This window comes from Streptomyces sp. NPDC002884 (assembly GCF_040295245.1).
Classification (GTDB): Bacteria; Actinomycetota; Actinomycetes; order Streptomycetales; family Streptomycetaceae; genus Streptomyces.
This window is the reverse complement of sequence record NZ_JBEOVB010000031.1, coordinates 1-57,671: the sequence shown is the minus strand read 5'-3', so window position 1 is coordinate 57,671 and position 57,671 is coordinate 1. Positions and strand designations below refer to the sequence as shown.

Here is a 57,671-nt window from a genome sequence, read left to right as displayed (position 1 = left end):
AAGGTACCCTCGGGTTCGGTGTCCGTGCCGCGCACCGCCCGCCGCACCCGGTCCGCCTGCGCCACCACGCCCCGCGCGGGCTCCAGGGCACGACGCCCGGCATCGGTGAGCTCCACACCGGAGCGGTCCCGCACCATCAACGTCACCCCCAGCTCGGTCTCCAGACCGGCGATGGCGTGACTGATGGCGGACTGACTGACGCCCAGCGCACGCGCGGCATTGGTGAAGGTGCCGGTGTCGGCGATCGCGACGAACGCCGCGCACTGGTTGAGCTTCACGACGCCACCGTCACAGCAGTGCGCGTCACCGGCAGCGCGGGCCGGCGCCCGGCCTCGTAGCGGGCGATGTCCGCCTCGTACCGCAGGGTGTCGGCGATCCCGTCGAGGCCGCCCAGTAGCCTGCGCCGCACGTCCGGGTCGATGTCGAAGGCCTGGACGAGACCGGCGCACCGCACCTCCTGGCGCTCCAGATCGACCGTGACCCCGACACGCGGATCACGCTCCGTCAGCTCCCACAGCCGCTCCACCACCCCCGCTGGCACCACCACCGTGAGCAGGCCGTTCATCAGCGCGTTGCCGCGGAAGATGTCACCGAAGCGAGGGGCGACGACGGCCCGGAACCCGAAGTCCTGCAGGGCCCATACCGCGTACTCGCGCGATGAACCCGTCCCGAAGTCCTGACCGGCCACCAGAACGCTGGCACCCGCCCGCTCGGGCCGGTCCAGGACGAAGCCGGACTCGGCCCGCCAGTCGGCGAACAGCGCGTCCGCGTGCCCGGTGCGGCGGGTACTCGCACAGAACCGGACGGGGATGATCTGATCGGTGTCGACGTCGGTGCGGCGCAACGGGACGGCTGTACCGGTGTGCACGGTGAACTTCTCCACGGCGGGCCCTTTCGTCTCACAGATCGGCGGGCGAGGACAGACGTCCGGTGACCGCAGTGGCCGCAGCCACCGCCGGCGACACGATGTGGGTGCGCGACCCGCGGCCCTGCCGGCCCTCGAAATTGCGGTTGTTGGTGGAAGCGGCGCGCTGCCCCGGCAGCAGCCGGTCCTCGTTGAGCGCCGCGCACATCGAACAGCCCGCGCCCACCCGGAAATCGGCACCCGCCTGCGCGAACACCCGGTCCAGGCCCTCTTCGACGGCCTGCCGCCGCACCCGCGCCGACCCCGGCACGATCATCATGTGCAGGCCGTCCGCGACCTTGCGCCCCCGCAGTACGTCCGCGGCGGCCCGCAGATCCTCGATACGGCTGTTGGTGCACGACCCGAGGAAGACGGTGTCCACAGCGACATCCCGCAGCGCCGTCCCCGGCTTCAGATCCATGTAGGCCAGCGCCCGTTCTGCCGCGTCGCGCTGCGCGCCCGGCGCGAAGTCGGCGGGCGCGGGCACCCGCCCGTCCAGCGGGACGCTCTGCGCGGGATTGGTGCCCCACGACACATACGGACTCAGGGTGCGCGCGTCCAGGGTGACGGCCTTGTCGAAGAGGGCGTCCGCGTCACCGGCCAGACCGCGCCAGTACGCGACCTCGCGCTCCCAGTCGGCGCCGCGCGGCATCCCCGGGCAGCCGGCGAGATAGGCGAAGGTCGTCTCGTCCGGGGCGACCATCCCGGCACGCGACCCGGCCTCCACCGACATGTTGCACAGCGTCATCCGCGCTTCCATCGACAGCGCCCGCACCCCCTCACCGCGGTACTCGATGATGTGTCCCTGCCCGCCCGCCGTGCCCACCCGGGCGATCAGCGCGAGCACCAGGTCCTTGGCGCTCACCCCCGCCGCAAGGACACCGTCTACCGTCACGGACATCTGCCTCAGCGGCCGCATCGGCAGCGTCTGGGTGGCCAGTACGTGCTCGACCTGACTGGACCCGATACCGAACGCCAGAGCACCGAAGGCACCGAGAGTGGTGGTGTGCGAGTCGCAGCACACGATCGTCATCCCCGGCCGCACCAGACCCAGCTCGGGTGCGATGACATGCACGATGCCCTGGTCCCGGTCTCCGAAGCGGTGCAGCGCAATCCCGAACTCGGCACAGTTGGAGCGCATCAGCTCCGCCTGCCGGCGGCCCTCACGGTCCTTGATGACCCGGTCCAGAGCCAGCGTCGGCGTGTTGTGGTCCTCGGTGCCCACCGTCAGGTCCGGCCGGCGCACGGTACGCCCCGCCGCGCGCAGCCGGTCGAATGCCTGGGGCGTGTTCACCTCGTGCAGCAGCTGCAGATCGATGTACATCAGATCGTCGCCGCCACTGGAGCGCCGCACGACATGGGCGTCCCACGTCTTCTGCGCCAGTGTCCTGCCCATGGTCTTTCCTCACGTCGTTGCGGGTCGCTGCCGACACGTCGATCATCGGACGCGCGGACCCCGCAGGCACCGGCCGGCGGCTGGCCACGAGGGGCCTGACCGGTCCAGGCCATCCAGCCCCCCGGGCGAGGGCCCCGGCAACTGGCGGGTGCGGCGCACGGATGCGCCCGCCGGCCGACGCCCGATCCCCGCACACGAAAGCCCCGTGCCGCGCCGAGCGACGCTCGGCGTGACACGGGGCTCTCCGGGGGCCCGGCGCGCCACCGGATCTTCGGGGTGACGCGGGGCGGACAGGGCCGGTGCGGCCGGTCAGTAGTGCACCCGGCGGTTGTCCTCGGTGACCCGGTAGCGCACGTTCCACAGGCTGCGGCGCACATACGTCCGCTGCAGCCAGCGGTCCCTGCCGTCGTAGCGGGCGGTGAACGTGGACCGGGCGTGCACCCCCTTGCGGTTGTTGATCAGCAGAGCCTGTCCGGGACGCAGCCGGACACTGTGCGCGACCTCGCCGCACACCGTCTGCAGGGTGTCCATCGCTGCGCGGGCACCGCTGGTCAGCGGGTGCACGCCGTTGGCGGAGATCGCGATCTCGGGATAGTCGGTGTGACCGCTGATCAGCGGCACGGGCTCCGACAGCACATCCAGGCCGCCGGCGACATCACGGACGTAACTGCCCGGGGCGTTGAGCCGGAACAGCGGACTGCGCAGCGTCTCCAGGACCTCGGGGGCGAGCGCGGCCGACACATCGCGGGCATCGGCGTAGTAGGTGCCGGCGATGCCCTCGTGGTCGGCACGCAGGCAGGACAGCACCAGGAAGTCGGGGTTGGCGACGTCGTAGCGGCCGATCAGGTCGTGCATGATGTCGCTGTGGAAATTGAGGAAGACCTCCGAACCCTGGTTCGTCTGGGTCCGTGAACCCCCTGCGACGGGGATGACGTCATGGATCAGCTGCCCCGCCTTCTCCGTCAGCACACCCATCGGCTCCCCGAGCAGACCGCTCAGCCCGAGCAGCACGCCCTCGGCGACGAACGACCGTTTCTCGGAACTGGGCCCACCGTCGGACGGCGTATCCGGCATCACCGGATCCACCGGAAGGTTGCTGACGAGGCTGACCCCTGGCGTGTCGATGTGCCGGCCGAAGTCCAGGACCTGTTGCAACAGGTCGGTCGGCAGCGTCGCGAAAATCTGCAGCAGCCGGGCGGAAGAGCGGTCGATGTCGATGTTCGGATCCGGCAGGCCGCGCAGCTGTTCGCCGAGTGCGTCCCGCACCGCGTCGGGCAGGGCGATCTCACTGAAGGTCGGCCTGGCGACGCCGGCCGTGGCGGGCACACCGTGGTCGGTGGTGGCGGTCATGTGGTTCACACTCCTTGCAGCTCGAGCAGTGGCGCGTTCGGGTCGGTGCCCGCGCCGGGACGGTTCACGTGATCATGCAGACGCTGCGTCAGATGCAGCGCGTCCTCCTCGTCGGCCGCCAGCTGAGTCACCACCTGGCTGCCGCGCACCGCGGTCACCGGCACCCCCGCGTACTCACCAGGCACCAGACCGTTGCGCCGCTGGAACTCCGGAAGGTCCACGAACCCCCCGGTGACCGCGACCAGCGGCCCCGCGGTCAGACGTACGACATCGATGTTGGCGCCGTGGAAGGCTGTGTACGCGCGGTCGGCGAGCTCCTCCGTCTCGTAGCGCAGAGCCACCGAACGCTGGTTGAGGACCACCGCTGCCACCGAGGAACCAGCACTGCCGATGACCGAACCCGCAGGGAACGGCGGCCTGTTGTAACGACAGACGATCTCGATCCGGTTGCGCTGCGCCAACCGCACGGCCCGACGGTGCAGCACCTTCGCGCCGTACAACGACATCAGCGCCGCAGTGTTGTACGAGACCTCGCTCAGCAGCTGCGAGCCGGTGATCAGATGCGGGTCGGAACTGTAGATGCCGTCGACGTCCGAATGGATTTCACAGCGCGACGCACCAACAGCCGCCGCAACGGCCACCGCCGACAGATCCGAACTGTTCTTGCCCAGCCAGGTCGGCCGGCCCTCCTTGTCGGCGGCCTGGCCACCCGGCACCACCACCACGTCGTGCTCACGCACGGCCGAGCGCAACGGCTCCGGATCGGTGTGCTCCAACCGCGCCCACATGAACGACGAGTCGGTGGTGAGCCCCAACTGGTGTCCCGCCAGCACCGTGGAGGCACGACCCTCCCGGTGCAGGGCCGTCGCCAGCAACTGCGCGCCCACCGTGTCGGCCAGGGTCAGCAGACCCGCGACGGTCTCGTCCTCGGGATGCGGATTCACCTTGCTCAGACGGTCCCGGAACTGCTCCGTCTCACCGGGCTGGCCGCTCACCACGACCACCAGGCGGGTGTTCTCCTCCTCGACCCGCCGGGACAGCGCCTCGGCCAGTTGCCCGTACGCCGCCAGGGTCCGGAAACTGGAACCCCCGAACTTCACCACCGCCGGCGGCTGCTGCGATGAGTCCAGCGGCCCTCGCGTCACAGCGTCCCCCGGACTATGAGCTCCTCGGCGATCTGGATCGCGTTCAGCGCCGCGCCGATGGTGAGGTTGTCGGCGACCAGCCACAGCCAGAAGGCACGCGGGTTGTTCGGGGTCACCCGGACCCGGCCGACGTGCACCCGGTACGGATCGTCGATCGTGGCGGGAGTGGGGAACGCATGCGGCGGCTGACGGTCGTGCACCGTCACCTCGGGCAGCGCGGCGAGCACCTCGACCAGCTCGGCCCGGTCCACGACACCCTGCGTCTCGATCCACACGGCCTCCGAGTGGCCGTTGACGACCGGCACCCGCACACACGTGGTGGTCACGTCCAGATGCGGGATACCGAGGATCTTGCGGGATTCCTGGAGCATCTTCTGCTCCTCCAGCGTGAAGCCGGAGTCCAGGAAACGGTCGATCTTCGGAATGACGTTGAAGGCGAGCGACGGCGAGAACTCCTTGCTGGGATACACCTCCCCGGGATGCTCCAGCGTCGCGCGGCTGGCGTCCATCAGTTCCTCGACACCGGGATGCCCCAGCCCCGAAGCCGCCTGATAGGTGCTGACCACGGCCTGGCGTACGCCGTAACGCCGCTCGATGCCGTGGAGCAGCCGCACCAGCGGAATCGTCGAGCAGTTCGGATTGGCGATCACACCGGACTTCGGACGGGTGTCCAGCTCATGGGCGTTGACCTGAGGCACCACCAGCGGGGTGTCCGGGTCCATGCGGAAGGCGATCGTGTTGTCGATGACGACGGCACCGGCCGCGGTGGCCTTGGGCACCCACTGCTCACTGGCCTCGGTACCGGCGGAGAAGAACGCCAGGTCGACACCGGAGAAGTCGAACTCCTCCACCGCCTGCACCGGATAGGCCACGCCGTCCACGCTCAACTCCGTGCCGGCCGAGCGCGCCGACGCCACCAACTGGATGTCGCGGTAGCGCAGAGCCCGCTGTTCGATCAGCTCGATCAGCGTGGTGCCCACGGCGCCGGTAGCGCCGACGATCGCGATCCGCGGGGCTCCGGGGTCGGTCACGAGGGTCATCGAGTACCTCCGGTCTTGATCTCGGTCTTGGACGCCGCCACCGCACCGGCGACCGGTGCAGGCTCCTCAGCGGGCACGGCAGGGGCCCGGCGCCCGCTGAAGGACCAGCCGAGGTTGATGCCCAGGCTCGCCGCCACGATCAGCGGAATGCCCAGGGCCTGCAGCCAACTCACGCTGTGCCCGTACACCGCCCAGTCCATGAGCATCGCGACCGCCGGGTACACGAACGCCAGGACGGCGATCTTCGGGGTAGGCAGCTTCTGGTACGCGGAGTACATGAGGACGTACATCACGCAGGTGTGGATCACGCCGAGGCCCACCAGCCAGCCCCAGTCACCGCCGAGCCCCTTCATCTCGCTCAGCTGGGTGAACGGCAGCAGCAGGAAGATGCCCAGCACCAGCTGCACCAGCGCGACCAGATGCGGCCGTACCCCGGTGACCCGCTTGGTGATGACCGTCGAGATCCCGTAGAACACCGCCGCCAGCAGCGCGTACCCCAGCCCCGTCAGATAGGCACTGTCCCCGCTGCCCGTCAGGTCGGCCGCGGACACCCCCGCCACCAGGACCAGACCGATGAACGCGACCCCCAGCCAGCCGAACTTCGCAGCCGTGAGCTTGTCACGGAAGAGCACAGCGCCCAGCAGCATCACGTAGAACGGCTGCGTGTGGTAGACGACCGTCGCCACCGAGATCGAGGTGTCCTCGTACGACTCGAAGAGGAACGCCCAGTTGAAGACGATGAAAACACCGCCCAGCGCGGCCAGGCCGAGCTTCTTCGGGGTGAAGCCGTGGTTCTTGAAGAAACCGCGCACCAGGCAGTAGAGGCCGAGCGTGGCCGTACCGAACAGGCAGCGGAAGAAGACCACGTTGAAGGGCGACGCGCCGGACTCGATGACGAAGACGCCGAGGGTGCCGGAGAGCACCATGGCGAAGGTCAGCTCGATCGCTCCCTTCGTCTCCGTGCCCGCCGGCCGGGTGTCAGTACTCATGGTGAGATGCCTTTCCAAGGGGGGAGGGGGAATGGGTCAGTGGAGGGGGACGGCGTACTGCAGACCGCCCCGCGTGAACAGTTCGTTGAGCCCTCGCGGCACGGCCAGACCCGTGGCCGGCCCGAGGTTGCGGTCGTACACGTCTGCGTACGTGCCGACAGTGGCCAGGACACGGGCGGCCCAGTCCTGGTCGAGACCGACAGCCGGCCCATGGACGCCCGCCGTCTCAGCGGCCTGCGCCAGCGCCTTGTCCCGCTCGCCCACCTCGACGACGTGCTGCTCGGCGGAGACCAGCAGCTGAAGCACCCACCGGCACAGCCGGAACCACGCCGGATCACCGTCGCGCACGGCAGCCGCCATCGGCTCGCGGGAGATCGCCTCGTCGAGGATCCGGTGCGCCGCCGGGTCGTCGAGCGCGGCCCGCTCTCCGGCCAGGGCGACCCGGTCCAGGACATAGGCCGCACACTCTCCGGCCGCGTACGCCGCGAGCGTCTCGGCCGGCGTCGCATGGGCGACCGGTTCGACGGCCAGGCCCCGACCGCCGAACCAGGCCGCCAGGTTCGTCGCGCTGGTCGTTCCCGCCTGCACGGCCACCCGTCGTCCGGCCAGTTGATCGGGCCGGGTCACGCCGCTGTCGGCGGGGACGAGGAAACCCTCACCGTCGTAGCAGGTGACCCCGGTGAACAGCACTGGCAGGGACGCCTCGCGGCCCAAGGTCCAGCTCACATTGGAGACGGTCAGCTCCGCATCGCCCCCGACGAGCCGCGTCAACCGGTCCGCGGGATCGGACGCAACCCACTCGACCGCCTCACCGTCACCCACGGCGGCGGCCGCCACGGCCCGGGCGACATCGGTGTCCAGCCCGCGCCAGCGGCCGTCGTCACCGCACAGCGACAACCCACGAATACCGCGGCTTACCACGGCACGCAGCGCACCGCGCTCCCGTACCGCATCAAGAGTGGGAGTGATGCTCACAAGACGCTCCTCGGATGAGAACGGACACTCCGGGCGAGACTGTCGAGCGCACGAATCCGCAGATGGCGGACACGGCGCAGTGTCAGAGAAGGCAGACCGATCCGGGAAACGCCACCGGTGCACGCCATTACGACAGGCCCCTTCGCCCCTTGGCCGCCGCGTACTGCAACCCCCGCAGATGACCCTGGGTCAACTGCTCACGATCAAAACGCCGCTCGTTGAAGCCGAGCATCGTCAGCAGCCCCTTCGCGCTGACCGGCCGTCCCGAGGCACCACGTTCCACACGCAGCGGCATCCGCCCCGGCTCCGCCCACTGCAGCATCCCCGCCGCATCGACATAGGCCCGGGACTTGTTGGCGTTGTCCTGATGCAGGCAGTACGGCACATCCAGATGACCGCGGCCAAAGGCCCGCACCAACGCCTCACCGACCGTCGGCGCCATCTCCAGCGTGCTGTCCACCAGCAGCCGCGCCTCCTCGTAGATCCCCGAGTCGGTCGCCACGACCTCCGCCGGACGCTCGGCCTCGTCCCGCGCGATGGACGCCGCGAACTCCAGCGCGTCCACGTTCTCGGTGATCGTCGGGATGCGGTGCGCCTCCGCCGGCGTCTTCACGATCAGCCGCTCGCTGCCGGTACGCACGGCAAGCCGCACACTCTCCTCGAGAATCCGGTACGAACCCACCGACGTACGAGGGAAGACCCCCATGAAGGTGTAGAGCACGACATGCCAGTCGGCCTGCGCCAGCCGCTCGCCGGCCAGCCGCCGCAGCGCGGCGATCGCCTCCATGTCCTGCCCCGGATGAGTCTGCTGCGCATAACTCAACGAGATGTCGCTCAGCCCGTGCTCCCGGAAGAACAACGCCTCCAGCACACTGAGAGCCACCAGCAGACTCGGCGGGCACAACTGCCCCAACATACAACCGCCGAAGCTCTCCAGATGCATCGGATCGGGCTGCACCGCGATCAGCTCGCAGCACTGCGCCCAGGCCTTGACCGCCTCACTGATCGGCGCCCGGCTGTAAGGCAGGCAGTACGACACCGGCCCGCCCTCGGTGGCATCCACGCCGGCCTCGACCATCGCCCGGAACAGCGGGTACGGCAACGCCGAACCATGCCGCACCTGCACCGGGAAGTCCGGCCCCGACACCGAACCCAGCAGCTCCCGGGTGGCCTCAGGACCGTGGGCGACCAACGGGAACCCGTTCAGCTCGGCCCCCGTGCGCAGGGCCTGACGAGCGGAGTCATGGTCGTTGACACGTGTGTAGCTGTCCAGGGTGATCGTGCCGATCGCCGTGGCACCGGCAGCACCCCTCACGCCCAGCAGCCCTTCACGCATGGTGGCCAGATCCGCGAACCCCATACGAGGCTGCACCACCAGCCGGCCCCGGGCATGCGCCCCTCGGACGTGACGTGAGAAACGCCCTCGAGGAGCGATCTGGGGCACATACCGCTCGGGAATCCTCGCGAGATTGCTCACGCGGCTGCCCTCGCCGACTCCAGCGCGGGCCGCTCGGCACTGTCGAGCGACCCCAGGAAGTCCTGGAAAGCATCGATCCCGCCGTCCGCCTCGAACACCGCGTCGAACCCGCTGAGCGCCAACTCCTCGGCGAACACGATGTTCTCCGCTCCCCGCACCCCCAACTTCCCCCCGATCACCACATGCAGGTCCACCAGGTCCGGCTCACTGCGGATACGGCGGATGAGCCGTAGGCCGTCGAGGTGGCCATGTCCGTTGACCGTGCTGATGATGAGCGCGTCCGGCCGCGATCTGCGGCACTCTTCGATGATGAGGTCGTCGGGCACACAAGCGCCGAGATTGGTGACCTGTGCACCCTGCTCCTCCAGCATCAGCTGGAGAAAAACGAGATTCCACATATGGGCATCGGACGACACGCTCGACACGACAAACCGCTTCGCCGGGAGCATGACCTGTGACATAGGAATTCTCCTTGTCGTATTACTGGGACTGCGAAACATTCTTCATGCCGTCCGACCTGGAAGTCCAGAAATCCCATTCGGCTCTACAGATGACCTTTATCGGCTTCATCGATCGATAAAGCCAATACATTCATATGCAACATGCAGGCCGCTCATGAAATCCAGGCACTTCCCCGCTTGCGGATGCCGTCAGGACTCCTGGTACTCCCGGCTCAGGAAGTCGATGACCTGCTCCACGAACACCCGCCGCTCCCGCGACAGCTGCGCCCCCTTGCGCCAGGCCAGCTGCGTGAACAGCTCGAAGGGCGGCTCCCACGCCAGCGGCACCAGCGTCCCGGCCGACAGCTCCTGGCCGACCGCCATCTGCGGCAGCAGACTGATCCCGAGGCCGGCGCCGACACCACGCTTGATGGCCTCGATGTTGCCGAACTCCAGGAACGGCACCGGCTCACCCGTGCCGTTGTTGAGCTCCGCCTCCAGCAACTCCCGGTAAGCGCACCCCGCCTCCGGGGCCAGCACCGACTCCTGCCGCAGATCCTCGGTCTCCACCTTCGACGCCCCGGCGAGCCGATGCCCGGGGGATGCCACCACGACAAGCCGCTCCACGCCAAGAACCTCGCTGTGCACCCCGGAGTGCTGCGTCTCGGCCTCCATCAGGAAACCGGCGTCGAACAGCCCCTGACGCAGCGAGTGCAGCGTCTCCGCGCACAGACTCGGCCGCAGCGCGATCTGCAGCCGGGGATAGCGGTGGTGGAAGTACTCCAGCACCGGCGGCATCCGGTAGGAGGTGATGCTCTCCATCGTGCCGATGGTCAGCACACCCTCGGGCTGCGCGTCCGGAGACGCAGCCCCACGCGCCTCATCCGCCAGGGCCAGCATCTGTCCTGCGTAGGGCAGCAGCCGCGTCCCCGCCGGAGTCAGCTTCACCTTGCCCCCGAACCGCTCGAACAGCTCGCCTCCCAGGGACACTTCAAGACTCTGGATCTGCGCAGTCACCGAGGACTGCGCATAGTTCAGCTCGGCCGCGGCCCGAGTGAAGCTCCCCAGCGCGGCCACACGGTGAAAGGTTCGGAGTTGCCGGATATCCATTTTGGTCTCTCCCGGAGGGACTCGACGGAGACGACCCGCAGTGGTCGACACCTTGAGCCTGCCGACCGCCCCCCTCCCCTGGAAGAACCCCCACCTGGCACACAGTGCCCACGACATCAATGTGCCGGACCCCCGCAACCACCCCCGGAACGCCAAGGCCGCACACCCGCCCCCACCCAGGCCACTCCCGCCCAGAAGCCGCCTCCACGCCCGACCCGCGCCGCCTCACTCGCTCCGCGAGCACGCGCCACCGGGCAGTACCACTGCCATCAGTCCGGTCAACTCCGTCATCCATTCAAGCTGTATACGTCCGCGATCCGGCGGCGCAAGCCCGCTCAGGCAATGAATTAATGAACTCGTCACCTATATCGCATGCGCGCTGGATCAGGTGATACTCCATTGGTCATAGTCGGCGCTCAGGAATGGCACTGCCTTTCGGTAGCACTCTGAGCTCTTTCAGCGTCGCCGCTCAATGCTGGGGGGCGGTTGCGGAAATTGACGTCATTCGGTTCGGGCTGCACCGGGCTTTGCGGAAGATGCGCCACGACTTGAGCCGTGCGACGCCGCGCTCGACCGGTGCCCGCGCCGCGGACCAGCAGCCGGGCAGGGGGTGCAGCCCGCATGCCACCAGGGTGACGGCGATCTGGCCGGCGGACAGCACGGATGTATGCATGGGCGGGAGCCTCCGGTGGGGGAGGGGGCTAGGCGTGGCTAGTGCGGAGCGTGAGGGCATAAAAAAACCGCGTCCGTGGTGCACGGACGCGGGCGATAGGTGTCGTGCGCTACAGCGTGTGGAAGAACCACCACAACTGAGCGACCACCAGTGTCGCCCGCAGCATCAGCACAGCCCAGCTCAACGCCTGCTTGATCCGACGACCACGGCACCACCAGCAGCGGCGACCCATTGCCCACCATCCGTTCTCCCGAGCCGGCCGGTATGGCCGGTTGGGTGAAAAACCCACACGCCAACCCTTCTGCCGACGCATGGGAGGCAGGAGGGGGAGAACGGGCTCGGAGAGGTAAGCCGCCTTGCACTTATCGCATTGAGGACACTAGGGACTGTGATGCCGGGCGGGCAACGTCTGCGGCAGCAACCGGCCAGAAGCGATGAGTCTCATGTGCTGCATCTGGCGGGCGCAGACCGCACAGTCCGCAGGCCAGGCCGCGGGACCAGTCGGGGGCGATGCTGCCGCTGTGGGTGAGGGACAGCAGGGCGTAGGTGGAGGCGCCGACCAGCGAGGTGGCGAAGGTGGAGGCGAGGGCGGCGGGGGCGGCCTTGCCCACGGGGAATGCCGCGGCCGACGAGGAGGGGCCCGCGGATGGCGAAGGGAAGTAGCCTTCGTGACCTCAGGATGGGATCGGCCTTGCTGGCACGTGGTCTGAACCAGCGAGGCCTGGCCAGGTCAGCGCCCTAGGGGAACGCCACTGAACCGGCTTGCGCATTCAAGTCCCCAGTCCTGCCTCCTGCACACATGTCACGACGGCCCCCTCGCGCCCGCGCCGCGACGTCACGCCCTCGCCCGCTTCAGCGGCGGCCGGCCGGCGCCAGGCGCTTGTTCTCGGTGAGCTTGTCCCGCCTTCGGCCGTGCGGTGGACAGGAGCACATCGAGCGTCATTTCGGTCCGCACACGGTGGCGAGAGCTCTGATTGTCTGGACAGTTGCCGGCGGGCTCGGCGGGCCAGGAGCCGGAAGCGGCCGCGTAGCAGTGCTCGCGTCAGAAGAACGGCCCCCGGGCCCGGCTCCGGCGGGTCGGTCAGGGATTCAGGGCCTGCTCGAGGGTGGGGTGGCAGGTGATGAGGGCGTCGATGCCGACCAGGCTCAGGACGTGCAGGACGGGTGTTTGCGCGGCGGCGATACGCAGCCACCCGTCGGCGTGGCTGACGGCTTTGTGGGCGGTGACGAAGACGTTGATGCCGCTGGAGTCCATGAAGGTCACGCCGCTGAGGTCCGCGACAATCCGTGACGGCGGAGCCGCGCCGTCCCCGGACAACAGAGCTGCGCTGAGCAGCTCTTTGACGTCGTGGTCGATCTCGCCCTGCACGGTGACGACACGCACGCCGCCGACCATGCGGTGTACGGCGGAGAACCGGTCGGGCCGGTCCGCTTGCTCGATGTTGCTCACCGTCTCCTCGACTGCGCTCGGGCTCGCCCTGGGGCAGGGCGTGCACGGACAGAAGCATCTCCCACCGCCACTTCCCGTACAGCTCCAGCCAGCGGCGTAGCTCCTGCTCGGCCCCGGCCGCGCCGGCTGCTGTCCTTCCGGCCGACGCTCCGCTCATGGTGCCTGCGTTCCATGTGCTGCGCTGGGGCCGGTCAGCGGCGTAGATCGCTGCGTGTCTGGCTGATCTTTCCTATCAGTCGGCTGGCCTCGGCGCTGGGCTGTTGCATGTTCCTCTGGCCGTGGTCGGCCGCCTCGTTTCCCGAGCTGAACAGTGGGACTGGTGACCGGTATTCAGCTGCTGCCCGGAACGTCTCCTCGTCGATCCTGTCTTCGAACAAGGCGGCACGGAGGCCGAGGAGACGCTCGCCGTGGCAGCCAGCCCAGCCAGCGCAGATCCGGCTCGCGGGACTGTCTGGACCGCCCAGGTGGCACTGGAACAGCCCTTGCGGCTGCTCGGCGGTGTCCGCGTCGTAGCGGCGGAGCTTTTCGTACTCCTCGTGCGCCCACACCGCGGACGGCACATCACGACGGTAGGGGCAGCTGTCGCACGGGCGTGGGGCCGGCGCACGCATTGATGAAGCCACATGAAGAGTATGTCCCAGCCGCGAAACCGATGATCTGCCTATGGCTATGGGACGCCGGTGCACTTTGGCCGGTCAGGGAGACAGCCTCCAAGCCCCCTGAGCGGGCCGGTCTGCATCCACGACCCAGCGACATTGCGGCCGGTGGTACCTCCTCGCCCAGAGGATGCTCAGAAGAATTTTCGCACCCAGGCAGGCGTGGCAGAAGGAAATCACAAGGTCAAGATCACGAATACTGCGATGAACAGGCTCGAGGAAGCCGGAGCTGTGACCCGGAGGATTCCGGAATCGCCCACCACCTGGGCCGCCCCGGCCCGTCCACCCGCCGTTCTCCAGCCGGGACATGACGGCTCCGTGACCGCACCGGCCGCCCCCGGTCGCCCGGTGTCTCTGGTATCCGGCCCCGTGCGGCTCTGCCCTGCCCTGCCCGGGCCGCGGCCGCGGCGGGACCGGCCGACCGGGCGGCGGTCTCCGGAGCTCTCGGCGGCGCGGGGGTGTTACTCACTTTCGGGTGACAGCCCCACCGGCCCGGAGCGTGGCGGACGGGTGAGACAGGGCGTCCCGGCCAGCGCCCGCAAGGGCGCCTGCTCTGACAGGGCGTCAACATCGTGCATTCACGGCATAAATGAACGATGCATTCAAGAGTCACAGGAATGCGGGCAACAAGTAACACAGCCTATGTTTCCATCTCAACTCCTGCGCGGGGCGGACAGAGTGTGGGTGTGCGGCCGGTCCGGCCGCCACCTGTACCGCACCGACTCCCACGGCGGCCGCCAAGGTCCCCGGTGGAAGAGGTGCCCGCACCATCAGGGGGACTCCTTGACCGCTTCTGTCACCGCCCGCCGTCTGGCCGCCGCCGCACTCGCTGCCGGCGCCCTGGTCTCGGTGGCGGCGCTGCCGGCGACCGCAGCCGACCACGCCCGCCCGCACCGCCCGCAGGTGGAGATCTCGGACGTGCAGTACGACTCCCCGGGGCGCGACGACCGCTCCAACCGCTCGTTGAACAAGGAGTGGGTGGAGCTGACCAACACCACCCGCAACGCGGTCAACCTCGACGGCTGGACCCTGAGGGACGAGTCCGGCCACAAGTACACCTTCGACGGCTACCGGCTGGCGGGCCGTGCCACGGTCCGTATCCACACCGGTGAGGGCCGCGACACCCGCAGCGACCTCTACCAGGACCGCCGCCAGTACGTGTGGAACAACGACTACGACACCGCGACCCTGCGCAACGACCACGGCCGTTTCGTCGACGACGAGTCCTGGGGCCACCGCCGCGGCGGCCGCCACTGAACCACCCGACCCCCTCGCAGGGGAATGCCGCGCGGCTGCGGCAGACACGACACCTCGGCGGCGCGCCTTCCCTCTCCAGGGTGGGCGCGCCGCCGGGCGTTGTGCGCCAGCTGTGGTTACTGCGGTACCTGTTCGTAGGTGAGGGTGGTGTCAGGGCAGGCTTCCGCGAGGTGGGTGAGTGCGTCGCGTTCGGCCGGGTCCGCGGGCAGCTGCCAGCGCAGCTTGGTGGCCGTCCAGGCGCTTGCGTACTCGCAGCGGTAGGCGTCGACGGGGAGCCAGTCGGCGGGGTCCTTGTCGCTCTTGGAGCGGTTGGAGCTGCCCGAGACCGCGATCAGCGACGCCGCGGCCCCCTGGTCGTTCGCGTACGCCTCACGCCGCGCGGCCGTCCAGGCGGATGCCCCGGAGTCCCAGGCTTCGGCGAGAGGGACCATGTGGTCGACATCGAGGGAGGATGCCGCGGTGACCCACACCTGGTCGTATTCGGAGAACCAGCGTCCGCCCGTCAGTGCGCACCGTGCTCCGGTCTCCGGGGCGAGTTTGGCCTCGGAGAGGATGACTTCCTTGCGGGTGTCGCATCCGTCGGTGGGGTTGAGGCCTTTGTTCCAGTGCTTGAACAGGTCCCGGCTGTAGCCGTCCCGGCTCTCGGGAGCTTCACCGATCCACTCCAGGGCCTGGAACAGCGGCACATCCTGCGCGGCCGCCGGCGCCGGCCCGGCAATGGCCGCACCCGCGGTGGGAAGTGAGGGCGGGGTTGTCGCGGCGGTGGCCGGGGCGGCGGGGGACAGCGCCGCGAGAGCGAGCACGGCGGCGATGCGGGGCAGTTTCTTGATCACACCCGCGTTGTAGCGGTCAGCCCGGTGGAGCAAGGAGGGCGAGGAAGGCCGCTTCACCCGGGCGGGTGCAGGAATTCACCTGGAGAAACGCCACAGCACGGTCGTCCCGCCCTGCAGGAAGCCGCCAGCACCAGGGTCCCGGAGCGGACCCTCGTGAGCAGAGCCAGCCCCGTCCTTCGCCGTCCCGCCGCCATCGCCGGTTTGTGCCTTGGCCCGGTCACCGTTCCGGTGCCACCCGCGTTCGCGGAGCGGGCCCCACCCGATCCTGTCGAGGTGATCAACGGCGATGCGGATCTGCCCGCAGTCACAAGGCGGCGTGCCCCCGTCGGGCTCCTCAGCAGCAGCCACTCCTGGCCCGGACCCCTCCTGGGCTGCGTGCCGCGGGGCCCTGACGACGCCGTCTGACGGCCGGTAGCACCAGCGCGCGGGCAGAACCACTCGCCACCTTGATCGTTAAGCCGCAGCCGGGAGCCTTCGAAGGCCGTGTGCCGGCACTGTTTCCCGTGCTCTTCCTCTGGCGATTCCCCGGCCCGCCCGTCGGCGCCGGTACTTGGAAACGGATGTCCCCTCCTGATGAGCACTACTGTCCGGCCGGGCGTTCTCTCCGTTCCCGCCGAGGTCCACGGCCGGTGTCTGCAGGCCATGAGTGCCGAAGCTCTGCGTCTGACCGATGAGGTTCTCTCCAGCGGTGTGTTCCACGGCGGCCCCCGGGTACGGGAGCTGGAAGGCGTGACGGGTCGGCTGTGGGGAGGTCATCCCGTGGGCGCGAGCTCGGGCACGATGGCTCTCGAGGCTGCCTGCCGGGCACTCGGTATCGGCGCAGGGGACGAGGTGATCGTGCCGGCGCTGACGTTCGTCTCCACCAGCGTCGCACCTGCCCACACAGGCGCTGTCCCTGTCGTCGCCGACATCGACCCGCTCACCCGGACCCTGGACGCCGAAGCCGTGCGGGCCGCCATCACCTCGCGGACCAAAGCCGTCATCGCGGTCCACATGTACGGCCAGTGCGCCGACATGACCGCCCTGAACGCGATCGCCGGACACCACGGCCTGGCTCCATGTGATCCGGCTCATCCAGCCCTGTGCCGGGCCGTCCGCTCACGCATCGCTCACGCGCCGCCGGCTGCTGAGCGGCGTGGGGGCCCCTATCTCTTTGGTCAAGGTAGATGGGTGCTGTTTTAGGGCGTCTGGAACGATGTGCCCGTGCATGTTGATGATGAGACGGTGGCAGCGGGCGGGAACGGACCGGAGTGGACGGGTGCGGTGAGTCAGCGTCTCCGTTGCTGTGTCTGTGGTGGGTCAACTGATGGCGCCGAGGACTACGTGCTCGTTGGACTGACGGCACAGTTCTCTGACGCGCGCCAATGGCTGGGTGCGCATGCGGAGCACCTGAACTCCGTCCTTGCAGAGGGGTTCTCCGTGGAGGTTCACGATATGTAGGGCTGCCGTCATGAGCCTGCACGATCTTGGTTCGCAGGCAGGGCCGGTTGCCCTCACCTCGCTCCGGGTGTCCGGGGTTCGTAGAAGGTTCCGTCTCGGAGCATCGCGAAGAGGACGTCGGCTCGGCGTCGGGCGAGGCAGAGCAGGGCCTGGGTGTGGTGCTTGCCCTGGTTGATCTTCTTGTCGTAGTAGGCCCGGGAGGCAGGGTCGCTCAGGGCCGCGAACGCGGAGAGGAAGAAGGCCCGTTTGAGCTGCTTGTTTCCCCGCCGGGACGGCTGTTCGCCGCGGATCGAGGAGCCCGAGTTGCGGGTCGCCGGGGCGAGGCCCGCATAGGCGGCGAGGTGGCCGGCGGTCGGGAAGGTGCTGCCGTCGCCGATTTCGATCAGGATCCGTGCGCCGGTCCTGACGCCGATGCCTGGCATGGACGTCAGGACCTCTGAAAGTGGGTGGGCCTCCAGGAGTTCCTCGATCCGTCCGGCCAGCAGCCTGCGCTGGTCAAGGACAGCCGTCAGGGAGGTGGCGAGGCTCGGAACGATCAATGCGGCTGCCTCGGTGCCCGGAACGGTGACGGTCTGCTCGTCCAGGGCGGCGCAGATGTCCTCGACCAGCCGCTCGGCCATCCTCGGCGCCTTCGGCCGTAACAACGTGACGAGGCGGCGTCGTCCGGCCTTGCGGATCTGGGACGGAGAGCCGAAGCGCTCCAGCATGGCCAGGACGGCCGGGTGTTGCAACCGCGGCCCCAGCACCCGCTCCAGAGAGGGATGGATCTGGGTCAGCAGGCCGTGCAGCCGGTTCGCGACCCGAGTGGCCTCGCCCGCCAGGTCGTCGTCGAACCCAACGATCATCTCCAGCTCGGCGATCGTCTCGTCCTCGGCGTCGATCGCCCGCAGCGTGTGCGGCATCGCCCGGGACGCGTCCGCGATGATGAACGCATCCCTCGCATCCGTCTTGGCCTCGCCCGGGTAGAGGTCGGCGATCCGTCGCATCGTCAGCCCCGGCAGATAGGCGACCGGGCATCCCATGTCTCTCGCAACCGCCAGCGGCAGGGCCCCGATTGAGGCCGGCTGATCGACCACGACCAGCACCGTTCCGTGCTTGGCCTGGAGTTTCGCGAAGAGCTCGCGGAGCTTGGGTTCGGTGTTGGGCAGCCGCTTGTCGAAGGCTTTCTTCCCGGCCGGGGTGACGGCGGTGGCGTGGTGTTCGCCCTTGCCGACGTCCAGGCCGAGGAAGACGTCGATGTCACCGGTGTCGATCACGTGCAGGCCCCTCCATCACGCTTTCGTCCGGCCCTGCCTCGGCATCGAGCTGCCACACCCACGTTACGGAGAGCTCTTCCGGATCGGGTGAAGCCGGTGCTCAAGCCCCTCATCAGCGGTCCGTCGATGCCTTCGGGCCCGGTGACACCACCCCCCGGATCATCAACAACAAGGGGGGGAAGTCATGCCGGACCCGAAGGCCGGTGGCCCCATTGCGGAGCCATGAAAACGGTAACGGGGGGGTCAGATCTGGCCGAGATCGATCTCCACCGGAAAGGGGGCCGCTACCTTGAGGACGCCGGTGAACACGTCTGCGTCCCGGTAGGTCTTCGTTGCGGGGTCGAGAATGTAGGTGTACACGAGAGGAACGCCTGTCGCGGCCTGCTCGATCCGCCAGTAGAAGCCGATGCCTGCCTTGGCGTACTGGTCGACCTTCACGATCCGGTCGGTGGTCTCCGAACCTGGCGACACCACCTCCGCGACCAGGAGCACGTGCTCAGGGCGGGTGGGGGTGACATCGATCGTGTCTGCGCGGTACACGACGACGTCTGGGCGGCGATTGGTGAGCGGGACGTCCTGAAGCCGGACGTCGAAGTCCGTGTCAGCATTCCACTCCGGACCCGCGGCAGCATCCAGGGCGTTCGCCAGAATCCGTGCCAGCCGATTGTGCCGCTTGGACGCACTCGGACTCACGACGACCATCCCGTCCACGACCTCGATGCCGGTGCACTGCTCCTCGGACCAGGAGTCGTACTCCTCCGCCGTGATCTGCTCATGCATCCACGCCGGGGCCATCATCTCGGCCGTCATGAAGCACCTCCCGGACGCTATGCGGCGGGCCCGATCCCGCTGGATTCAGCGTACTGTCTGCCATCCGTCCGGCACGCTGATCTCACCTACCCCCTTTCCTGTCGGGCACTGCGACCGGCAGGCCCATGACAGGTCAGGAACGGCACGGCGGTCCGGGCCAGCTTCCGCTGGATCACCCGGAGCATCCTGATAGTCGCCGCATCGTCGCGCCCTGTGGTCGTTGACCATTCGACGCCCGAGCCGGCGAGGTCGCTGGCGAAGGCGATCTCTGTAGCCAGAAGTGTCCGCGCCCAGTCCGCTGCGCCGAGTGGGGCGTCTGCGCGAAGAGCCTGCCGGAGTCTTTGGCACTGGTCGAACAGATTCTGCGTGCCGGCGAACCCCATGGCGACGGCGAGTTGATCGCTGCAGTGTGCGGGGCCGCCCCACTCCAGGAGCGCGCGAGTCAGCAGTTCGACCTCATGCGCGGTCAACAGCTCGCTTGCTCTCACCATGCCTTGCGACACAGGTTCGCCCTTTCCTGTCCCTGTGCTCCGCCGACGTGGCCGGACCCGGTGCGTGGCCTGTAGCCGAAGCCTTCGGGTGATCACGCTACCTGTCCGTTGAGCCGCCTCCAGGAGATGAGACCGCATGCCAGCGAGACGGTGCCGAGGTGAAGCATGGGTGTTGCCGTGCCAGGACCCGGCTGGCCCGGTACCGGGCGGGTGAGGACGCTCGTAGAGGCGTCGTGCTGCCAGGGACGGAGGGGGCGTGGCGAGTCGGTACGTGCTGCTGCCACCCGGCATCGGGTGGTAGCCGTCATAATTGGGGACATGCCCGTGACACCGCAGTACCCAGTGCCCGCGCCGTCCCATGCTGGTGCTGGTGCCGTTGCGAAGTCAGGCTCCGGCGCCGCCGATCTGGAGTTGTACCGAGAGAAGTTCCAGCGAAGGCTGCCGGATTCGCTGGATGAGCTGCACGGGCCGACCGCAGGTGTCGTGGAACCGCCTGGCACCGTGGTCTGGTCGGGGTTGCGTGTCTTTGACCTCGCCAATGAGCGTCAGCGGATGAGCCTGTACCGCACTGTCCTGGCCGAGGGTATGCGCAAGGACCTATGTGATCTCCTGAGCCGTGACATTCTCCTGCGGTCGTGGCCCACCCTGCGGATCCTGGTCTCGACCACGGTCCGCGGTGTGTGGGAGGAACGGTTTTCGGAGCTGCGGGCGATGGCCGACGTACCTCCCGCTCAGCCCCCGGCCCGGCAGCGGCGCACCAATGGTCCGGCGGCCGCGTGAGGCTTCCCGACCTGCACGCCCGCCTTCTGGCGGACGTCCTGGCCATCGGCTCCCCGTACCCTCTGGTGATCACCGGCGGCTACGCCGTCCAGGCGCACGAACTCCTCGCCCGCCCGAGCCAGGATCTCGACGTTGCCACCGACAACCCCGCACCGATGGACGAGATCGTCCACACCCTCACCGACGGTCTCACCGAACGTGGCTGGCACCTCGAGGTGATCGAAGTCGCCCCGCTCTCTGCGCGCCTCAACGTCACCGATCCCCGCTCGCAAACCCAGGAGACGTGCGAGGTGGACGTCCTGAAGGAGGTGTTCACCCGGCCGGCCGCCTCCAGTGCCTACGGACCCGTGCTCGCCGAGGAAGACGTGATCGGCACCAAAGTCCGTGCCCTGGCCGAGCGAGGCGCAGCCCGCGACGCCTTGGACGTCTTCGCCGCCTCGCGCCGCTGGCTCACGACCGACCTTGAAGAATTCGGCCGCCGTCACGCCCGCGATCGCTTCGACCTGGAGTCCCTCCAGACCCGGCTGACCGCCGTCGCCTGGCTGGACGACGCCGAACTCGAGGCATACGGCGCGACCCCCGAACTGATCGACGAGCTGATGGCCTGGGCCCAGGAGTGGGCCGACGACCTCGGCCGCAGGCTGCTGCGCGACCAGGAAATGGAGTAGCAGGAGACAGCCGGACACCTTCCCTGGCCCGGTCTTCATCGGGGGAACTCGTCCCGTCGCAGATGACGGCGCTGCGCCTGTTCACGGCCCGCGCTGACGGGTGCCGTCGACCGACAGGAGAGGGCGTCCGGTTTCTCGTACTGGTCGGGGTCAATGCGGGTGAGGTAGCCAGCACGGGAAGAGGGCGGGCTGGAGCCAGCCGCCGGGCGGCGATGCCGGGGGCGGGAGGGGTTTGCAGGGGCGTCCACGGTGCTCGTACTGAGACTGCCGCGACCGTGGGGCTCGTTCCCACAGCGGGGCCATATGGGCGAAGAACGGTTGGTGATACCGCAGTTCGGGCAGCAGCGACTCCGCCTTAGCGCCAGTGGTCGCGGCGTCCGTGCGCGCTTGGTGCAGCACAGGCGGCAGTACCCCTTTCCGCAAGGGGCCGTGGTGGCGGCAGCCGGCGCACGGCGCGTGCGGGTTGGGGCGGGCGAAGGAGTTGCAGCCTCCGCATCGGCGACGTACGTGGCAACGGCGTTCAGGTCGACTCCTGGTCCGGCTGCGGGTAGCGGACCTCGGAGATGTCCTGGGCCAGGCCCGTCAAGCTGACCTCAGGGTTCAGCAACGACACGAGCTCCGGACTCAGCGGCCGCAAGGCATACACCTGACTCACGGCCTCCAGGTTCACGGGGACCTCGTAGTAGTCCTCGGTGAAGCGCTGGAACGCTTCTGGCGAACGGTCGACTAGGAGCTCGAACAGGCCCGTCGCTCCGTCAGGATCGACAGCGCGATCGGGGAAATCGATCGTCCCGTGATGCCCCTATCGTCCGTCGCTCCTCGCCACAAGCAGGCAGTCACGACGTACCGGTCCTTTGTCGTCGCCTGGCCAAGACCTCCTACCTGCATCCCTCCGGCAGCCGGACCGATGCACCCGGTATTCGCCGTGACGTCATCCAGCGCGCCGACCACACCGAGGAACGCTCCCTACGGCTCCGCTCAGGCGGGTGGCGTCCACGCTGCCGACTTCGCCCGCCGCCGGCGACGATGTCACCGCCGCCGTCCATCAATGGCTCGTGGAGACCGAACGTACCCACGCCCTCGTCCTCGAGGAGCTGGACCACCTCGTCGTACTGCACGAGATGTCAGGCGCCGGCAGGTGCGGGCTGTCCCTCCGGCGCCTGCTCCGCAGCTGCAGCTGCGGTGTAGAAGACGGACGAGCCCTGCTTGCTGCGCTGCGCCTGGCTTTTGGCCACCAGCCCTTCGAGCGTGGTGCGTACCACGGTCGTCTTGATGCTGCGGTCGGCATGAGCCTGGCCAAGAGTTGCGGCGATCTCCGCCGCCGAGCGCGGCTCGCTCTGCTCGGTGAGATGGCCACGGATCAGGTCGACCAGTGTCGGCTGCGCGGTTGTCGCCGGTTCAGCCTTGTCGGACTTGGCGGAGGCCTTCTTGGTGGCCTGATTGGCGGCAGCGTTCCGACGCGGCGCGGGAGCGGTCTTCTTCGGCCGGGCCTGCTTGCCCGCGCCGGACTCGGCCTTCTTCTTTGCCGCTCGGGGTGCGGGTACCGCAGCGCTGTCCGCAACGGCCGAAGGCTTGACCGCGGCCGGTGCTGCGGCGATCGCCTGCTGGATGCCGACCAGCACCGTGTGGTCACGCTGATGGGCGGCCAACTGCTCCTGCAGAGCGTCGATTTCCGCGCCGATCCGCTGCTGCTCCTTGGTGTTGCGTTCGAGGTCGGCACTTACTTGAGCGGTGTACTGCGATGTGAGTTCGGTAGCGTTCTCGGACATGGGGCGCACAGCCTTTCTTCGACCTGGGGCCGGAATCGAAGGGCCTGCCGCACGTATGTGCCTTCCCGGAGGCTGATGCCTGTGGGCGGCAGCAATGTCTAGTGCGCAGTGCCCTGCTGTAGGGATAGTACGGATAACCGGAGCAGGTTGTTCCCTTGAGTGCATGGCCCCGGAGGCCCGTAAAGCCGCCCAGGCTGCCGGCAGGGCGCCCTCCGTCACGCGACACCGGCACCCCCAGATCAGACGGATCCGCTTGGCCCGATGCCGCAGGTCGGTCCCGCCCCGCCTTGTACGCCCGCCTGTCCTTGCACTCCAGGCGTCATGAGGGCGGGCCGTGCCGTGCGATTCCTCTCGCTCCGGCTCCGCGCAGCGCTTTCAGTGGCAGCTCTCGCCGAACGTGACCGCTTTGAACTCGACGGGCTGCCTGTCTGGTTTCGCTCCAGCGGCAGGATTTTGCACACGTGTCCGTTCGACTCGATGAGCACGAACCGGTCTTGGGCGGCGTCCTTTACGGAGATCGACGTTGCGGAGTCGAGGGCGGCACGGGCGGCCTTCACGCGCCGATCCAGCCCCCTACGCTGTCAGCCGTTACTCGCCGCGCGAAGTCCCGAACCGGGCGGCCTCTGCGCGTCGCTGGGATCCAGCCCTCAGCCACGGATCATGCCGTTCTGCCCGGTCCTGGCTCTTCAGCCGGTCAGGGACGTGCCAGGTGAAGACAGTCAGGTGTCGCGTTCGGCGATGAGCATGGTGCTGTCGTGGCTGGCCCGGCGGCGCAGGACCACGCCCGGTTGCAGAGGCTTTGCGGCGAGCTGGTAGCCGTCGGAGCCGTCGTCGCACGACTCCAACCCGGACCGGGTACGGAAGAGCACGGGTTCCGTCTGGGCGGCGATGGTGTAGCCGCGCCGGCGGTACCAGCGCATGACGGCGAAGTCACCCCTGCGGACCTTGGCGAACGACAGGTGCGTACCCCCGTCACGGGCCGTCTCCTCGGCGGCGTTGAGCAGGGCGGTGGCGATGCCCTGCCCGCGGTGGGACTCGGCGACGGCCAAGAGCTCGATCTCGACGAGGGCCGTGACCAGGGCGGGCCTCTGGGCCGCCGGATGGTCCTCAAGCCAGCGTATGGGAGGCGTCAGGTACACCATCCCGGTCACCAGGCCACCGGAGCGGGCGACCAGGCAGCGTCCCTGCCCGTACGGCAGCGGCACCTGGCCACCGTGCACGTCGATGGCCCGGGCCAGAGGTGCTGTTGCCGCCCTCTCCTCCGGCACCGGGGTGCCCAGGGCGAGGGAACCCAGGGCGGCTGCGTCGGGCCCGTCACCCGGGGCGGCGAGAGCGACGGTGACGACGCCCGTCCTGAGCTGGTCAGTCATGCATGCCATTCTACGAGCGCCGACACCGGACGTCTTAGCCAAGCCCATCATCGCGCCGTACCCTGCCGACGTTGCTGAGGGCCGCGCCCATCGGGCCATGGCATGCGGGGGCAGACCCGCTTTCAGGACAGCCTCGTTGACTTCGGGGCTGCGGGCGATGGCCGATGTACCTCCCGCTCAGCCCCGGCCCGGCAACGGAGCACCAATGGGCTGGCGGCCGCGTGAGGCTTCCCGACCTGCACGCTCACCTTCTGGCGGACGTCCTGGCCATCGGTGGGCGGAGCGGGAATGCCAGCACGGTCGGCCGTGTTGTGCAGAGCGTGGTTGTGGAGGGGACAGTGTCCCCGGGCCTCACCTATAGCCTGCGGGGAAGATCGTCCGGCTGAAGCCCTGCAGAGCCTTTCGCCGCGTAGGCGACCGCCCTTCACGACCACGCTCTTCCTCTGCGGCCCCGGCCGGCGTCCTCGTCGGCCGGGGCCGTACACGCTTCCCGTCGTGACCTGTCGACGGCCGCTCACGTTGCGCTGATCATGGACGGTTACGAGCACCTTGACCTCGATGAGATCGACTTCGCGCCCGTAGAACACGACACCGAGCGGCTGCGCCCTGACGCTGGACGAGACGTATGCCCTGCGCAGAGTGCTGCGCACTGCCGCCGTGCTGCGCGCCGCGCCGTCGTCGATGGCCTCGCCGCCAGCATGCGCCCGAACGGGGGGAATTCCTGGAACTCCAGACGCGTGATGCGGCATCGCTCGTGGACTGGCTTCAGTGGAATGGCTTCACGAAGGCCTATCTCGTTGTGGCGCTGGCCGTGTTGCTGATCGCGGTCGTCCACCGGGGGAGTCTGAACCTTCGCTTCCTGGCCTTCCTGATCGGCATACCGGCCATGCCGTGGGGTCTGTCGATCGCCGTTTTGATGGTGTTCGAGATCATCCTGGGCTGTTTCGCATGGATGGGGACGGGGGACTACTCGGCCGGGGCTGGTTTCACCTGGCACCTGGTCTTCGCGGCAGTCGTCGCCGTGTACCTGGGCGCATGCGTCGTTGCCCTGCGCGCGGCCAGGAGCCTGGGCCGCTTGTGGCTCGCGCGGGAGTAGAGGCATCCGGTGCCGCCAGGGCCGAGCCCACCGGCTCGTTGTGGCAATGGCCGAGGCGCGGCACGTCCGCACTTGCGCAACGAACTACCCGGGAGCGTCGACCGGGGTGTGCTGGGTGCCGGCTCCAGGCCCTCCCGCGCAGACCAGCACTGCTGTCGCGCGTGCGTTGAGGAAGATCGTGAACACCGAGGACTTGTCCGCGTGTCGACGCTGCCGGCACGGACAGGTTCTTTTCCTGCTGCCCCGAAGATGCCGACGGTGGCGACAAGCCAGACGGTCAGCCGCTTTCGTGCTGCAGGAGCCGATAGGGCCCGCCTGCTCCGGGCGCTGCGCCAGAGGATCTCCGCATTTTTGCCTGTCAGCGTCTGCGATCTTCCCAAGCGTTGAGGATCGTACTGCTCCGCAGTGCTGGCGGCGCTGTCCTGTCGACCGCAGGGGAGTGCAGCATCCACCGTATATTTGCGTTCGCACGTGTGCAGTTCATTTCGGTGTGGTGGCGGGGAAGCGGGCGGCCGGGCCCGTGTACGTCGCCTGGCGTCCTTTGGGGCGGGGTCATGGGGGCGCTCTTGTCGGCCGGCGCTCTCGTGCGGGGGACGGTGGGCTCGACCGCGGTCGCCGTCGACTCCGTCGTCGTCTCCGTCTGGCGTTCCCCACGCGGATGTTCGGGGTGAAGGAGCTCGAATACGGCGCGCGATTCGGGAAGTGCGCCCCCTTTCGCCGCCCGTACGCCCGTCTCGCCGTGTACCCGAAACCGGGATAGACCTGCTGAATAGCCGCTTTCTGTGCCCTCATCAAGCGTGGTGGGGCCGGTGGAGAAGGGTCGCCCCGGCGTGGCGACAGGCGCCCCCGGCGTACGGGGGAGGGGCTCGTAAACGCGTGCGGGCGGGGGGCGGGTAGGGTTTTGGTCGTCTTCACCCTCGGCGTCGGTTGCCGCAGGGCGGGGCCAGGTGGCCTACCGGCCAGCTGACCTCGGCCTTCCGTAACCGCCGCAGCAGGAAGGAGGCAGGCGATGCCCTCCGCCCCGGACCCCCCGGAACCGAGGGACGGAGATCAGCGCCGTACTTAACCGGGCTCTCACAGCCGGAGAGCCTCCCCGGGCCAACGGAGAGGCTCTTGTGACGGCAGGTCGCCGACCCGGGTCCCGTGGACAGGACAGTTTGCAAGTGCCACGGGGCCCGCTTTTCTTTGGCGGCCTAGTTGGTCGTCACCCGTTCGGACTCCAACCTTCGTTGGCCGCAGCGGCCTCCTGGCAGGGGGCAGCTCGCCTTGAAAACACGCACGCCCAGTCTGCAAGCTTGCGCGCAAAGCGAATTGACCCCCTGTTACCGGGAGGCGGCGCAGGTAAAATGTACCGCGCCGAAGCGAGAGGGGCCTGTTGATGGCGAGAGGTCTGGCCGTCATGTTCTCCGGAGCCCGCCTGCGGGAGGCCCGTTTGCAGGCTTCTGGCGGAGCGCTGAGTGCTGAGGAGCTGGCGGGGGAAGTCGGAGCGAGCAAGGCGCAGATCCTCGCCTACGAAAACGATCAGCGCGTACCCGATCCACCGCGTATCCGCCAGCTCGCCCGCGCCTTACGGATCCATCCTCTGCAATTGGCCGACCAGTCCGGCAAACACGAATGGCAGTTGGCCGATCTGCGCCGGGCCAACGGCTTACGGGCCAGCGACCTGTGCAGCCAGCTCGAGCTGAAACCCCACAGCTACCGCAAGCTGGAGACGCTCGGACTGACGGCCGAAGGCCGGTACGGCCTGAGCCCGCGTCTGGCCGCCGCACTGGGCGTGTCGCTGCGGGTGTTGGAACGCCACATCGCCAACGCCCCTGCTGTGCGCGAGCGCTTGGACGCAGTGAGGGAAACGCTTGCCTATGTCGTCGAAACCCACCTTGCACCCGGCCGCTCGGACCTGCCGGAGGCGGAAGATCCAGCCGTCAAAGAAGTAGCCGCCTGCTACACGCGCCCCGCGTCCACCGTCGTGCGCATCCTGCGCCAAGAGGTGCTGACCTTGCGTGAGATGCGGCGCCGGCAGGCCATGGAGGCGGCCACGGCGTTCTATGGCCCCACCGCGCAGGAACAGCAGCGGGCCCGCCGCCGGATGGAAAGCGAAGAGGCGCAGATCAACCAGCTCCTGGACAACCTGCCGCAGCGCATGGACGTCTTCTTCCGCGCCCAGCTTTCCCCCCAGAGCTGGGAGACGCTGAGCCAGCTGCACATGGCGCGCTCCGACGAGGCGGCGTTGGGCATGATCAGCCCTGCGCTGAGCGAGGACGCCGCGCTTTCCCCTCTGATCCTGCCTCTTCCTGACCCGGCCTCACCGGCCGTCCCTTCTCTGTCCGGCATATCCCGAGAGGGACAGCGCCACTACGTGAGTTTCAAGCACTGGTACGAAGCGCTCTATCCCTGGGTCGGCGAAAGCCTTCGGCTCTTCGCGCAGCGCATGGTCAGCAACGACCCGCCCCAGGTGGTCTGGCTGCGTCGGTGCTTCGCGCAATCGCAGACCGTCCTGTTCAGTTTCGACGGAGTCCTGTGCCGGCTGTTCGCCGGCCAAATGCATTCCGTATCGGGCCACTTGGCCCAGGCCGCCACCAGCCTGCACCTGAGCACCGACCCGAGCCGGGGCGCCGATCCCGTCGCGCTGCTGCGCTCGGTGGTCGACCGGGGATCGCCCGAACAGATCCGCCAGCTCGACGGCATACTGACCAATTACGAGACAGCGGCGGCACGCCGCGCCGAGCCCCTCCCGGGCGCGGCCCAGCTGCTGGGGGCTTTAGGGAGAGGGCCCTGGCGCCTGGCGGTGGTGACCGACCACGCCAGCGCCGCCGTGCAGACCTTCCTGACCCACCTGCACCCCGAGACCGGCGCCCAGCCGCACTTGGGTGTTTTCGGGCGTCCGGATGATCCGCGGCTGATGAAGCCTCACCCGCACGCCGTGTCCTTGGCCACCAGCGAGCTGGGCGGCGACCGCTCGCGCACCTTGCTCATCGGCGAGTCCCTGGCCGATGCCCTTGCCGCCCGGGCCGCCGGGGTGCAGTTCATCGGTATCGCCGCTCAACAAAGCCATGCCCGCAGGCTCAAAGAGGCAGGCGCCGTCAACGTGGTGGAGACACTGGCCACGCTCCTGGCAGCGGTCAGTAAGATCGCCGAATCGCCGGCCTGACACAGCCTTCTGTCGGTGTACGCCCGAATGTGCTCAGGTGCGTACACCGGCTATGTGCCCAGCATTTGAATCGTCGGGCGCGGCCGCGCTGGGCCCGCCCGTGCCTTCGTGGGGTGCCTGTGGGGGCAGCTCCTAGCGTCGTGAGGGGCGCAACCAGGTCTGTCGCCGTCGTGCAGCACGCCAGGCAGCCGAAGCTGTCTCCAGGTCGTCGCGGGTGCGCACGGTGTGCGGGTGCTCAGGACCCAGCACACGGACACGGTCAGCGAGGGCCTGTCGCAACAGGCGTACCGCCTCTTCCTGCGCGCCGATCCTGGCCAGTGCACTGGCGAGGTTGTGGCGGCTGGTCAGGGTATCGGGGTGCTCGAGGCCCAGCACACGGATGCGGTCGTCAAGCGTCTGCCGGAACAGGCGGACCGCCTCCGCATGTTCACCCACCCCGTCCAGGGCGAGACCGAGGCTGTCACGGCTGGCCAGAGTGTGCGGATGCATGAGGCCCAGCACACGAGCTTGGTCGTCAAGAGCCTGTCGCAGCAGGCAATCGGCTTCCGCATGCGCGCCCATCCTGGCCAGTGCGCTGGCGAGGTTGTGGCGGCTGAGCAGGGTGAGGTGGTGTTCGGGGCCCAGCACACGGATGTGGTCGTCAACGGTCTGCCGGTGCAGGCGGACCGCCTCTTCATGTTCGTCCATCCCGTCCAGGGCGAGACCGAGGCTGAGACGGCTGGCCAGAGTGTGCGGATGCATGAGGCCCAGCACGCGGGCACGGTCGGGGAGGTTCCGCCGCAGCAAAGCCACCGCCTCTGCATGCCGGCCCATTCCGTCCAGGGCGCAGGCGAGGTCGTGACGGCTGGTCAGGGTGTCAGGGTGCTCCGTGCCCAGGACACGGCTACGGTCCTCCAGCGTCTGCCGGAGCAGATGTATCGCCTCAGCCGGCTCGCCCATCCCGAACAAGGCGTTGGCCAGGTGATTGCGGCTGGTCAAGGTATGGGGGTGCTGAGGACCTAGGGTGCGCGTCTCGAAGTCGAGGACCCGTTGGTGCAGCAGGCGGGCTGCGCTGAAGGCGCCGGCGTGCTCCAGTACTTGCGCGAGCGTGCTGAGGGCGCTGCGGTGGTGTGTGGCGGAGCGTGGGTCCGGGAGGTCGAGCAGCACGGGCAGGTGAGGGGCGAGGAGCACGGCGGCCGGCCAACCGGCGCGCCCCTGCTCGTCTACCTCGTGCACGGCCGCGGTCAACCGCTCGGCAAGGGCTCGGTGCCACGTGGCGAGATGGGGTGCCTCGGCCGCTAGAGCGACGGCATTGATCTCTCGGATCAAAGGGTGCAGCACCACCTGCGCCGGGCCGCTGATGCCCGATGCCTGCCCGGCGTTGCCGGGAGAGTGAGGAAAGCCAAGGAGGCCGTACCGATGCAGACCTGCAAACGCAGCCTCCAAGGCGGGGACGGTGACGTTGTCTCCGGTGACGGCAGACAGCAGGTCCGGGGTGATGAGGGACAGCGGGATGGGAGCTTGGGCCAGTACGGCTAGCAGTCGCAACACGGGGCGGGCCAAGGCATCGCCCTCCCGGGCGAGTTGGTCCAGGGACACTTCCCAGGTGTGCCGCACCATGGTGCGGGCGACTTGTGCGTGAGAGGCATCCGGGTGTTCGGCTCCCAGCAAGAGGGGCAATTCCTGCTCCAGGGCCTGACGGTAGGTGGTGAAGGTGCGGTAGCGGCTGGTGGGTCCGGCCAGGTAGGTGCCGGCCGCGTGCAGCGCCAGCGGGAGCCCGCCGAGCCGCACGGCCAGGTCCCGAGCCTGCTCTGCTGTGCCAGCGGCCGGAGCAGCGTCGACGAGGACCTCTCCTGCAGGCTGTGCGGGCAGCGGCATCAAGGGCAGTAGCCGGGCGCGCGGCCCCCAGGTCTGCGGGCTGCCATCTCGGCTGGTCATCACCAGCAGACCTCGGCCGTGCGGGCGGATCCAACCGCGGTAGTCGGCCAACGGCTCACCTGCCGGGCCGATCTCTTGTGGCTCGTCGGCGTTGTCCAACACCAGCAGCCACCGCCGCGCCCGGCCCAGCTGCCGCCACACTACATCGGGCAGACTCGCCCGCCCGGCTTGCGCGGACTCCAGTTCTGCCTCGGGCAGTCCGCAGGCCAGTGCCGCCTGCACCATCTGCTGCGCCAGCTCGGCGGAATCGCGCCAGCGCACCCAAAACACTTGCCATCCCGCAGCGTCGGCCTGGGCGGCGAGTTGCGCGGCCACCGTTGTTTTGCCCATCCCGCCAGCCGCGCACAACACCGCGAACCGTCCTCGTGGCCGTCGCAGCATGCCTGCCAGCTCGGCCAGCTCGGCCAGCTCGGCTTCACGCCCGCGCACGCGCTCCACATGTGGGGGGCGTAAGGAATCCTGCTGGCCTCGGGCCGGTCGGCCCACCGGTCCCAGCCGCGCTGGCGGTCTTGCTGCAACATCCAGCCGTCGGCTCCACAACACCAGCCCGATGCTGGCCGTCACCAGCACGGCGAACAGCGGCCAGATTACCCAGGCGTGAGCTGCCCATCCTGGCACGGTGGCACTGGCGTAGTTGGTCACCGGCCCCAGCCCCGCCGTCACGACTGCGGCCGTCCCCGTCACGGCCGACCCGGCCCGCGCGCCCTGCCTACGCCCCATGGTCGCCACCCCCGGTCCATCGCCATCAGCATGCCCAAACAGGAGGTTGAAGGACTGGTGGTCAAGCTGGTGAGGCTCCCCTCTCTCACCACCAGCCCACCCGTCCCGAAGGAGCCGGCAGTCGGGTAGTCCCAGCGCCCGGCGGTATCGAACTTGCTGGGTACGTAACCGCGTACCGGGCTGCGTACGTTCACGCGAACGCCGACACCTTCCCTCAACCAGAGGCCGAGGGAAGGCTGTGCAGCGCCTGCTGCGCCCGCAGCACGTGCGCGTGCCCGCTTCCCAGGATGGACGACAGCTCCTCGTGCACGCGTTGGAGCAGCGGCTGCGCCGCAGTCGCGCACCCCATGTCCCGCAGCGTGCACCCGAGTCGAAATGCCGTCGACAGCGTCTGGGGATGCGCTGGACCGAGAATCTGTGAACGGGCCGCGTGCACGCTGCGGAACTGGTGCAGCGCACTCTCCAGCCGGCCCTCGTCCTGCGCCAGACACGCCAGATTGTGTGAAACCGTCAACGTCCGCGTATGACGTTGCCCCAGATCCCGGTTGCGCACCTCCCACACCCGCCGGTACTCCTCGCCGGCTTCCTCCCACCGGCCCAGGTCATGCAGGACACGAGCCCGCTCGTGCCGGGCGGACAAGGTGTGGCCGTGCTCCTCGCCCTGAGAACGCCGCCTGATCTCCAGCACCTGCGACAGATGCTGCTCAGCCTCCCGCAAACGGCCCATGTCGTGCAGCACGCGCCCCAGTTCGTGCCGCGCAGTCAGCGCGTGAGGGAACTCCTCGCCCCGCACGGCGCAGTGACCCTCCCACACCCTGCGATACACGACCTCGGCCTGGCCGAGGTCCCCGGTGTCATGCAGCACTGCGGCGAGATTGTGCTGCGCGGTGAGCGTCTCCTCATCCATCGGGCCCAACAGGCGCGTGCGCCACTGCACGACCTTCTCGAACACGACGCCGGCCTGGCGCGACAGGCCGCGTGCCTGCACATACCGTGCCGCCAGTTCCATGGCCTGGGCGGCCGCGACTTGGACGTCGTCCTCCAGGCTCGCCAACGCGGCTTCCTGCCCCGCCAGCTCCAGGGCGTGGGGCGCCAGCGCTGACCACACCGCCCAGGTGTCGGGCTCTTCGGGCCTGCCGGCCTCCTCCACACTGCACGCACGGCCCAAAAGGACCACGGTAAGCGCGAGATAGCGTGGAGTGCGGCTGAGATCCCTGATCAACGGATGCACCCGCACGCTCGCAGGAACATCCTCTGACGGCCGCGCCACATCATCCGAGGCGCCCGGAGCAGCATGGAAGTCGATCAGACTCAGAGCGGCCAGAGCGCGCAGCGTCCGCCACACCGTGCCGCCGTCGATGCGTTCGAAGCCGGGCTGCCCGCTCAGCAGGGAAGCCCGCAAAACCCGCGTGTAGGGCACCGGGGCATCGGCGAACGCCGACAGCAGTTCCAAGACAGCCGAAGCATGCCGAAAGCCGCGACGCTCGAGCAGCCCGAGCGCGAGCCGCCAGGTGTCGGCGATCACCTCCGCCGGATTCAGACCCTGACCGGCCGATCCGTTCAGCGCCCGAACAAACGCATCGAAGTCAGCGGGCATGTCCGCGTCCCGGAAAGCGTCCGGCATCCCATTCACCTCGGCTAAATAGACCCCTGCCATCCGCAAAGCTAGAGGCAGACCGCCTAATCGGCGCGCCAGGCGAACGGCGCCGCTGAAGGTTCCCGCATACGGCCCGGCGTAATCGCACAGCACCCGCGCAGCGTCCTGCTCGGCCAACGCAACCACAGGATGCAACACCGCGCCTGAGCCCCAGACCTCCGCCGTTCCGTCGCACGTGGTGACCACCACCAGGCCATGGGCACACGAGTGCGGCCTCACCCAGCCGGTACCGGCAGCCGTCTGCCCGGGCCCATCCAGCAGCGCCGGATCGGCCACCCCGTCCACCACCAGCAGCCACGGCCATTCCACCTGGCTCAGACGATGCCACAGAACATCGACCACTCCCTCGGCCTCGACAAGATCCTCCGGGACCCCCAACCGCCGGGCGACCGCGCGCAACCCCCCCTCGAACAGCGCACCCTGGCGGCCGTCGATCCACCACGCGCAGAGCCCGAACGCCAGACCGAACCGGTGCTGGAGCTCGTGAACAAGCTCCAGCACCAAAGCCGTCTTACCGCTTCCGCTCAACCCGTGCAGCACGTGCAGCCGGCCATCCCCCTGCCCCGCACAGTGCTCCAACAAAGCACTCAGCAACCCGGCCCGACCCCGCAACGGCCGGCCCGGGTGACGCAAACCCATCGGCGCGGCAAGCGTCAACGCACGCAACGCGCCCGACGCCGGCGCCGCCACCACCAACTGGCCCACCTCAAGACGGCCGGCCGCCACGGCGCCGTTCTGCGCGACCAACTGCCCAGCCACCCCCTGCGCCGGCATCAGCTCCGCCGCTCCGCCGAAGGAAAAGGGCCCGTCATGCGCACACCCCCCTCCACGCGCACCACCGCGCCTGCCACCGAGCCGTCTTCAGCCGTAATCCGCATGTCACCGCCCACGGCGACGCCCCCAGGAGCGGCATGCACCCCGCCGTGAGCGGACTGAGCCTGAGCGATCACAGCAGCCAGCTGCGCGGCGACAGCCGCACGTCCCTGGGCGTCGAGCGCCTCGAGCAGCACCTCCAGGCGGGTCTGCCACACGGCCTCCCACCGTGCCCGCTGACCGGCCACATCCTCCCCGGCCGCAAGGACGGCCTGCATCTGGTCCAGCCGCGTCAGCTCAGCCGCCTCCTGACCGGCATCGCCGCGCCCCAGCATCCTGGCGACCGCCTGCCGAACCGACGTCCACACATCCGTCCCCGCCGCCTGCACCACGGCCATCCCGCCGGCCGCCGCTAAGGCCGCCACAGCTTCCGCCGACATTTTTCAACCCCCGGTCAAGACGACGAGCGGCCCGTCTGCAGCCGCTGCTGACACCGAGAACGTTCCTCAACGCCGCCGAGATCACACCTTTCGAACCGGACTCGGAGAATTGATCAAAGCAAGCCGCCGGTGCGTATCCATAAGCACACACCGAACCATAAAACGATCATGGCCTTATGTGAGGAATCATCGATAAACAGCTTCCCGGGCTCCTCCCGCTAGAGTCGGCGGGACGACTCTGCAGGGCTGGCCTCTCCGGCGCCGGCACTGCCGGCGCGCGCTTCGAGAGGAGAAGCCGCCTTGATCCGTCCGCGGCGCTACAAGCGGAACCGGGAAGACCAACTCGCTGCACTTCGCAGCCAGTACAAGAAACAGGTCGGGCCTTTGAGGCTCTTCCTGCTCCTGGAGTGCGCGCCCCTGGTTGTCGATCCGCTCAAGATCGCAGACGAGGCATTCGGCCGTGCATTCCTGGAGCCGGATCGCGTCTTCACCTTCTGCGACATCCGGAAGATCGCCGAAGAAATCGTTCGCGAGAAGAGAGACGACGCCCGCGTACAGAAATACGCCGACTACAGACTTGAGGACGTGTTCGACGCCTACCTCGACGATGATTTGCAGCCCGTGCGGGAGGTGCTGCGGGCGATCGACGCGCTGAGCCTCGGAGAGCGGCGTGCAGTCGAAGCCGAACTGATCCATCTCCTCACCAGTGACGGCCTGACCGAAACCGTCGGGGGCTCCGCATCGACACGAAGGGGGCAGAAAGCGAAAGGCCTCGCCAAACTGGCCCGGGCGGAAGTCAACTTGTCTCTCCTGGAACCCTTTTTCTCCACCATGAGAGGAATGTGCAGTGGTCAGCAAGACGGATAACGACCTCGCCCTCATGCTCTACAGGTGCTACAGAAGCCTCCAGGCGCGCCTGGGCGACGACGAGGACGACCTCGACCGGCGCTTCGACAAGATCATGGAGAACGTCGGGCGCCAGCAGCGACGTGACGCCCGCAGCAAGTGCGCCAGCCTCCACTGTGCAGCCCACCTGAGCGCTCTGATGCGTCGCGCACGCACGTCCGCTCTCGGGCAAGCGGGCACAGGCGGCGCCGCGGCAGCCGTGACCGCCAAACTGACGCAGTTCGCCCAAGGCTGGGTCAGCCTCGGTGTCGCGATGGCAACGGGAGCACTGACCGCCGTCGCAGTCGTCGCCGTCATCGATGTCCGCAGCCTCAAACGAACGGGACGAGCACGCCGCCGAAGGGAGGATCCCGCGCCTTCCCCTCACCCCTGACGCCGCCTTTGCCGTCTGCGGACCAGAGCTCTGCGGCACCGATGTTCAGCGACATCGCCCTCTGCGAGGCGAACAGAAAACGGAAATCTGTGCCGAGCCAGCGCCGCACCGTGCCCTTCGGTATCGCTCACCTGGACGGCCCCGCGATCGGCGACCGCGCCGGGGCAGCGTAGCCACGAGGTAGCCCTCCTGCCTCAGTTAGTGCGCCGCGCCCGTGCAGAAGCAGTGGCCTGGCCGCCCGATCGGGAGGCTGGGTGAAACAGGCCGGGTTCGTGATCGGTGATCCCTTCCCTGGAGGGTTTTGCCAGCCCAAAGAGACACTCGCCCGTCATGTGTTTGATGGTGAAGGAAGGGCTGCAGGGCCTTGCCTGAGAACTCCTACGCGGTCACGGCGACACAGATCCGCAGGACTTGCAATTGCTCAGATTTTGGTACCGGCCTTCAAGCCGTCGCCATCACTGTCGACGTCAGGTGTCCTCGCGCATACCCATATCGGTGCGCATCGCTGTGCGTACGATCTTCAGAGCGCTGAGGTACTCGCGCATGTGGTCCGGGCCTTGGGCTTGGATGCTTACGCCCTCGATGACGAGGTCTCGCAAGGCCTTCGCACGCCGGTCGAAGTCCAGTGCCGGTGTCAGGACCGGCTGAGGGGCCAATACCTCAAGCTCGTAACGCGGGGCGTAGCAGCCGGCATACGCCGTGCGGGCCCGGTTCGCACGTTCTTCATCCGACATGCCTGAGGTGTCAGCAAGAATGCGAAGCTGAGCCCGAGTGTGGGCGTGTGCAGAAAGGAAGCGCGCATACAGGTCCTGCTTCGTTTTGCGGCGGTCGATGCGGTCCTCCCTGCGCTCTCTGCGGCGCTCGACGAGGAGGGCGGAGCTGAGGGCAATTACTGCACCGACAAGAGTTGCGAAGATAGGTAGCCACGTCATCTCGTGACGATAAGGCTGGCAGCGGCAGCACGGAGCGAGCACCACGTGAGACCAGTGCGCCGTTGGCCTGCGACGCTGACCAGCGGCCCTCGCTGGTCAAAGTTCGGTGAGTTTGGCCAGCCTTCAACAAGATAGGACAGACGGCTTGGAGGGAGCCGGAGGTTCGGCTGGCTCCTGCGTCTGAGCTGTGGGATCCCGAGGTGAGGCGGGAGAACGGGAGGCTCGTTGCGCCGCACCGCCGCTTCGGCGGCGAGGGAGGCGGTGGTCAGTTTGCCGTTTGGCGCGGAGCGGGGCACCGATCAGCAGGCCGTACACGGGCAGGGAGCCGTCAACCGACCGAGGCTCCTGCGCCCTGATCCTGGTCGGAGTGTGCTGGTGAAGGGCGGTAGACGACAAGCGGGCAGACCCCGCAGGCACGCGAGCCTTCCTGGGCGAACCACCGGCAGTCGGCCCGGATGGCGCATCGCGGCAGGCTTTCGTCGGATGCCTCGGGCATGTCGTCCGGCCTGGCAGTGATCAGGCGGCCGACGAGGGAGCAGTCCCGACCGCTCCAGTTCTGACAGCCGTCCTGTCGGCACCCGTCGGCGAACCGGAAGCGTGACTCGGGGTTGCCGTGCTGCCCGCAGGCGTCGACGAACTCTTGGTCGACGGGGAGGGCTGGGCGTAGGTATCCGCCACCGGTCCGCATGCCCTGGCCAGACCGTCTGCACGCTGCAGTGGGCGCCTACCGCACCCACCAAGCTGCCTTGGCCAGCTACCTTGCCCGCCCGCAGGCCACCCTCGGCGAGGATGCCCGGCCGCCGCACGGGCTGCTCTTGCCTGTGATGTACGACCGGCTCGTGTACGGACTGTTCGGCCTCGTCGGCCACGCCCTCGACATCGACCTCCATGACCACGCCGGCCTCGCCGACGACGTCCGGGACCTGTACGCGGAAGCCGGAGCGGCTTCGCCGCATCTGAAGGAATGAGTCCGTGGCAGTGCGGCTGATGATCAGCTCAAGACCACCACGTGTACGACGGCAACTGTGTGGTGGTCAGCGCGGGCCGACATCCTGAGCCGAACGATCTGCGGCTGCGGCTGAACGGGGGTCTTGGTGAAACGGCTCAGGTCAGTACCGCGCCCCGCGGGAGGTGTCGAGCTGGATGGTGGCACCAACAGGTCTCTGACCAGCGTGTTTTGCGTGCAATGTGGCGTGATCATGTTCACTTAGCCTTGTGAAATCTTGTGGATGTCTTGTGATTTGTTTGGAGATCCTTTAGGAATTGCCCACTCGTGATCTTTTGGGTGGGGGGATTCCGTGCGTCCGGCACGTCCGCTGGTTCTTGCTGTTGTTTTTGTCCTGGCCGTGCTGGCCGGGACCGACCAAGTAGCTTTCGCTGTGGGCCAGTCCACAGGCGTCGGTTCCGATGAAGCCCCCGACCAGCGGTGGGGTTCCGCCGCGGGACGCGGTCACACCGCGTCCGCGCAGGCCACGGATGCCTCCGCGAAGGGCGGGCGCGACGGGGCACTCACCGGGCGTGGCGAACTGCCGGCCGAACAGGCCGACGGCGTCACGCGGTTGCCCAGCACCGCCCGGACGCCCGAGCCCGGACAGGCCGTCGAGGTCGAGGCACCCAGCGCCGTCACTGCGCAGGGCTTCGACGCCAAGCGCAGCAAGGAGATGGCGGGAGAGCGCTCGGAGCGTGAGCGCACCTATCTCAATCCGGACGGCACCTACACCACCCGCTTCTACACGGAGCCGGTCAACTTCCGTGCCAAGGACGGCAGCTGGAAGCCCATCGACACCACTCTCGTACCCCAGGATTCGTCGGGGCCCAGCACGATGAGCGCGGGTGAGGAGGGCTGGGAGACCGGTTCGACCGAGGCGCAGATCGAGTTCGGCGGAACGGCCGACGCCGACCCGGTGGTGCGGATGCAGGTCGACGAGGGTGTCTCCGTCGGCTACGGCGTGGACGACGCGCACCCCGTGGCAGGGCAAGCCGAGGACAGCACCCTCACCTACGAGAACGCACGCCCCAACTCGGACGTGGAGTTCATCGCGGGCAGCGACTCGGTCAAGGAGACCCTGGTCCTCAAGGACGCCAACGCGCCCGCCGAGTGGCGCTTCCCGCTGGAACTGCAAGGCCTTACCGCGCAGCTCGACGCCCACGGCAATGTGGTGTTCGTCGACGCTGAGGGCGCCGTCCGTGCCTGGACCCCCGCCGGCTGGATGCAGGACTCGAACCTCGCACCCGACTCCAACGAGGGCGTGATCTCCTCCGGCGTCACCTACAGCCTGACTGTGGAGGACGGTCGACAGGTTCTGGTCGTCAAGCTCGACAAGGGCTGGCTGTCCGCGCCTGAGCGGGTCTTCCCCGTACGTGTCGACCCGTCGGTGCAGAGTGTGGCCGCCACCTCGGGCACGTACGTGGAGTACCCGTACACCACCAACTTCGCCTCCGACACGGTCCTGAAGGTGGGCACCTACGACGCCGGCAGTCACAAGGCGTCGGCGTTCCTGCGCTTCGCGGGGCTCGAGACGACCCTGAAGAACGCCTGGGTGGTCAGTGCCAACCTCGCGCTGTACAACACCTGGTCGCAGTCGTGCACAGCCCGGCCGGTGACCGTGCACCCGATCACCTCGAACTGGGCCGAGTCCACCACGTCGAAGTGGCCTGGGCCCTCGACGGGTGCCTCGCTGGCGTCGAAGAGCTTCGCGCACGGCTGGCGGCCCTCGGGCACGGAGACATGGTCCTGCGGAGCCGCATGGGAGACGATCAAACTCGGCGCCGCCGGCCGCAAGCTGGTCGACGACTGGACGCACGCCCGCAAGAAGAACTACGGCCTGGCCGTGAAGGCGTCGGCCACCGACTCCAAGAGCTGGAAGCAGTTCGGCTCCGACGACTACCCGGGCGGCAAGCCGAGCCTGGACGTCACCTGGACCAAGTACGGCGCCGCCTACTCGCTCGGCGACTTCACCGCCCCGGTCACCGCCACCACCGAGGGCGTCGAGAAGGTCACCGTCACCAACCAGGGACAGGCGACCTGGCCCGCGAACGGCAACTACAAGCTGCGCTACAACCTGTTCGACGCGGCGGGCAAGGAGATCACCGACAGCACGAAGATCCGCTGGACGGCGATGCCGCAGGCCATCTCGCCCGGCGAGTCCATCACCCTGGACGCGAAGGTCGCCCCGCTGACCCCCGCCACCTACACCGTCCAGTGGACGATGGAGGAAGTCGGCGTCAGCCGCTTCACCGCCGCCGGCGTACCGGGCGCCGCGGTCAGGCTCTCCGCGGTGAACATCCCGCCGCAGCTCACGGCGGAATCGCCCGGCAGCGGCATCACCGTGAACACCCTCACCCCGACGCTGTGGGCCAAGGGCACCGACGCGGACCGCTATCCGAAGGCGGCCCTGCAGTACTCCTTCGAGGTCTGCGAGGTCGAGGGCAGCAACCTGCGCAAGAACTGCAAGACCGGCACGCGCGGCGACGGCCAGCAGTGGGCGGTGCCGTCCGGCTGGCTGTCCTGGGACAAGACGTACGCCTGGTACGGGTACGCGTACGACGGCTCCGCCACCTCCACCCGTCCCGGTGCCGCGCTGCTGACCACGCAGGTCGCGCAGCCTGCCGTGACCAGCCATCTCGGCGGCGCCGACGAAGGCAAGGAGATCGGCACGCGTGACGGCAACTACGTCACGGCGGCGACCGATGCCGCACTGACCACTGTGGGCCCTGAGCTGTCGCTGACGCGCACCTACAACTCCCTCGACCCGCGCAGCGGCGGAGCGTTCGGCACCGGCTGGTCCACCCGCTGGGACATGCAGCTGCGCGAGGAACCGGCCACCGCGTCGGTCCTCATCACCCTGTCCGACGGCTCGCAGGCCAGGTTCGGCAAGAACGCCGACGGCACCTACACCGGCCCCTCCGGCGGTTCGCTCACCCTGGCCCGCCAGTCCACGGACTGGATCCTGCGGGAACGCTCCGGCGCCACCTACCGCTTCCTGGCCGGCGGTGTCCTCACCAAGATCAGCGACGTCGCGGGCCGCAGCCAGAGCATCACGCACGAGAGCGCCACCGCCGGTCCGGTGAAGAAGGTGACGGACGACCTGTCGGGCCGCTCCCTGTCGTTCGGCTGGACCGGCCAGCACGTCACCACCGTCACCACCAGCGCCATCGACGCCAACACACCGGGACTGGCCTGGTCGTACACCTACACCGGTGATCAGCTCACCAAGGTGTGCCCGCCGACGTCGACGACCAAGTGCACGATGTACGAGTACGCCACCGGCTCGGTTTACCGCAGCGGCGTGCTGGACTCCGCTCCCACGTCCTACTGGCGGCTCGGCGAGGCCGAGGGCTCCGTGGCCGCCAGCGAGGCCGTCTCGCGCACCGGCCTGAACGACGCGGTGCACCGCGACACCCTGCTCGGCGCGAGCTCGGCGATCGGGGGCACGGCGGACACTTCCGCGGGCTTCGACGGCGTCGACTCGGTCGTCGAACTGCCGGCGGACACGCTGAAGACGTCCGCCTTCCCGACCATCGAGGTGTGGTTCAAGACCACCACGGCGGCCGGTGTGCTCGTCAGCTTCCAGAACGCCGACGTGGGGGAGAAGCCCACCACCGCGCTGCCCGTTCTGAACGTCGACGGTGCGGGCAAGCTGCGCGGACGCTTCTACCTCTCCGGCGGCGCGTCCGCGGTCCCCATCACCTCACCGCAGGCGGTCACCGACGGCGCATGGCACCACGCGGTGCTCACGGCCGCCGCCAACACCCAGAGCCTCTACCTGGACGGCGTGAAACTCGGATCGATCAGCGGCGTCATCGCCGAACAGTCCCGCGAGTACGCCTTCCTCGGCGCTGGCTACGCCAACGGCGGCTGGATGGACATGGCCGCCGCCTGGTACCCGTTCACGGGCCAGATGGACGAAGTCGCCTTCTACGACCACACCCTGGACCCCGCGACCATCGCCGAGCACTACGCCGCACGCACCTCCGTCGGCCAGCTGACCAAGGTCACGCTGCCCTCCGGCCGACAGCACGCCACCGCGACCTACGACACCGTCAGCGGCCGCCTCACCGAGCACACCGACGACAACGGCGGCACCTGGAAGGTCTCCGCGCCCACCTACTCAACCTCCTCCTCCACCTACGCGGACACCATCCAGCGCAGCAACCCGACCGGCTACTGGCGCCTGGGCGAGCGCGGCGGCGCCGAAGCCGCCAGCCCCCTGGGCGAGGACCTGGCCGGCAGCTACCTGGACGGAACACACCTCGGCAGCGCGGGCATCTTTGCCGACGGCGACGACACCGCGGCGAGCTTCACCGGCGACGGCGCGGTCGAGATGCCGGCGGAGTCGCTGGGCACCAACACGGCCATGTCGCTCGAGCTGTGGTTCAAGACGACCGGCCCGGGAGTGCTGGTCAGCAACCAGGACGCCGACCTCGGCGACACCCCGACCGGCTGGCGGCCCATGCTGCTGATCGACTCCGCAGGCAAGCTCCGCGGCCGTCTCTCGGGCACCGGAACCAGCCTGCTGTCGAAAGAGATCCTCACCGACGACACCTGGCACCACGTCCTGCTCACCGGCAACGCCGGCATGCAGGCCCTGTTCGTGGACGGCGCCCTCCAGACCACCACAGCCACCGGCGTACCAGCGGACCGCTACGCCCACGTCTTCGTCGGCGGCGGCTACTCCTCGAGCGGCTGGGACGGGCAGGCCTCGGGCTACCGCAACTTCACCGGCCAGATCGACGAAGTCGCCTTCTACGACAAGCCGCTGGTGACCTTCACCCAGACCTCGGGCGTGTGGAAGTACGTCCCCGTGGCAGCGGGCCAGACGGACGCCCCCAACCAGCACATCCAGGCCCGCCGCAGCCTCGTCGCCGGGCGCGGCGACCAGTACGACGGTGTCACACTCGCCGACGCCCCGGCCGCCTACTGGCGCCTCGGCGAAGACGAAGGCACCGCCCTGGGCAGCGAGGTCGGCGGCCCCGGCATGAACGCCACCTTCCGCCCGGACACCGGCGCCACCTCGCAGCTCGACCAGAGCGGCGTGTTCGGCGCGGGCGACGACCGGGCCGTGAAACTCAGCGGCGGCGGCACCGTGCAACTGCCCGCCTCGACCCTGGCGGGCACCGCGGACATGTCCGCAGAGCTGTGGTTCCGCACCACCACCGCTTCAGGCGTCCTGCTCGCCTTCCAGAACGCCACCATCGGTCAGACCCCCACCTCCGCTCTCCCGGTGCTGAACATCGATGGAGCCGGCAAACTGCGCGGCAGGTTCTATCTGACCGGTGGAGTGTTCCCCGCGCCCGTCACCTCGCCCAGCGCAGTCACCGACGGCGCGTGGCACCACGTCGTCCTGACGGCAGCGAGCACCACCCAGAGCCTCTACCTGGACGGTGTGAAGCTGGGCTCGATCACTGGCGCGGTCGCCGACCAGAGCCGCACCTACGCCTACCTCGGCGGCGGCTACGCCAACGGCGGTTGGATGGATCAGCCCGCCGCCACTTACTACTTCAACGGCCAGCTCGACGAAGCCGCCCTCTACCGGGGCACCCTGACGGCCGACCAGGTCTCCGCCCACTACCGCGCCCAGGCCGAGGCCGCAGACTCGGGCCTGACCTCCACCGTGAAGGTCACCGACCCGCAGCAGCACACCAGCACCACCAGCTACGACGCCCTGCGTGGCCAGCGGGTCCTCGCGGCGAAGGACGCCACCGGCGCGCTCACCTCGTACGCCTACGACACGGCCGGCAACCTCCACACCGTCACCGACCCCAACGGCCACGCCACCGTCACCGGCCACGACGCGCGCGGCAACGTCGTCTCGAGCACGACCTGCCGGGACGCAGACTCGTGCTGGACGAGCTTCTCCTCCTACTACCTCAACGCCAGCGACCCGCTCGACCCGCGCAACGACAAACCGCTCACCCTCAGCGACCAGCGCTCGACCGACTACAAGGACACCCGCTACCGCACCCAGTACGCCTACAGCACGCTCGGCCTGCCCACCACGGTGACCCGCCCCGACTCCTCGGCCGCGACGACGACCTACACCGTCGGCACCGAGACGGCGGTCGGCGGCGGCACGGTCCCGGCCGGCCTGGTGCTCACGCAGACGACGCCGGGCGGCGCGAAGACGTCGTACCGCTACTACACGAACGGAGATCTGGCCGAAGTCACCTCGCCCTCAGGGCTGGTGACGTCGTACACGTACGACGGCTTCGGCAGGAAGACCGCCGAGAAGCAGGTCTCCGACACCTTCCCGGCCGGCGTGAGCACCACCTACACCTACGACGCGGCCTCGCACGTCATCACCGAGACCGGCGCCGGCATACAGAATGAGATCACCCAGGTCACTCACACGGCCGTGACCAGCCGCGCCTACGACGAAGACGGCAACCTGCTGTCGGAGTCGACGAAGGACACCACCGGCGGCGACCCGGAACGTGCTGTCACCTACCACTACGACACCCACGGCCTCAACGACAGCGCCACCGATGCCGAGCAGAACACCACCCAGTACGAACACGACGAACTGGGCCGGGCCGTCGGCATGACCGACGCCGCGGGCACCCACTTCACGTACACCTACACCGCCCGCGGTCAGCACGCCACCACGATCCTGGACGACTGGACGGGCGACCCCTCCGGGAGCACTCGCGACCTGACGGTGATCTCGAACGCCTACGATCCGGTCGGCCGCCTGGCGTCCGCCACGGACGCGATGGGCGCCACGACCGCCTACACCTATTACGACGACGGCCTCGCGGCCACCACCACCGCCAAGCAGGTCACCCAAGCCGACGGCACCCGCCACGACATCGTGCTGGAGTCCGACACCTACGACCCGGCGGGCAACCTCACCAAGCAGGTCACCGGCGGCGGCACGACCACCCAGACCTTCACGGTCGACGCGCTGGGCCGCACGCAGACGAGTGTGCTCGACCCGGCCGGCCTGAACCGCACCGCCACCTACACCTACGACGGCGACGACCGCGTCAAGGAACAGACGCAGACGATCGCTGGGACCAAGAAGCTCACCACGACCTCCGAGTACGACCCGGCGGGCAACGTCACCAAGCAGACGGTCACCGACGGCACCACCACCCACATCACCACCAGCACCTACGACGACCGCGGCCTGCCGCTGACGTCGGTCAGCCCGCGCGGCAACGTCACCGGAGCCGATCCCGCCGCGTACACCACCACCTACCGCTACGACGCGCTGGGCCGCCCAGTGCAGCAGACCTCCCCGGCCGTTCAGACCGAGGAGAACGGCGCAGCAGCCACCACGGCAAAGCCGACCACGCTCACCGGGTACAACACCTTCGGTGAGGCCACCGCCGCGCGGGACGCCCGCGGCAAGGTGACCCGCACCGAGGTCGACCGCCTCGGCCGCACCACCGCCGTCGCCCTGCCCGACTACACCCCGCCCGGCGCCACTACTGCCCTGACGGCGACCGCGCATACCACCTACACGGCGCTCGGTCAGCCGCAGACGGCGACGGACCCCCTGGGCCGCGTCACGCGCTACGCCTACGACCAGCTCGGGCAGCTGACCGCCCAGACAGACCCGGCCGCCGACGCCGCCACAGCTGTCGCGGCGGAAACCGACTCAGACCTGCTCAACCCCGAGAGTGCGGACGGCGGCGGAGTCACCCGCACCACCTGGACCCCCACCGGCCTCCAGCTCTCGGTCACCGACCCGATGGGCGCACGCACCGAAGCCACCTACGACGAACTAGGCCGCCAACTGACGGCAACTACCATCGAGCGTTACCCGACCAGCGCCAACCTGGTCAGCCGCTTCACGTGGAACGACGCAGGCAACCAGACCGCGTCGATCACACCGGCGGGCATCAGCACGACGAGTACCTACAACGCGGCCGGCGAGCCGAAAACGCTGACCGACCCAGCCGGCATCACCAAGTTCGACTACGACGGCCTGGGCCGCCAGACGGAGACCACGGACGCGACCAACCGCCGCACGACCACGGCCTACGACGCCCTTGGTGACATCACGGCCAGTACCGACTACGGCACCGGCACGACCGCCCTGCGTACGGCGGTCGCCGAGTACGACGCCGAAGGCAACCGTACGGCGGCGATCCCCGCCGGGAGCAAAGCCCGATCGACGTACGTGTACGACGCACTGGGCCGCACAACGACCCAGACCGAACCGGTCACCGCCACCACATCGATCACGACGACACTCGGCTACGACGCCGCAGGCAACCTCACCCGACTGACGGACGGCCGCGGCAACAAGACCGTCTACACCTTCAACAGCCTGGGCCTGCCCGAGTCGACGATCGAGCCGTCCACGACCGCACACCCGAATGCGGTAGACCGCACCTGGACGACCGTCTACGACAAGGCCGGCCAAGCGGTAACCGAACTCCTGCCGGGCGGAGTGAAGCGTGAGCGCACTTATGACGGCCTCGGCCGCCTGACGAGAGAGACGGGCACAGGTGCCGAGGCTACGACCGTCACCCGCACCCTCGGATACGACCTGACCGGCCGCCTGACCTCGATCGCTACTGCGGACGGCCTGACCCGCAACACCTACACCTACAACGACCAGGGAGCGCTGCTTACCGCCGCAGGCCCGGGCGGCACCTCCGCGTACGCCTACAACGCCGACGGCAGCATGACGCAACGCACCACCACGGCAGGCACCACCGACTACACCTACGACGCCGCCGGCCGCATCGACACCGTCCAGGACTCGATCACCGGCAACAACGTCCTGTACGACTTCGACGCGGCAGGCCGCCCCAGCCTGGAGCAGTACGCCACCAGCCCGACAGGCACAGCGCCGTACACAGTCACCGCCAAGCGCACTTACGGCTACGACGAGCTGGGCCGCCTGAACACCGACGCCGTCACGTCGGCGGACGGTACGACGAGCGTGGCCTCCACGACGTACGGCTATGACCTGGACGACAACCTGACGTCAAAGAAGACCACGGGCACGGCTGCCGCGGGCAGCAACACCTATACCTACGACTACGCGAACCGCATGACGTCTTGGACGAAGGACGCCACGGCAACCACGTCGTACGAGTGGGACGCGGTGGGCAACCGCACTAAGGCCGGCTCTACGATGGCGACCTTCGATGCCCGCAACCGCCAGCTGACGGACGGCACGACGACCTACACGTACACCGCACGCGGCACCCTGTCCTCGACCAGCACTGGTGGTGGTACGGCCCGTTCCCTGACCTTCGACGCCTTCGAACGCAAGATCACCGACGGCGGCGCAACGTACGCATACGACTCTATGGACCGCGTCCAGACCCGAGGCTCGACGACCTTCACCTACGACGGAGGCTCCAACAACCTCGCCAGCGACGGCACAACTGACTACAACCGCGCGCCCGAGGGCGCCCTGCTTTCTCTCTCCACGGGCGCGACCAAGCAGTGGGCTCTCACCGATCAACACACCGACCTGATCGCCGGCCTTGCGACGAACGGTACGTCGGTGACCGGCTCGACGTCTTACGATCCCTTCGGCAAGGAAACGGCGACCAACGGCTCCACCCCGGCCGTCGGCTACCAGTCCGGCTGGACCGACCCGGTGAGCGGCGAGGTCAACATGGCGGCACGCTGGTACCAGCCGGAAACGGGATCCTTCGGATCACGGGACACATGGCAACTGGACCCGATGCCATCCGTCCAGAGCAACCGATACACCTACGCCAACGCCGCCCCCCTCAACTCCATCGACCCTCTTGGGCACGAGACCAGATTCGCCACCAGAGGAACGGCAACCTCACGCCCAGCGTGGCACGGCACCAACTCCGGGGGGAACCGGTACTATGGCGCCCTCTCCACATATCGGATGCTCAGGAAACGAAGTCCGATGGGATACCTCGCGGGCAAAGCGATCGAGCGCTTCCTGGACCGCCCCACTATCACCATCTTCCAACCCCGGGCCACTCCGCGGAACGGCGGAACCGCGAGCCAGCCTGCCGGCTATTCCGGCCTCGTCGACACTGGATACGAACACGGCCGTGGGCCGGGCACCGGTACCGGCACGGGCGGCGGCAGGGGCGGCGGTCACGGCACGGGCGGCGCGGGCAGCGGCAATTGCCGGAACGGCTGCGTGATCATCCCGCCGGCACCACCGATCGACCAGAACCCCAACAACGGTCCGAACCCGACGGCGGCTCCGGCGCGGGGCAAGCCCAAGGCTGACTGGGATCCCACCATCGGTAACTGGGACGCGAGTAAGGGCTGGGATGCCGTTCTCGAAGCTACTGACATGCTTGGGCTGTTGAGCGATGGCGAGTATGAGCCGGATGACGTTCGCGTACTGGTGCCTGTCCCTGTCAACAAAGCAGGAGGGAAGAACGGCGGTCGTGAACGCGTAGATAACAAGTGCGATGCGGGCCCCGGAGTGAGCCCGACGGGCCACGCCGTGTACTTGCCTCGTGAGCGGTACTACGACACTTTCGAAGAGCGCTACGAGTGCCGCGCGACGGGCGTGTACGGTCTCCTCGACGGCAGCGACTACAACAAGGGCCGGCTCGCTCCGGGGACCAACACCAACAGTTCCACGCAGCCTCCCGGTATGAACGAGATCCGTTCTGAAGGCTACGACCCCGCGAATGGACACCTCATCCCTGCGGCAGCATCGGGTTCTGGAATCGACCTACGTAACTTGGTGGCGGAGTACGAGAAGACGAACACTCCATACCTCAACTACGGTGTTGAGAAGGAGATCAGAAATGCAATCAAGTCCGGTAAGCGCCTGGCGATCTCCGTGATTCCACACTATGGGAACAGTGGCAGTGGAATTCCCACTGAAATCGAGTACAACTACGGAACCGTAGAAGGCGGAAAAATGAAGCATTGCGTGATAACGCAATCGCCTACTGGCGGCACTACGCGTGGCAGTGTAGATTGTCCGAGGGTGTGACTGAATGCAGGAGAATTATCTCGCGCGCGTGCTGGATATGCTCGGTGGACCGAAGGTGCGGGACCGTAACTCGCTAGCATGGCGCGATCTTGAGGGTGAGCTTCGCGTAAATCTTCCAGGGGACTACAAGGAAATCATCGAAGGTTACGCGCCTGTTCTGCTAAACGGTCACCTTTCACTTAAGCATCCAGCGACCGAACGGTGGAATTTGGGTGAGTGGATTTTTAGTACAGCTGAAGCCTGGTCTCAGATCGAATGGGACGAGGGGGAGCCTGAAGGAGACCCGAGAATCTCACTCGGTACAGCCGAACTGGCATTCGGCACTCCAGATGGGCTAATTCCGATCGCTTCCACTGACCGAGGAGAGACTCTTTTCTATGCACCTCGAGGAATGCGAGGGAAGGGGTCCATCTTCGTTGAAGACGGTGAGGGCGAGTTCTTCGAGTACTCGATGACGTTCAGTGAGTGGTTGTATCGATGGCTGATCGGCGAGGACGTGGCAGGTCCGAGTAGCAGTGCTTTCTATCCCGGACCTGTGGCGCTGAGAGACCTGCCCGTCGACTCTAACGAACGTCCGGAGGTGCGTTATGGGCCGCCCCGTGGAATGTGACCGCCTGGCTCCCACCTTTGGCATTGGCAGCCAGGCAGGCGTAGCTGGTTCGTTGCCCTAAGATCCCCGGAGCCGCGAGATTACGCAGCACATCGATCTTCTCGCCCGCTTGATGCCGCCTCACCCAGGTACCGGGGACCCAGTTGACTGGGGCCTGTTGGAGCAGAGTTGGGGAACACAGTTCCCCAGCGACTACAAAGAATTCATAGCCCGCTATGGAACGGGCGCCATCAGTGAACCTCTTTCATCCTGAATAGTCGCAGGTCAAGAGTGTGTGGATGGCTTGGACGACGGTGCCGATACGCCGGGTGGAACATCGGGCTCGCCGTAAGAGTCGCCAGGACTTCAGCTGCGCGAAGGCGCGTTCGCCGGGAGCCCGCAGCAGGGCGTGATCGCGGTTGAACTCCTGGTAGTGCTCGGGCTGTTCGTTGTGGCGGTAATAGGGAGTGCGGACAGTGGCGCCGGCACCCTGGTAGGCCCGGTCCGCGAGGACGAGGATCTGTCGGGTCAGGCACGCTTGGATGATGCCGTGGGCGCGGGCCGCGGTGAGGTCATGGGTACGTCCCGGTGTCGCGCGTGAGAACCACAGCGGTGTGCCGTCCGGGGCCGCGATGACCTGCACGTTCATGCCGTGCTTGCGGTGCTTCTGTGAGTAGTAGGGCTCATCCGCCTTGATGCGGTCGGTCGGGATGAGCGTCCCGTCGACGATGACGAAGTCCCCCTCGCCCAGCCCGACCAGGGCCTCGTGCAGGCCCGGCGCCCAGGCGGCCAGAACCTCAAGCGTCTCGTCGACGTAGCGCCAGGCCGTCGCCTCCGACACCCCGAACCCGGCGCCGACCTGTGCGAACGTCTCGTTCTTCCGCAGATGGGCCAGGGTCAGCAGAGCCTGCTTGAAGCAGCTCAACTTCCGCCATGGTGAGCGAAGTTCACGCCTTCGGGTGTAGACGAGCCAGGAGACATGCTCGACCAGCTCGTACGGGACGTCGAGCATGGAAGGATACGGAACCAACGAAGCCCCCCGGCCGTCGGCGTGAGATCACCACACCAACGACGAGGGGCTTCGCCACGTCACCACCACGCTGACCAGCCTGTTTCACGCCTCCCTGACCAGGCAGGTGATGGCGCTCTCCTGCTCACAGTGACTGGCCAGGACGTGCCAGGTGGACACACGTCATTCGATCGTGCTGGGGAGCCGCCTATTTTCTGGGCGGGGGAACTTCGCGGGCGCGGGATCCCTGGTCTGGCTTGGATCGGCTCCGGTCCGGAAATGGCCGAAACGCCGACACTGTGAGCAACAAGCCGTAGAGGGCATCACCTTGACCGGTTCGGATCAGCTGCCGGTGAAGACTGACCTGCGGCATCAGCGACATGACGGCGACCAAGTCTGCTCAGTTGGATTGGCTCGGCCGATGCAGAGGCGTTCCCAGACTTCGGCGGAGACCGACGTAGCGTCCCGCAGGGCCTGTTCCAGAAGGGCAGGGGAATGACCCCTTCAGGGGTCGGCCGCGGCGACAACGGTCAGATGGCAAAGGCGACGTAGGTGCCGAGGGTGAGGCCGGAGAAGGTGACGAGCTGGCGGGGCTTGAGGCAGGTGAAGGCGGCGTGCATGGTGATGCCGGCGACGGCCGCATACGGCATCGTCTGTGGGATGAGCAGTGTGGGTGGCAGCGCGATCTCCATCGTGATGACGATGGCCGCCACGACGCGCCAGAGACGGACGTCGCGGGTGGTGAGGTTGCCCGCATTGCGATAGACGAAGCCGGGGACGGCGTACTGGCGCCGGTAGGGGAGCTGGTTCCTGATCTGGGCGTAGGTGTGGATCCACTGGGCGAGGTAGAGGCCGCTGCGGAACTGGGGGCTGCGGAGTTTCTGCCAGGCGCTGTTCCAGTAGACGTCGGTGGTGATCAGCACAAGGAGGCACTGGGCCCACGTGTTCGCTGTGCTGGATCCGTGCTCGGCCAAGGGACCATGGCCGAGGTCTTGGGCGAGGAGAAGGCTGCTCCCGGTCAGCAGGGTGTAGCGGACGGCGTTGGGGCTCTTGAGGTACAGCAGTTCCATAGCGGCACCGGCCAGGGTCACGATCAGGGCGGGGCGGGGTGCGGGGCCGAGTGCCAGGGCGAGGGCGGCACAGGTGCGGATGATCAGTGCGGGCCGGTAGATGGTGGTCAGGAGGCGGGCGCGGGTGGGACCGAGGCGTTCTTCGGCGAGAGCCGCGCTGAGTGAGCCGGGGGTGAGGCGGTCCCAGCCGCCCTGGCCGAAGGCGAGGACGAAGCGCAGAGTGAGCACCGTGGCGAAGATGATCCGGAACCACTGGACGTGTCCGGGGTTGGTCGGGTGTTGGAAGCCGGAAGCGACAGTGTCAAAGAACCACACGGCCGGCCCTCACTTCCACGGTGTGCTCACCGTGAGCGGACAGGACGCGGCCGTGGCCGTCGATCCGGTCGTACCGGCCGTTTGCGGTGAGGTGGTTGAGGATCGTCTGGAGCTGGGGCGGGCCAAGAATGAAGGAGCCGGGGGAGAGGTGGAGGTAGACGTTCACGGGCTCGGCGCGTCCGTCCTTGGTCGTGCCGGTGAGCGTGATGATCGTGAATGTGGCCCGGCAGAACATCTTCCAGCGCAGCCAGCGGCCGGGCAGGGGGGTGAAGCCGGTGATCATCCACCCCGTCAGGGTGACGGTGACGGCGATCTGTAGGGCGGACAGCACGGATGTGTGCATGGGTGGGAACCTCCGGTGGGGAGGGCGAAGGTGAAGAAGGGCGGCCCCGTGTCGTGGGGCTGCGGGCGTCAGTGCTCGGGCTTGGGGGGCCGCTGCATCAGCGTGGCCGCGGCCTCGTTGAGGGTGACCTTTGCGTGCAGCAGGTCGGAGATCACTTGTGTGATCGGCATTTCGACGTCGTGGGCCTGGGCCAGGGCGAGGATTGCTTGGGCGGATTTGACGCCTTCGGTGGTCTGCCGGGTGACGGCGGTTGCTTCTTCGACGCTCAGGCCCCGGCCGAGGTGGGTGCCGAAGGTGCGGTTGCGTGAGAGCGGGGAGGAACAGGTGGCCACCAGATCGCCCAGGCCGGACAGGCCGGCGAGGGTGGCTGGGTGGGCGCCCATTGCGGTCCCCAGCCGGGTGGTCTCCGCGAGCCCGCGGGTGATGAGCATGGCCGTGGAGTTGTCGCCCAGTCCCATGCCGGAGGCGATGCCGACCGCGAGGGCGATGACGTTCTTCACCGCGCCGCCCAGCTCGCAGCCGGTCACATCGGTGCTGGTGTAGGGGCGGAAGTATGAGGTGTGGCAGGCCTGCTGGAAGCGGTGGGCGGCGTTCTCGTCGGCGCAGGCGACGGTGGCTGCGGCGGGCTGGCCTTCCATGATCTCGCGGGCCAGGTTCGGCCCCGAAAGCACCGCGACCCGCTGCGTACTGACGCCGGCCACCTCGGTGATGATCTGGCTCGCCCGCAGGTGGCTGTCCTGCTCGATGCCCTTCATCAGGGACACGATCACTGTCTCGGGTCCGATGTGCGGCGCCCACGTGGCGAGGTTCGCTCGCAGGGTCTGCGCCGGGATGGACAGCACCATGAAGTCCGCGCCGTCCAGCGCGGCAGCCGGATCGGTCGTCGCGGTCAGGGCAGCGGGCAGTTCGACGTCCGGGAAGTAGCCGGGGTTGCGGTGGCGGGTGTTGATCGCGTCGGCGATTTCGCTACGGCGGGCGTGCAGGACCACGCTGGTGCCGGCGTCGGCCAGGATTTTTGCTGCGGCGGTTCCCCAGGACCCGGCCGAGAACACCGCAGCACGGGCCTGACGATGCTGGGTCACTGCGGATTCCTCTCATCGGGGCGACGGCCGGGCCCGGTCATCGTATCGACCGCACCGGGCCCGGCCTGGTCAGGCACGGAGCGTCGTAAGGTCAGCAGAACCGCGCGTCGGCCAGGAAGTGTGGGAAGTACGCGGTGTGCCTCGCGCAGCATGTTGTGTGCCTGGTCCTCGCCCAGCTCGCACTGCAATGCATCGGCGTGGGAGATCCAGAGCTGGTAGAGCCTTGCCCATGCCGCGGGTTCGGCGGGACGCTCGTCCACGTACTCGACCGTGAGGCCGGCGGCGCTCGCCAGCTCCTGCCAGGCCGGTTCCGCGCTGCGGCGCAGTGACCACGTCATCACGAGCCGTCCGCCCGGCACCAGGACGCGGCCGAATTCGCGCAGCGCCGCGCCCCGGCCACCAGCGAGCCCGAGGGCGTCCACGCACACGATCCCGTGGACGCCCGAGTCGGGCAGGCCGGTGTCCTCCAGCGCGGCGACGCGGAAGGCGGCCCGCTCTGCGGGCAGGCCGAAGCGGGGGCGGCGGGCGGCGGCCTGGGCGACGGCAACGGCGGACAGGTCGAAGCCCACCAGGCGCAGGGACAGTGCGCGGGCCAGCCACAGGCCGATGCCACCGGTGCCGCAGCCCGCGTCCATGAGGAGTCGGCCGGAGGGGATCTGTAGCCGTGCGGTCATCAGACCCAGCAGGGACCAGTCGCAGGAGCTCGAGGCGCCAACCTCCGTCGGGTACTCGGCTCCCATCGCCTCGGCGTACAGGCGGGCGACCAGGTCACTGCGGGCGCGGGCGCGGTGGAAGGCGTCGTACTGGGCGGCGAGGCCTGCGCCGGGAGCTGGCGGCGCGCCGGGCACCGCTGTGGTCGTGGCGTTCATCGGGGCATCGACCTCCTGATCCGCGAGCGGGTGCCTGGGCAGACGGTGTGCACAGCATGAACAGGACTGTCCGGTGCGGAGAGGTCCAGGGCGACCGGCTCGTGTCCGGTGACGTGCATGATCCGCCGGGCTACGTCCCCCACCTCGTGGGTGAAACCCTCATCGGACCCGGTGAAGTGGCTGGTGGCGTCCGGCCACGATGCCAGTCCCGCGGTCCTAGCCGGACGGTAGAGCGGGGTGCCGAAGCTGCCGGGCTCACTGGACAGGTCGTCACGGGTACCGGCGATGGCGGTCAGCCGGGATTGCGCGGCCTCGGTCAGAGCCCGGCTCAGCGCGATCGCAGGGCTGCGGTGACAGCCGCCGCCGGCGAAGACCACGGGGTAGTCCTCCGACCATAGATAGGCGACACACACCGGCAGCCCGTACGGGCCGTCCACCAGCGCGATCTCCAGCGCCATGCCCGCCGTCAGGATCCGGCCCATCACCTCTTGGCTATGGGAGTCGGCGACCGTGCCAGGCGCGATCAGGGTGCGCCGCTGCCCACCCGCCTGCCCGTCCCGGTACAGCACATCGCGTTCCACCACCTCGAACAAGGCGTGCAGTAGAGCTTCGTCGCGGGTGTTGCCGCACGCCAGGCCGGTGCTGGTCGCTCGCAGCAGATCAGGGCTCCACTGCGGTCGCTGCGCCCGGCGCCGGACCACATCCACCGGCATCAGCACCTTCTCTCCGCTGAGCAGGGCGGTGCCAGGGGTCCATTCCCACACCATCTGCGTCAGGAGGTCCTCGGGGCAGGGGATGGTCAGCGGCAGCGCGGCAACCGGGCTGTCAGGGGCGACGTCGATGGCCGGCCCGTACGCCGCGACAGGCAGCGGTTGCTCGACGTGCCACAGCTCGATCGCCTCCATCACCGCCGACAGCTTCGCCAGCAAGGCCGTGGCGCCCTTGCCCTGAGACGTGCTCAGGGTCCGCGAAGCGGGCCGGATTGCCGTCCACACCGGCAGTCCGATGCAGTCCAGGCCGCTCAGGTCCGCGACCCGAGTGATGCCGAACTCCGGCAACACACCTGCCACCGCCTCCCACGTCTCCTCCGGCGCGCGAGCCCGTACCGTGCCCGGCAGCGCCACCAGGCCGTCACCGCGTAACACCGGCCGCCTCCGTCCCATCGGTTATCTCAACCTTTTCCTGAAGCAGCCCGGGCACGAGCCGTTTGGTCTCGGTGACGGCACGCGCTGCGCAGACCAGCCCACGCGCGGACGCTTCCGCATCGAACTCCTCCTCAGGGCACTGCCACACCTGCAGCAGGAGGTGGCGGGCGAGGTCGTCGGGTACCGCCGCGGTCTGGAATCCGGGACGGCTGGCGCGGGCCCGTGCGAGGGCGTCGGCATACTGCGCGACCGCCTGACGGTCCAGATCGGTCTCGCCAGCCAGCAGCAGGGACACGGTTTCCTCGTCTCTGAGGTCGACCGCGGGGTGGAAGACGCGGTCGGCGGGCAGGCCACTGCCGGTGGCCCGCGCCAGCCGCTCCGCAACCGGCAACCCCGGCCTGCCGCCGGTGGGGCGGAGGGAGCGGTGCTCGAGGTAAGCGGTCCAGGTGGTGCGGAACTCCGGGTCGAACACCTGCTGGTAGACGAGGCGGTCCTCCGTGGACAGCTCCAACCCGTCCACGAGAGTGCGGGCGAAGGCGTTGGACCATCGCCGGAAGTACGTGGTCTCCCACAGCGCGGGTGTGAGCGCGGCGGCGGCCTGTTGCACCGGGCCGTCATCGAGTGCGGCGCTGATCGCTGCCAAGGCGTCGGCGCGTTTGACGTCGCCGAAGTGTTCGTCCTGCATCCGCTGCCGGGCCAGCCAGTCGGCAAACTCACTCTCACCCTGGCGGCGGCACACGGCCCGGACAGCGGCCCATGTGCGCTGCGGGTAATAGATCGCGCGCAAGGCCGCCAGCAGCCGGTCGGCCCGCGCGATGCCGAGGACCCCGGCAGACCGGGCTAGTTGAAGGACAGACCGGAGATTGACCACCGGCCACGTCAGCGCAGCGAACTCCCCGTCCGGGGCCTGACCGACCGCCACCTCGTCGTCACCGTCGATCTCCCCACGGACGTAGGCGGCGTAGACGCGGCCGACACCGAGCATCCCGAAATCCGCCAGTTCGGCCGCCCGCAGAGCACCGATGCTCGCAGCCCCGACCACGCGGACTCCCCGGCCTACCGCGGCCAGAATCTCCTTGTGGCGCAGCGCCGGCGCCTGGTGGTACACCCCATCAATGATCACTGCCGTGTCACCGCTGCGGATCGCGGCGTCGAAGAGACCTCCATGTCCAACCGGCGGCCACACCTGCACTCCCGGCGCGGCGAGCTGGGGCTCGGACCGGGTAAGCGTCGGTCCGACGAACACATGGATCACTGCAACCTCCCTAGAAGACGAAGCGGGGGGCGCCCCTCCCGCGGGCCACGGACAGGGCCGCTGAGCAGAGGAGGGGCGCCCAGGTCAGGACATGAGAGAGGACTACTCCTCGTCCTCGACGTCGACCGCAACCACGACAGCCGCGCTGATCTCCTCCGGCTCCTCCGCGGACACGGCGGCGGCGCCGGACTTGGACTGCTCCATGGGCTTCTCCTTCGTTGTTCTCGGACGGCGCGGGCCGACTGCCCGTACCGGTGACACCACGGGCCCCAGGGGTCTCGCCCCGGGCTCCGCCTGCCCGTCCCTGAGCGGGACGGGAAGCCTGCTGTTCATCCCCGACTGGAATCTCGGCCTGCACGAGTTGCATGGCTTGGATGCGAGGCGCCGATAGCGCGCTGATGTCCACGCCGCTCTCGTCGGGCTTGGTGATCAGCGCGGACTCGGCGTCGTAGCTCTGGACCATCTCCACGGCGGACGCGACCAAGGACGGGGCACTGTGCGGAAGGCGACCACAACGCGCGAGTTACGGACGACTCCTTTCTCGATGAGCCGTTGCACCAACTCGTTGCGCAACTCCTGCGCGGAGACAGGAGCAGCCTGGAGGCCGTCATGGGCAACGGCAGCGACGTTGTTCACGTCCCGTCTCCTCTTCGGCGCCCGTGCGTCGTGGGGCGCTGGGCTCGTGGAGAGGTGATTTCGATGCTGTCGAAGGCCAGCGGTGCGGGCGAAGCACCCTCTTGGTTGGCGGAAGCAGCGTGATCACTTGAGATCCCAGCCCTGCGCGGCGAGACCGCACGGGCGGACGGCGCCGGGCTGGGACTGGCCCCCGTTCCCTGGACCACCGTCCGGTCCGGGGAACGAGGGGGCTGGGGTGCTGCGCCAGGAAGGAGGAAGGCGGGATGGTCGGGCCGCACCGTTGTGGTCCTTGGTCTGCGTCGCGGATATCTGTCGGTGGTGGCCACCCGGCGCGGGGGCGGCTGCGGCGCGCTCACAGAGGGGAGGGCGCGTCGAGCCGTCGTCCCCGCGCCGGGCGGGTGCCCCGCGCTGCTCGGCATGGGGGTGCCTGGGGCGGGACGTCAGGGGAGGGCAGGTCCCGTCATCTGAATCGGCGTATCCACCCGATGGGTGTGCTGGCCTCATCGCGGGTGGGGACGAGGTCGGGGCGGTGCCAGACCTGGTTGAAGGCGTCGAGGCCGTGGGTGGTGACGATCTCTTCCACGCTGTCGACGGCCTTGGTGAAGTACTCCAGCGTCTCGGCGCGGTGAGGGTTTTCGGCCAGGTCTTTGTAGCGGTGGGTGGCGTGCGGGCTGATGTCCTTCAGCGACACCGGGGCGCCGAGGAGTTTCGTCGTGATCTGCCGGTCGGCCCAGTAGGCGTGTCCTTCCACGAGGAAGGCGTAGTCGCGGTCGGCTGTGCCCCGCAGCTCCGGGTAGTAGCTGTCCTGTAGCCGCCACATCGCACCGTTGTCCGTGGCGTGCTGGGCGACGTGGGTCAGCTCGTGGCAGATGACCTTGGTGAGCACGGCCGGGTTGTTGAGCCGGCCGGCTTCGTGCATGGACTGGGGCAGGATCACGAGCTCGATCTGGCCGGGGTGGAAGTCGACGACCTGAGCGCCGATCAGACGCCAGGCCCGGTGCCGGGCGTTGCATTGGAGGTAGTGCTGGACCTTCGCTTGGCGCTTGCGGCGTCGAGGTGCGTGCAGCTCACGGGCTTCGGCCCGCAGCAGTTGTGCGCTGCGGCGCTGGTGCGCCTTGAGCCATGCGCGTGGGGACATGGTCCGGATGACCACCGTGTCGGGCAG

The 57,671-nt window shown here is 68.3% G+C and carries 43 protein-coding genes and 1 pseudogene (1 of these 44 running past the window's edge); 11 read left to right on the top strand and 33 right to left on the bottom strand.

The window, feature by feature from the left end:
* From ABT070_RS37130 to ABT070_RS37060, 14 genes and pseudogenes are all read right to left on the bottom strand, one after another.
* Positions 1 to 278 carry the beginning of a LysR family transcriptional regulator gene (locus tag ABT070_RS37130; RefSeq protein WP_351767312.1) on the bottom strand. Its footprint begins 619 nt before the window's first position, so only the first 278 of its 897 coding nucleotides appear in the window; it begins with the start codon at positions 276 to 278; its stop codon lies beyond the left edge, outside the window.
* Positions 275 to 883 carry a 3-isopropylmalate dehydratase small subunit gene (gene leuD, locus ABT070_RS37125; protein WP_351767311.1) on the bottom strand — a complete coding sequence of 203 codons (609 nt, stop codon included), beginning with the start codon at positions 881 to 883 and terminating at the stop codon, positions 275 to 277. The genes ABT070_RS37130 and leuD overlap by 4 nt, the downstream gene beginning before the upstream one ends.
* Positions 884 to 899: 16 nt before the next feature.
* Positions 900 to 2,300: a 3-isopropylmalate dehydratase large subunit gene (gene leuC, locus ABT070_RS37120; RefSeq protein WP_351767310.1), complete on the bottom strand. Its 1,401-nt coding sequence runs from the start codon at positions 2,298 to 2,300 to the stop codon at positions 900 to 902.
* A 309-nt stretch (positions 2,301 to 2,609) separates the two neighbouring features.
* Positions 2,610 to 3,650 carry a TauD/TfdA family dioxygenase gene (locus ABT070_RS37115; protein WP_351767309.1) on the bottom strand — a complete coding sequence of 347 codons (1,041 nt, stop codon included), beginning with the start codon at positions 3,648 to 3,650 and terminating at the stop codon, positions 2,610 to 2,612.
* Between the two features lie 5 nt (positions 3,651 to 3,655).
* Complete coding sequence (locus tag ABT070_RS37110) at positions 3,656 to 4,795, bottom strand: amino acid kinase family protein (protein ID WP_351767308.1); 1,140 nt, start codon at positions 4,793 to 4,795, stop codon at positions 3,656 to 3,658.
* Complete coding sequence (locus ABT070_RS37105) at positions 4,792 to 5,835, bottom strand: aspartate-semialdehyde dehydrogenase (RefSeq protein WP_351767307.1); 1,044 nt, start codon at positions 5,833 to 5,835, stop codon at positions 4,792 to 4,794. The genes ABT070_RS37110 and ABT070_RS37105 overlap by 4 nt, the downstream gene beginning before the upstream one ends.
* A complete protein-coding gene (locus tag ABT070_RS37100; protein ID WP_351767306.1) occupies positions 5,832 to 6,824 on the bottom strand; it encodes a DMT family transporter in 993 nt (330 codons plus the stop codon). The genes ABT070_RS37105 and ABT070_RS37100 overlap by 4 nt, the downstream gene beginning before the upstream one ends.
* Before the next feature lie 36 nt (positions 6,825 to 6,860).
* Positions 6,861 to 7,799 (bottom strand): transporter substrate-binding domain-containing protein, encoded by a 939-nt coding sequence (locus ABT070_RS37095; protein WP_351767305.1) that lies wholly within the window; start codon positions 7,797 to 7,799, stop codon positions 6,861 to 6,863.
* A 127-nt stretch (positions 7,800 to 7,926) separates the two neighbouring features.
* On the bottom strand, positions 7,927 to 9,243 hold the full coding sequence (locus ABT070_RS37090) for a methylaspartate mutase (RefSeq protein ID WP_351767357.1): 1,317 nt from the start codon (positions 9,241 to 9,243) through the stop codon (positions 7,927 to 7,929).
* Positions 9,244 to 9,272: 29 nt separating this feature from the next.
* Positions 9,273 to 9,737, bottom strand: coding sequence for a cobalamin B12-binding domain-containing protein (locus tag ABT070_RS37085; RefSeq protein ID WP_351767304.1), 465 nt, complete (start codon positions 9,735 to 9,737; stop codon positions 9,273 to 9,275).
* A gap of 189 nt (positions 9,738 to 9,926) precedes the next feature.
* On the bottom strand, positions 9,927 to 10,826 hold the full coding sequence (locus ABT070_RS37080; protein ID WP_351767303.1) for a LysR family transcriptional regulator: 900 nt from the start codon (positions 10,824 to 10,826) through the stop codon (positions 9,927 to 9,929).
* 469 nt (positions 10,827 to 11,295) lie between these two features.
* A pseudogene (locus ABT070_RS37075) lies at positions 11,296 to 11,418 on the bottom strand (IS5/IS1182 family transposase); the annotation flags it as partial.
* A gap of 1,162 nt (positions 11,419 to 12,580) precedes the next feature.
* Positions 12,581 to 12,949: an STAS domain-containing protein gene (locus tag ABT070_RS37065; protein ID WP_351767302.1), complete on the bottom strand. Its 369-nt coding sequence runs from the start codon at positions 12,947 to 12,949 to the stop codon at positions 12,581 to 12,583.
* A gap of 191 nt (positions 12,950 to 13,140) precedes the next feature.
* Positions 13,141 to 13,560 (bottom strand): DUF6283 family protein, encoded by a 420-nt coding sequence (locus ABT070_RS37060; RefSeq protein WP_351767356.1) that lies wholly within the window; start codon positions 13,558 to 13,560, stop codon positions 13,141 to 13,143.
* An 828-nt stretch (positions 13,561 to 14,388) separates the two neighbouring features.
* On the opposite strand from ABT070_RS37060, the gene ABT070_RS37055 reads away from it, so the two are divergent.
* A complete protein-coding gene (locus ABT070_RS37055; protein WP_351767301.1) occupies positions 14,389 to 14,862 on the top strand; it encodes a lamin tail domain-containing protein in 474 nt (157 codons plus the stop codon).
* 116 nt (positions 14,863 to 14,978) lie between these two features.
* On the opposite strand, the gene ABT070_RS37050 is transcribed toward ABT070_RS37055, so the two are convergent.
* Complete coding sequence (locus tag ABT070_RS37050; RefSeq protein WP_351767300.1) at positions 14,979 to 15,695, bottom strand: HNH endonuclease family protein; 717 nt, start codon at positions 15,693 to 15,695, stop codon at positions 14,979 to 14,981.
* 573 nt (positions 15,696 to 16,268) lie between these two features.
* On the opposite strand from ABT070_RS37050, the gene ABT070_RS37045 reads away from it, so the two are divergent.
* Positions 16,269 to 16,877: an aminotransferase class I/II-fold pyridoxal phosphate-dependent enzyme gene (locus ABT070_RS37045; RefSeq protein WP_351767299.1), complete on the top strand. Its 609-nt coding sequence runs from the start codon at positions 16,269 to 16,271 to the stop codon at positions 16,875 to 16,877.
* Between the two features lie 311 nt (positions 16,878 to 17,188).
* Here the strand turns inward: ABT070_RS37045 and ABT070_RS37040 are convergent, their stop codons facing one another.
* The 3 genes from ABT070_RS37040 to ABT070_RS37030 form a co-directional block, all read right to left on the bottom strand.
* Entirely contained in the window at positions 17,189 to 18,391 is a 1,203-nt protein-coding gene (locus tag ABT070_RS37040) for an IS110 family RNA-guided transposase (protein ID WP_451102097.1), read from the bottom strand.
* Between the two features lie 243 nt (positions 18,392 to 18,634).
* A complete protein-coding gene (locus ABT070_RS37035; RefSeq protein WP_351767298.1) occupies positions 18,635 to 19,201 on the bottom strand; it encodes a Uma2 family endonuclease in 567 nt (188 codons plus the stop codon).
* Between the two features lie 86 nt (positions 19,202 to 19,287).
* Entirely contained in the window at positions 19,288 to 19,704 is a 417-nt protein-coding gene (locus tag ABT070_RS37030; RefSeq protein ID WP_351767297.1) for a hypothetical protein, read from the bottom strand.
* Between the two features lie 306 nt (positions 19,705 to 20,010).
* Between ABT070_RS37030 and ABT070_RS37025 the strand changes: the two genes are divergently transcribed.
* Both ABT070_RS37025 and ABT070_RS37020 read left to right on the top strand, forming a co-directional pair.
* Positions 20,011 to 20,472 carry a hypothetical protein gene (locus ABT070_RS37025; RefSeq protein WP_351767296.1) on the top strand — a complete coding sequence of 154 codons (462 nt, stop codon included), beginning with the start codon at positions 20,011 to 20,013 and terminating at the stop codon, positions 20,470 to 20,472.
* Positions 20,469 to 21,140, top strand: coding sequence for a nucleotidyl transferase AbiEii/AbiGii toxin family protein (locus ABT070_RS37020; protein ID WP_351767295.1), 672 nt, complete (start codon positions 20,469 to 20,471; stop codon positions 21,138 to 21,140). The genes ABT070_RS37025 and ABT070_RS37020 overlap by 4 nt, the downstream gene beginning before the upstream one ends.
* Before the next feature lie 520 nt (positions 21,141 to 21,660).
* On the opposite strand, the gene ABT070_RS37015 is transcribed toward ABT070_RS37020, so the two are convergent.
* From ABT070_RS37015 to ABT070_RS37005, 3 genes are all read right to left on the bottom strand, one after another.
* Positions 21,661 to 21,795, bottom strand: a complete 135-nt coding sequence (locus tag ABT070_RS37015) for a hypothetical protein (RefSeq protein WP_351767294.1) — start codon at positions 21,793 to 21,795, stop codon at positions 21,661 to 21,663.
* Between the two features lie 469 nt (positions 21,796 to 22,264).
* Positions 22,265 to 22,909, bottom strand: a complete 645-nt coding sequence (locus ABT070_RS37010) for a hypothetical protein (protein WP_351767293.1) — start codon at positions 22,907 to 22,909, stop codon at positions 22,265 to 22,267.
* Between the two features lie 719 nt (positions 22,910 to 23,628).
* Positions 23,629 to 24,279 (bottom strand): GNAT family N-acetyltransferase, encoded by a 651-nt coding sequence (locus ABT070_RS37005; RefSeq protein WP_351767292.1) that lies wholly within the window; start codon positions 24,277 to 24,279, stop codon positions 23,629 to 23,631.
* Positions 24,280 to 25,033: 754 nt separating this feature from the next.
* On the opposite strand from ABT070_RS37005, the gene ABT070_RS36995 reads away from it, so the two are divergent.
* Together ABT070_RS36995 and ABT070_RS36990 are read left to right on the top strand one after the other, a co-directional pair.
* Complete coding sequence (locus ABT070_RS36995; protein ID WP_351767359.1) at positions 25,034 to 25,375, top strand: hypothetical protein; 342 nt, start codon at positions 25,034 to 25,036, stop codon at positions 25,373 to 25,375.
* Positions 25,376 to 26,774: 1,399 nt separating this feature from the next.
* On the top strand, positions 26,775 to 28,523 hold the full coding sequence (locus tag ABT070_RS36990; protein WP_351767290.1) for an HAD hydrolase-like protein: 1,749 nt from the start codon (positions 26,775 to 26,777) through the stop codon (positions 28,521 to 28,523).
* A 132-nt stretch (positions 28,524 to 28,655) separates the two neighbouring features.
* Here the strand turns inward: ABT070_RS36990 and ABT070_RS36985 are convergent, their stop codons facing one another.
* From ABT070_RS36985 to ABT070_RS36975, 3 genes are all read right to left on the bottom strand, one after another.
* The gene (locus tag ABT070_RS36985) at positions 28,656 to 31,082 is read right to left on the bottom strand and encodes a tetratricopeptide repeat protein (protein ID WP_351767289.1); all 2,427 of its coding nucleotides are present in this window, start codon (positions 31,080 to 31,082) and stop codon (positions 28,656 to 28,658) included.
* Positions 31,083 to 31,374: 292 nt separating this feature from the next.
* Positions 31,375 to 33,591: a tetratricopeptide repeat protein gene (locus tag ABT070_RS36980; protein ID WP_351767288.1), complete on the bottom strand. Its 2,217-nt coding sequence runs from the start codon at positions 33,589 to 33,591 to the stop codon at positions 31,375 to 31,377.
* A complete protein-coding gene (locus ABT070_RS36975; protein WP_351767287.1) occupies positions 33,591 to 34,070 on the bottom strand; it encodes a hypothetical protein in 480 nt (159 codons plus the stop codon). Before ABT070_RS36975 ends, ABT070_RS36980 begins: the two co-directional genes overlap by 1 nt.
* A gap of 300 nt (positions 34,071 to 34,370) precedes the next feature.
* On the opposite strand from ABT070_RS36975, the gene ABT070_RS36970 reads away from it, so the two are divergent.
* Together ABT070_RS36970 and ABT070_RS36965 are read left to right on the top strand one after the other, a co-directional pair.
* Positions 34,371 to 34,937, top strand: coding sequence for a hypothetical protein (locus tag ABT070_RS36970; RefSeq protein WP_351767286.1), 567 nt, complete (start codon positions 34,371 to 34,373; stop codon positions 34,935 to 34,937).
* Positions 34,918 to 35,349 (top strand): hypothetical protein, encoded by a 432-nt coding sequence (locus tag ABT070_RS36965; RefSeq protein ID WP_351767285.1) that lies wholly within the window; start codon positions 34,918 to 34,920, stop codon positions 35,347 to 35,349. Before ABT070_RS36970 ends, ABT070_RS36965 begins: the two co-directional genes overlap by 20 nt.
* A gap of 467 nt (positions 35,350 to 35,816) precedes the next feature.
* Here the strand turns inward: ABT070_RS36965 and ABT070_RS36960 are convergent, their stop codons facing one another.
* Positions 35,817 to 36,281 carry a hypothetical protein gene (locus ABT070_RS36960; RefSeq protein WP_351767284.1) on the bottom strand — a complete coding sequence of 155 codons (465 nt, stop codon included), beginning with the start codon at positions 36,279 to 36,281 and terminating at the stop codon, positions 35,817 to 35,819.
* Positions 36,282 to 37,027: 746 nt separating this feature from the next.
* Between ABT070_RS36960 and ABT070_RS36955 the strand changes: the two genes are divergently transcribed.
* The 3 genes from ABT070_RS36955 to ABT070_RS36945 all read left to right on the top strand — a co-directional run bounded on the left by ABT070_RS36955 (position 37,028) and on the right by ABT070_RS36945 (position 48,803).
* The gene (locus ABT070_RS36955) at positions 37,028 to 37,249 is read left to right on the top strand and encodes a hypothetical protein (RefSeq protein WP_351767283.1); all 222 of its coding nucleotides are present in this window, start codon (positions 37,028 to 37,030) and stop codon (positions 37,247 to 37,249) included.
* A 330-nt stretch (positions 37,250 to 37,579) separates the two neighbouring features.
* Positions 37,580 to 48,193, top strand: coding sequence for a LamG-like jellyroll fold domain-containing protein (locus tag ABT070_RS36950; protein ID WP_451102102.1), 10,614 nt, complete (start codon positions 37,580 to 37,582; stop codon positions 48,191 to 48,193).
* A 4-nt stretch (positions 48,194 to 48,197) separates the two neighbouring features.
* Positions 48,198 to 48,803 (top strand): SMI1/KNR4 family protein, encoded by a 606-nt coding sequence (locus ABT070_RS36945; protein WP_351767281.1) that lies wholly within the window; start codon positions 48,198 to 48,200, stop codon positions 48,801 to 48,803.
* Between the two features lie 244 nt (positions 48,804 to 49,047).
* Here the strand turns inward: ABT070_RS36945 and ABT070_RS36940 are convergent, their stop codons facing one another.
* From ABT070_RS36940 to ABT070_RS36905, 8 genes are all read right to left on the bottom strand, one after another.
* Positions 49,048 to 49,794, bottom strand: a complete 747-nt coding sequence (locus tag ABT070_RS36940; protein WP_351767280.1) for a transposase family protein — start codon at positions 49,792 to 49,794, stop codon at positions 49,048 to 49,050.
* A gap of 527 nt (positions 49,795 to 50,321) precedes the next feature.
* Positions 50,322 to 51,176 (bottom strand): hypothetical protein, encoded by an 855-nt coding sequence (locus ABT070_RS36935; RefSeq protein WP_351767279.1) that lies wholly within the window; start codon positions 51,174 to 51,176, stop codon positions 50,322 to 50,324.
* The gene (locus ABT070_RS36930; protein WP_351767278.1) at positions 51,163 to 51,519 is read right to left on the bottom strand and encodes a hypothetical protein; all 357 of its coding nucleotides are present in this window, start codon (positions 51,517 to 51,519) and stop codon (positions 51,163 to 51,165) included. The genes ABT070_RS36935 and ABT070_RS36930 overlap by 14 nt, the downstream gene beginning before the upstream one ends.
* Before the next feature lie 68 nt (positions 51,520 to 51,587).
* On the bottom strand, positions 51,588 to 52,601 hold the full coding sequence (locus ABT070_RS36925) for an NAD(P)H-dependent glycerol-3-phosphate dehydrogenase (protein WP_351767277.1): 1,014 nt from the start codon (positions 52,599 to 52,601) through the stop codon (positions 51,588 to 51,590).
* On the bottom strand, positions 52,598 to 53,470 hold the full coding sequence (locus tag ABT070_RS36920) for a class I SAM-dependent methyltransferase (RefSeq protein ID WP_351767276.1): 873 nt from the start codon (positions 53,468 to 53,470) through the stop codon (positions 52,598 to 52,600). The genes ABT070_RS36925 and ABT070_RS36920 overlap by 4 nt, the downstream gene beginning before the upstream one ends.
* Positions 53,467 to 54,633 carry a YcaO-like family protein gene (locus ABT070_RS36915; protein WP_351767275.1) on the bottom strand — a complete coding sequence of 389 codons (1,167 nt, stop codon included), beginning with the start codon at positions 54,631 to 54,633 and terminating at the stop codon, positions 53,467 to 53,469. The genes ABT070_RS36920 and ABT070_RS36915 overlap by 4 nt, the downstream gene beginning before the upstream one ends.
* Entirely contained in the window at positions 54,602 to 55,870 is a 1,269-nt protein-coding gene (locus ABT070_RS36910; protein ID WP_351767274.1) for a TfuA-like protein, read from the bottom strand. The genes ABT070_RS36915 and ABT070_RS36910 overlap by 32 nt, the downstream gene beginning before the upstream one ends.
* A 1,096-nt stretch (positions 55,871 to 56,966) precedes the next feature.
* Positions 56,967 to 57,671 (bottom strand): zinc-dependent metalloprotease (locus ABT070_RS36905; RefSeq protein ID WP_351767273.1); only part of this gene is annotated, 705 nt, incomplete at its 5' end.

What these genes read in the sequence shown, in the direction of transcription:
- ABT070_RS36915 (WP_351767275.1), bottom strand. Translation starts at nt 54,633, where the DNA reads ATGGGACGGAGGCGGCCGGTGTTACGCGGTGACGGCCTGGTGGCGCTG.
- ABT070_RS37025 (WP_351767296.1), top strand. Translation starts at nt 20,011, where the DNA reads ATGCCCGTGACACCGCAGTACCCAGTGCCCGCGCCGTCCCATGCTGGT.
- ABT070_RS36930 (WP_351767278.1), bottom strand. Translation starts at nt 51,519, where the DNA reads ATGCACACATCCGTGCTGTCCGCCCTACAGATCGCCGTCACCGTCACC.
- ABT070_RS37105 (WP_351767307.1), bottom strand. Translation starts at nt 5,835, where the DNA reads ATGACCCTCGTGACCGACCCCGGAGCCCCGCGGATCGCGATCGTCGGC.
- ABT070_RS36960 (WP_351767284.1), bottom strand. Translation starts at nt 36,281, where the DNA reads ATGACGTGGCTACCTATCTTCGCAACTCTTGTCGGTGCAGTAATTGCC.
- leuC (WP_351767310.1), bottom strand. Translation starts at nt 2,300, where the DNA reads ATGGGCAGGACACTGGCGCAGAAGACGTGGGACGCCCATGTCGTGCGG.
- ABT070_RS37035 (WP_351767298.1), bottom strand. Translation starts at nt 19,201, where the DNA reads ATGACGGCCGAGATGATGGCCCCGGCGTGGATGCATGAGCAGATCACG.
- ABT070_RS37005 (WP_351767292.1), bottom strand. Translation starts at nt 24,279, where the DNA reads ATGACTGACCAGCTCAGGACGGGCGTCGTCACCGTCGCTCTCGCCGCC.
- ABT070_RS36990 (WP_351767290.1), top strand. Translation starts at nt 26,775, where the DNA reads ATGTTCTCCGGAGCCCGCCTGCGGGAGGCCCGTTTGCAGGCTTCTGGC.
- ABT070_RS37100 (WP_351767306.1), bottom strand. Translation starts at nt 6,824, where the DNA reads ATGAGTACTGACACCCGGCCGGCGGGCACGGAGACGAAGGGAGCGATC.
- ABT070_RS37010 (WP_351767293.1), bottom strand. Translation starts at nt 22,909, where the DNA reads ATGTCCGAGAACGCTACCGAACTCACATCGCAGTACACCGCTCAAGTA.
- ABT070_RS37115 (WP_351767309.1), bottom strand. Translation starts at nt 3,650, where the DNA reads ATGACCGCCACCACCGACCACGGTGTGCCCGCCACGGCCGGCGTCGCC.
- ABT070_RS36945 (WP_351767281.1), top strand. Translation starts at nt 48,198, where the DNA reads ATGCAGGAGAATTATCTCGCGCGCGTGCTGGATATGCTCGGTGGACCG.
- ABT070_RS36920 (WP_351767276.1), bottom strand. Translation starts at nt 53,470, where the DNA reads ATGAACGCCACGACCACAGCGGTGCCCGGCGCGCCGCCAGCTCCCGGC.
- ABT070_RS36980 (WP_351767288.1), bottom strand. Translation starts at nt 33,591, where the DNA reads ATGCCGGCGCAGGGGGTGGCTGGGCAGTTGGTCGCGCAGAACGGCGCC.
- ABT070_RS37060 (WP_351767356.1), bottom strand. Translation starts at nt 13,560, where the DNA reads ATGCGTGCGCCGGCCCCACGCCCGTGCGACAGCTGCCCCTACCGTCGT.
- ABT070_RS37080 (WP_351767303.1), bottom strand. Translation starts at nt 10,826, where the DNA reads ATGGATATCCGGCAACTCCGAACCTTTCACCGTGTGGCCGCGCTGGGG.
- ABT070_RS36975 (WP_351767287.1), bottom strand. Translation starts at nt 34,070, where the DNA reads ATGTCGGCGGAAGCTGTGGCGGCCTTAGCGGCGGCCGGCGGGATGGCC.
- ABT070_RS36940 (WP_351767280.1), bottom strand. Translation starts at nt 49,794, where the DNA reads ATGCTCGACGTCCCGTACGAGCTGGTCGAGCATGTCTCCTGGCTCGTC.
- ABT070_RS37085 (WP_351767304.1), bottom strand. Translation starts at nt 9,737, where the DNA reads ATGTCACAGGTCATGCTCCCGGCGAAGCGGTTTGTCGTGTCGAGCGTG.
- ABT070_RS37045 (WP_351767299.1), top strand. Translation starts at nt 16,269, where the DNA reads ATGAGCACTACTGTCCGGCCGGGCGTTCTCTCCGTTCCCGCCGAGGTC.